At 39.3% G+C, this 57,671-nt stretch carries 59 protein-coding genes and 3 pseudogenes (1 of these 62 running past the window's edge); 6 read left to right on the forward strand and 56 right to left on the reverse strand.

Annotated features, from left to right (window positions below):
- Positions 1–22 precede the first annotated feature (22 nt).
- The 18 genes from glpK to O3629_RS04330 all read right to left on the reverse strand — a co-directional run bounded on the left by glpK (position 23) and on the right by O3629_RS04330 (position 15,820).
- Positions 23–1,531 (reverse strand): glycerol kinase GlpK, encoded by a 1,509-nt coding sequence (glpK, locus tag O3629_RS04245; RefSeq protein ID WP_371608762.1) that lies wholly within the window; start codon positions 1,529–1,531, stop codon positions 23–25.
- Positions 1,532–1,717: 186 nt separating this feature from the next.
- Positions 1,718–2,389: an ankyrin repeat domain-containing protein gene (locus O3629_RS04250; protein ID WP_371608763.1), complete on the reverse strand. Its 672-nt coding sequence runs from the start codon at positions 2,387–2,389 to the stop codon at positions 1,718–1,720.
- Positions 2,390–2,546: 157 nt separating this feature from the next.
- Positions 2,547–3,302 (reverse strand): CPBP family intramembrane glutamic endopeptidase, encoded by a 756-nt coding sequence (locus O3629_RS04255; RefSeq protein WP_371608764.1) that lies wholly within the window; start codon positions 3,300–3,302, stop codon positions 2,547–2,549.
- Complete coding sequence (locus tag O3629_RS04260; protein ID WP_061455507.1) at positions 3,299–4,054, reverse strand: CPBP family intramembrane glutamic endopeptidase; 756 nt, start codon at positions 4,052–4,054, stop codon at positions 3,299–3,301. Before O3629_RS04260 ends, O3629_RS04255 begins: the two co-directional genes overlap by 4 nt.
- A 22-nt stretch (positions 4,055–4,076) precedes the next feature.
- On the reverse strand, positions 4,077–4,493 hold the full coding sequence (locus tag O3629_RS04265) for a hypothetical protein (protein WP_371608765.1): 417 nt from the start codon (positions 4,491–4,493) through the stop codon (positions 4,077–4,079).
- Between the two features lie 3 nt (positions 4,494–4,496).
- Positions 4,497–5,384: a DUF4300 family protein gene (locus O3629_RS04270; RefSeq protein WP_049498902.1), complete on the reverse strand. Its 888-nt coding sequence runs from the start codon at positions 5,382–5,384 to the stop codon at positions 4,497–4,499.
- Positions 5,385–5,564: 180 nt separating this feature from the next.
- Positions 5,565–5,876: a hypothetical protein gene (locus O3629_RS04275; RefSeq protein ID WP_003006843.1), complete on the reverse strand. Its 312-nt coding sequence runs from the start codon at positions 5,874–5,876 to the stop codon at positions 5,565–5,567.
- A 99-nt stretch (positions 5,877–5,975) separates the two neighbouring features.
- Positions 5,976–7,832: a DUF262 domain-containing protein gene (locus O3629_RS04280; protein WP_349017353.1), complete on the reverse strand. Its 1,857-nt coding sequence runs from the start codon at positions 7,830–7,832 to the stop codon at positions 5,976–5,978.
- Positions 7,804–9,153, reverse strand: a complete 1,350-nt coding sequence (locus tag O3629_RS04285; protein ID WP_049498904.1) for a DUF262 domain-containing protein — start codon at positions 9,151–9,153, stop codon at positions 7,804–7,806. Before O3629_RS04285 ends, O3629_RS04280 begins: the two co-directional genes overlap by 29 nt.
- A gap of 190 nt (positions 9,154–9,343) precedes the next feature.
- Positions 9,344–9,787 (reverse strand): 8-oxo-dGTP diphosphatase, encoded by a 444-nt coding sequence (locus O3629_RS04290; RefSeq protein ID WP_049498905.1) that lies wholly within the window; start codon positions 9,785–9,787, stop codon positions 9,344–9,346.
- A 60-nt stretch (positions 9,788–9,847) separates the two neighbouring features.
- A complete protein-coding gene (locus O3629_RS04295; protein WP_049498906.1) occupies positions 9,848–10,387 on the reverse strand; it encodes an RDD family protein in 540 nt (179 codons plus the stop codon).
- A gap of 84 nt (positions 10,388–10,471) precedes the next feature.
- Positions 10,472–12,220 (reverse strand): glycoside hydrolase family 13 protein, encoded by a 1,749-nt coding sequence (locus O3629_RS04300; protein WP_049498907.1) that lies wholly within the window; start codon positions 12,218–12,220, stop codon positions 10,472–10,474.
- Between the two features lie 256 nt (positions 12,221–12,476).
- Positions 12,477–13,088 (reverse strand): Fic family protein, encoded by a 612-nt coding sequence (locus O3629_RS04305; RefSeq protein ID WP_003017315.1) that lies wholly within the window; start codon positions 13,086–13,088, stop codon positions 12,477–12,479.
- Positions 13,088–13,264, reverse strand: coding sequence for a hypothetical protein (locus O3629_RS04310; protein WP_003017298.1), 177 nt, complete (start codon positions 13,262–13,264; stop codon positions 13,088–13,090). Before O3629_RS04310 ends, O3629_RS04305 begins: the two co-directional genes overlap by 1 nt.
- A gap of 119 nt (positions 13,265–13,383) precedes the next feature.
- The gene (locus tag O3629_RS04315; RefSeq protein ID WP_371608766.1) at positions 13,384–14,403 is read right to left on the reverse strand and encodes a DNA/RNA non-specific endonuclease; all 1,020 of its coding nucleotides are present in this window, start codon (positions 14,401–14,403) and stop codon (positions 13,384–13,386) included.
- Positions 14,404–14,588: 185 nt separating this feature from the next.
- Positions 14,589–15,029 (reverse strand): GNAT family N-acetyltransferase, encoded by a 441-nt coding sequence (locus tag O3629_RS04320; protein ID WP_371608767.1) that lies wholly within the window; start codon positions 15,027–15,029, stop codon positions 14,589–14,591.
- Between the two features lie 85 nt (positions 15,030–15,114).
- The gene (locus tag O3629_RS04325) at positions 15,115–15,633 is read right to left on the reverse strand and encodes a DUF3278 domain-containing protein (protein ID WP_049487679.1); all 519 of its coding nucleotides are present in this window, start codon (positions 15,631–15,633) and stop codon (positions 15,115–15,117) included.
- On the reverse strand, positions 15,620–15,820 hold the full coding sequence (locus tag O3629_RS04330; RefSeq protein WP_003003382.1) for a helix-turn-helix transcriptional regulator: 201 nt from the start codon (positions 15,818–15,820) through the stop codon (positions 15,620–15,622). The genes O3629_RS04325 and O3629_RS04330 overlap by 14 nt, the downstream gene beginning before the upstream one ends.
- Positions 15,821–16,232: 412 nt before the next feature.
- Between O3629_RS04330 and O3629_RS04335 the strand changes: the two genes are divergently transcribed.
- Together O3629_RS04335 and O3629_RS04340 are read left to right on the forward strand one after the other, a co-directional pair.
- Positions 16,233–17,120 carry a helix-turn-helix domain-containing protein gene (locus tag O3629_RS04335; RefSeq protein WP_049497562.1) on the forward strand — a complete coding sequence of 296 codons (888 nt, stop codon included), beginning with the start codon at positions 16,233–16,235 and terminating at the stop codon, positions 17,118–17,120.
- A 4-nt stretch (positions 17,121–17,124) separates the two neighbouring features.
- Positions 17,125–17,910 carry a CPBP family intramembrane glutamic endopeptidase gene (locus tag O3629_RS04340; RefSeq protein ID WP_371608768.1) on the forward strand — a complete coding sequence of 262 codons (786 nt, stop codon included), beginning with the start codon at positions 17,125–17,127 and terminating at the stop codon, positions 17,908–17,910.
- A 162-nt stretch (positions 17,911–18,072) separates the two neighbouring features.
- On the opposite strand, the gene O3629_RS04345 is transcribed toward O3629_RS04340, so the two are convergent.
- The 4 genes from O3629_RS04345 to O3629_RS04360 all read right to left on the reverse strand — a co-directional run bounded on the left by O3629_RS04345 (position 18,073) and on the right by O3629_RS04360 (position 20,400).
- A complete protein-coding gene (locus tag O3629_RS04345; RefSeq protein WP_371608769.1) occupies positions 18,073–18,828 on the reverse strand; it encodes an alpha/beta hydrolase in 756 nt (251 codons plus the stop codon).
- A 36-nt stretch (positions 18,829–18,864) separates the two neighbouring features.
- Positions 18,865–19,251 (reverse strand): hypothetical protein, encoded by a 387-nt coding sequence (locus O3629_RS04350; protein ID WP_049504416.1) that lies wholly within the window; start codon positions 19,249–19,251, stop codon positions 18,865–18,867.
- Positions 19,252–19,775: 524 nt separating this feature from the next.
- On the reverse strand, positions 19,776–20,114 hold the full coding sequence (locus O3629_RS04355; RefSeq protein ID WP_049504417.1) for a type II toxin-antitoxin system RelE/ParE family toxin: 339 nt from the start codon (positions 20,112–20,114) through the stop codon (positions 19,776–19,778).
- Positions 20,107–20,400, reverse strand: coding sequence for a hypothetical protein (locus O3629_RS04360; RefSeq protein ID WP_049504419.1), 294 nt, complete (start codon positions 20,398–20,400; stop codon positions 20,107–20,109). Before O3629_RS04360 ends, O3629_RS04355 begins: the two co-directional genes overlap by 8 nt.
- Before the next feature lie 408 nt (positions 20,401–20,808).
- Between O3629_RS04360 and O3629_RS04365 the strand changes: the two genes are divergently transcribed.
- The 3 genes from O3629_RS04365 to O3629_RS04375 are packed head-to-tail and all read left to right on the forward strand — an operon-like array spanning position 20,809 to position 23,152.
- Complete coding sequence (locus tag O3629_RS04365) at positions 20,809–21,627, forward strand: MerR family transcriptional regulator (protein ID WP_371608770.1); 819 nt, start codon at positions 20,809–20,811, stop codon at positions 21,625–21,627.
- Positions 21,624–22,439, forward strand: a complete 816-nt coding sequence (locus O3629_RS04370) for an ABC transporter ATP-binding protein (RefSeq protein ID WP_371608771.1) — start codon at positions 21,624–21,626, stop codon at positions 22,437–22,439. Before O3629_RS04365 ends, O3629_RS04370 begins: the two co-directional genes overlap by 4 nt.
- Positions 22,436–23,152, forward strand: coding sequence for an ABC transporter permease (locus tag O3629_RS04375; protein WP_371608772.1), 717 nt, complete (start codon positions 22,436–22,438; stop codon positions 23,150–23,152). The genes O3629_RS04370 and O3629_RS04375 overlap by 4 nt, the downstream gene beginning before the upstream one ends.
- A 105-nt stretch (positions 23,153–23,257) precedes the next feature.
- Here O3629_RS04375 and O3629_RS04380 read toward each other — a convergent pair whose 3' ends face one another.
- The 31 genes and pseudogenes from O3629_RS04380 to O3629_RS04530 all read right to left on the reverse strand — a co-directional run bounded on the left by O3629_RS04380 (position 23,258) and on the right by O3629_RS04530 (position 51,379).
- Positions 23,258–24,112 (reverse strand): ADP-ribosylglycohydrolase family protein, encoded by an 855-nt coding sequence (locus O3629_RS04380; RefSeq protein WP_101770520.1) that lies wholly within the window; start codon positions 24,110–24,112, stop codon positions 23,258–23,260.
- A gap of 21 nt (positions 24,113–24,133) precedes the next feature.
- Positions 24,134–24,919 carry an alpha/beta fold hydrolase gene (locus O3629_RS04385; protein ID WP_101770519.1) on the reverse strand — a complete coding sequence of 262 codons (786 nt, stop codon included), beginning with the start codon at positions 24,917–24,919 and terminating at the stop codon, positions 24,134–24,136.
- A 142-nt stretch (positions 24,920–25,061) separates the two neighbouring features.
- Entirely contained in the window at positions 25,062–26,603 is a 1,542-nt protein-coding gene (locus O3629_RS04390) for an ATP-binding cassette domain-containing protein (protein ID WP_371608773.1), read from the reverse strand.
- A gap of 212 nt (positions 26,604–26,815) precedes the next feature.
- Positions 26,816–27,889 (reverse strand): hypothetical protein, encoded by a 1,074-nt coding sequence (locus O3629_RS04395; protein WP_049498922.1) that lies wholly within the window; start codon positions 27,887–27,889, stop codon positions 26,816–26,818.
- A 396-nt stretch (positions 27,890–28,285) separates the two neighbouring features.
- Positions 28,286–28,630, reverse strand: coding sequence for a GNAT family N-acetyltransferase (locus tag O3629_RS04400; RefSeq protein ID WP_371608774.1), 345 nt, complete (start codon positions 28,628–28,630; stop codon positions 28,286–28,288).
- 8 nt (positions 28,631–28,638) lie between these two features.
- Positions 28,639–28,827 carry a GNAT family N-acetyltransferase gene (locus O3629_RS04405; protein ID WP_371608775.1) on the reverse strand — a complete coding sequence of 63 codons (189 nt, stop codon included), beginning with the start codon at positions 28,825–28,827 and terminating at the stop codon, positions 28,639–28,641.
- 25 nt (positions 28,828–28,852) lie between these two features.
- A complete protein-coding gene (locus O3629_RS04410; protein ID WP_037605505.1) occupies positions 28,853–29,173 on the reverse strand; it encodes a TfoX/Sxy family protein in 321 nt (106 codons plus the stop codon).
- 121 nt (positions 29,174–29,294) lie between these two features.
- Entirely contained in the window at positions 29,295–29,810 is a 516-nt protein-coding gene (locus tag O3629_RS04415) for a Type 1 glutamine amidotransferase-like domain-containing protein (protein WP_239683325.1), read from the reverse strand.
- Positions 29,811–29,950: 140 nt separating this feature from the next.
- Positions 29,951–30,379, reverse strand: coding sequence for an aminoglycoside 6'-N-acetyltransferase (gene aac(6'), locus O3629_RS04420; protein WP_049498923.1), 429 nt, complete (start codon positions 30,377–30,379; stop codon positions 29,951–29,953).
- A gap of 412 nt (positions 30,380–30,791) precedes the next feature.
- Positions 30,792–32,234 carry a hypothetical protein gene (locus tag O3629_RS04425; protein ID WP_049497279.1) on the reverse strand — a complete coding sequence of 481 codons (1,443 nt, stop codon included), beginning with the start codon at positions 32,232–32,234 and terminating at the stop codon, positions 30,792–30,794.
- A gap of 366 nt (positions 32,235–32,600) precedes the next feature.
- A complete protein-coding gene (locus O3629_RS04430) occupies positions 32,601–33,884 on the reverse strand; it encodes a cellulose synthase (RefSeq protein ID WP_285308087.1) in 1,284 nt (427 codons plus the stop codon).
- A 75-nt stretch (positions 33,885–33,959) separates the two neighbouring features.
- The gene (locus tag O3629_RS04435) at positions 33,960–34,304 is read right to left on the reverse strand and encodes a hypothetical protein (protein WP_001127479.1); all 345 of its coding nucleotides are present in this window, start codon (positions 34,302–34,304) and stop codon (positions 33,960–33,962) included.
- 327 nt (positions 34,305–34,631) lie between these two features.
- Entirely contained in the window at positions 34,632–34,877 is a 246-nt protein-coding gene (locus tag O3629_RS04440) for a hypothetical protein (RefSeq protein ID WP_049497283.1), read from the reverse strand.
- A gap of 30 nt (positions 34,878–34,907) precedes the next feature.
- A complete protein-coding gene (locus tag O3629_RS04445; protein ID WP_227197535.1) occupies positions 34,908–35,168 on the reverse strand; it encodes a hypothetical protein in 261 nt (86 codons plus the stop codon).
- 30 nt (positions 35,169–35,198) lie between these two features.
- Positions 35,199–35,663: pseudogene (locus O3629_RS04450) on the reverse strand (hypothetical protein); the annotation flags it as partial.
- The gene (locus tag O3629_RS04455) at positions 35,653–36,651 is read right to left on the reverse strand and encodes a hypothetical protein (RefSeq protein ID WP_049497286.1); all 999 of its coding nucleotides are present in this window, start codon (positions 36,649–36,651) and stop codon (positions 35,653–35,655) included. The pseudogene O3629_RS04450 and the gene O3629_RS04455, both read right to left, overlap by 11 nt.
- Before the next feature lie 117 nt (positions 36,652–36,768).
- A pseudogene (locus O3629_RS04460) lies at positions 36,769–37,396 on the reverse strand (CHAP domain-containing protein); the annotation flags it as partial.
- A 30-nt stretch (positions 37,397–37,426) separates the two neighbouring features.
- Positions 37,427–37,550 (reverse strand): annotated as a pseudogene (locus tag O3629_RS04465) (replication initiator A domain protein); the annotation flags it as partial.
- Between the two features lie 661 nt (positions 37,551–38,211).
- Positions 38,212–38,829 (reverse strand): RpiB/LacA/LacB family sugar-phosphate isomerase, encoded by a 618-nt coding sequence (locus O3629_RS04470; protein ID WP_049497289.1) that lies wholly within the window; start codon positions 38,827–38,829, stop codon positions 38,212–38,214.
- A gap of 365 nt (positions 38,830–39,194) precedes the next feature.
- A complete protein-coding gene (rlmD, locus tag O3629_RS04475; protein WP_371608776.1) occupies positions 39,195–40,553 on the reverse strand; it encodes a 23S rRNA (uracil(1939)-C(5))-methyltransferase RlmD in 1,359 nt (452 codons plus the stop codon).
- A gap of 64 nt (positions 40,554–40,617) precedes the next feature.
- Positions 40,618–41,934, reverse strand: a complete 1,317-nt coding sequence (locus O3629_RS04480; RefSeq protein WP_014713185.1) for an LCP family protein — start codon at positions 41,932–41,934, stop codon at positions 40,618–40,620.
- Positions 41,931–42,785 (reverse strand): prephenate dehydratase, encoded by an 855-nt coding sequence (gene pheA / locus O3629_RS04485; RefSeq protein ID WP_371608777.1) that lies wholly within the window; start codon positions 42,783–42,785, stop codon positions 41,931–41,933. The genes O3629_RS04480 and pheA overlap by 4 nt, the downstream gene beginning before the upstream one ends.
- Entirely contained in the window at positions 42,776–43,261 is a 486-nt protein-coding gene (locus tag O3629_RS04490) for a shikimate kinase (protein ID WP_013903419.1), read from the reverse strand. Before O3629_RS04490 ends, pheA begins: the two co-directional genes overlap by 10 nt.
- Positions 43,254–44,537, reverse strand: a complete 1,284-nt coding sequence (gene aroA / locus O3629_RS04495) for a 3-phosphoshikimate 1-carboxyvinyltransferase (RefSeq protein WP_371608778.1) — start codon at positions 44,535–44,537, stop codon at positions 43,254–43,256. Before aroA ends, O3629_RS04490 begins: the two co-directional genes overlap by 8 nt.
- Before the next feature lie 172 nt (positions 44,538–44,709).
- Positions 44,710–45,048 carry a YlbF/YmcA family competence regulator gene (locus O3629_RS04500; RefSeq protein WP_014713176.1) on the reverse strand — a complete coding sequence of 113 codons (339 nt, stop codon included), beginning with the start codon at positions 45,046–45,048 and terminating at the stop codon, positions 44,710–44,712.
- Positions 45,049–45,148: 100 nt separating this feature from the next.
- Positions 45,149–46,255 carry a prephenate dehydrogenase gene (locus O3629_RS04505; RefSeq protein ID WP_371507887.1) on the reverse strand — a complete coding sequence of 369 codons (1,107 nt, stop codon included), beginning with the start codon at positions 46,253–46,255 and terminating at the stop codon, positions 45,149–45,151.
- Between the two features lie 16 nt (positions 46,256–46,271).
- The gene (aroC, locus tag O3629_RS04510) at positions 46,272–47,438 is read right to left on the reverse strand and encodes a chorismate synthase (protein WP_371507888.1); all 1,167 of its coding nucleotides are present in this window, start codon (positions 47,436–47,438) and stop codon (positions 46,272–46,274) included.
- 6 nt (positions 47,439–47,444) lie between these two features.
- Positions 47,445–48,518, reverse strand: coding sequence for a 3-dehydroquinate synthase (gene aroB / locus O3629_RS04515; protein WP_371608779.1), 1,074 nt, complete (start codon positions 48,516–48,518; stop codon positions 47,445–47,447).
- 161 nt (positions 48,519–48,679) lie between these two features.
- On the reverse strand, positions 48,680–49,552 hold the full coding sequence (gene aroE / locus O3629_RS04520; protein WP_371608780.1) for a shikimate dehydrogenase: 873 nt from the start codon (positions 49,550–49,552) through the stop codon (positions 48,680–48,682).
- Positions 49,542–50,219 carry a type I 3-dehydroquinate dehydratase gene (gene aroD / locus O3629_RS04525; RefSeq protein ID WP_134974149.1) on the reverse strand — a complete coding sequence of 226 codons (678 nt, stop codon included), beginning with the start codon at positions 50,217–50,219 and terminating at the stop codon, positions 49,542–49,544. Before aroD ends, aroE begins: the two co-directional genes overlap by 11 nt.
- Entirely contained in the window at positions 50,216–51,379 is a 1,164-nt protein-coding gene (locus O3629_RS04530) for a class I SAM-dependent rRNA methyltransferase (protein WP_371608781.1), read from the reverse strand. The genes aroD and O3629_RS04530 overlap by 4 nt, the downstream gene beginning before the upstream one ends.
- A gap of 230 nt (positions 51,380–51,609) precedes the next feature.
- Here O3629_RS04530 and O3629_RS04535 point away from each other — a divergent pair, with 230 nt between their 5' ends.
- Positions 51,610–53,769: an LTA synthase family protein gene (locus tag O3629_RS04535; protein ID WP_371608782.1), complete on the forward strand. Its 2,160-nt coding sequence runs from the start codon at positions 51,610–51,612 to the stop codon at positions 53,767–53,769.
- 52 nt (positions 53,770–53,821) lie between these two features.
- Here O3629_RS04535 and pulA read toward each other — a convergent pair whose 3' ends face one another.
- From pulA to ligA, 3 genes are all read right to left on the reverse strand, one after another.
- On the reverse strand, positions 53,822–56,131 hold the full coding sequence (gene pulA, locus O3629_RS04540) for a type I pullulanase (protein ID WP_201089684.1): 2,310 nt from the start codon (positions 56,129–56,131) through the stop codon (positions 53,822–53,824).
- Between the two features lie 78 nt (positions 56,132–56,209).
- Entirely contained in the window at positions 56,210–57,172 is a 963-nt protein-coding gene (locus O3629_RS04545) for a diacylglycerol kinase family lipid kinase (RefSeq protein WP_045759326.1), read from the reverse strand.
- Between the two features lie 9 nt (positions 57,173–57,181).
- Positions 57,182–57,671: the 3' end of an NAD-dependent DNA ligase LigA gene (gene ligA, locus O3629_RS04550; RefSeq protein ID WP_371608783.1), read on the reverse strand. It continues 1,469 nt past the right edge of the window; only the last 490 of its 1,959 coding nucleotides appear in the window; its start codon lies off the right edge, out of view — the gene reads right to left on this strand; its stop codon occupies positions 57,182–57,184.

Consider the following 57,671-nt stretch of genomic DNA (forward strand, 5'->3'; position numbering starts at 1 on the left):
ACTATTCGTTTGATTGATCCCTTTAGTCATCGGTCTCCGCAAATACTTGAGTGGCTTTGACTGCTTTCTTCCACCCCTTGTACAATTTCTCTTTGCGAGCTTCATCCATCTTTGGTTCAAAGATTTGGGCTGCTCCATGAAGAGATTTTAATTCTTCCAAGTCCTTCCAATAGCCTACGGTCAGACCTGCTAGGAAGGCTGCTCCTAAAGCCGTTGTTTCCAGGTTTTTGGCGCGGGCAATCGCAATCCCAAGAATATCTGCCTGAAACTGCATTAAGTAATCATTTTTCGCTGCCCCTCCGTCTACTTTTAAGACAGGGATAGGAGTCTTGGCATCTACCTGCATGGTGTCGATGATATCGCGTACTTGATAGGCAATGGATTGAAGGGTTGCTTTGATAAAGTCTTCCTTGGACGTTCCCCGGGTAAGTCCGAAGACAGAACCACGCGCCTCTTGATTCCAATATGGTGCCCCAAGACCCGTAAAGGCAGGGACCACATAGATTTCATCGTCATTCTGAGACTTCAGAGCATAGGCCTCGGATTCAGGTGAACTGTCGATCATACGCAGACCGTCACGAAGCCACTGAATGGCACTTCCAGCGATAAAGATAGATCCTTCAAGGGCATAGTAGACCTTGTCATTGATCCCATAACCAATCGTCGTCAGCAGGTTATTTTCTGATAACTGCATCTCCTCACCCGTATTCATAATGATGAAAGATCCAGTTCCATAAGTATTTTTGACCATACCAGGTTCAAAGGCTAATTGACCAAAGAGAGCAGCCTGCTGGTCTCCCGCCATCCCTGCAATCGGCACTTGTCCACCGTAGAAATGGAAAGGAGCTGTCTTGCCATAGATTTCAGAGTTTGAACGCACTTCAGGAAGCATGGCTTTAGGAATGTTGAGGATTTCCAAAATCTCATCGTCCCATTTCAGTTCCTTGATATTGTAAAGCATGGTACGGGCAGCATTGGAATAGTCTGTCACGTGGGCAGCTCCATCCGTCAGCTTCCAGACCAGCCAAGTATCAATGGTTCCAAAGAGCAATTCGCCCTTCTCCGCACGCTCTTGCGCCCCTTCTACATGGTCCAAAATCCAACGAACTTTAGTCGCTGAGAAGTAGGCATCAATGACTAGACCTGTCTTTTGGTGGAAGGTTTCTACATAGCCTTGGTTTTTAAGTTCTTCAGCCAGTGGAGCAGTTTGCCGTGATTGCCAGACAATAGCATTGTAAATAGGAAGGCCTGTGTTCTTATCCCAAACAACTGTCGTCTCCCGTTGATTGGTAATGCCGATCGCCTCGATTTGATTGGGCTTGACGCCACTTTCAATAAAGACCTCAGCAATCACCGACTGAACCGAGTTCCAAATCTCATTGGCATTGTGCTCCACCCAACCAGCCTGCGGAAAAATCTGAGTGAATTCCTTTTGACTAGAGCTAACTTGCTCGCCTTTTTTGTTAAAAATGATAGCCCGCGAACTAGTGGTTCCCTGGTCAATCGCCATGATGAAAGTTTCTTGAGACATAAACTGCCCTCCTGAATTAGGTACTTAAAAATCTTGTTCTTTCATCAACTAGTATACTCTATTTCATCTAGGATTTGTATCCATTTTTTTAAGAAAATCCGGTCTAACATTTTCCTACTGCTTCAACTTTGTCAGACCAAACAAAAAGAGCCCCGAGGCTCTTTTAACTAGTAGTTCAAATGCTTATTAAGCTCTGCTCTGATCTAACCGATTTAAGAACTCCATGGTCGGACTGTCTTGGTAAAGTTCTTTGAGAGGAATCTTCTGATAGACCGCTATTTCGTCCGCAGTCACACCGTAACGAATTAATAGATCATAAATACGATTTAAATCATGACGTAATTCATCCGTTATGAGGACATTATCGCTTGTTTCTTTTGTTTTCCAATAATAAGATGGCAACACTTCCTTGGTTTCAATTAAAATAGTTTGCAACAAAGTCCCACCATGGCTGTCCTTCTGAGAGATATCTGCCCCAAGTTCCAACATTTTCTCAAAAACCTTGAAAGACTGGTCAGCCTTTTCTTTAGACGAATACATCTCATATTGGCCATTCCAGCGTTTGATCATGCGCCTACAGTCAAATACAGCCCGTCCACCCGCTGTTTGGAGGACCGGTTGACAAAATGGATTCAGCTCTGTCGGCTCTTCAATAAAGTTAAGATCTGCTCCTCTATCAATGAGTAAATTTGCAATATCTAAATGTCCCGATTTGATAGCGACTTGAAGGAGCGACTGTCCCTGATCTCTTTTAGGTTTGTCACCCGAAACAGCATTGACTTCTTCAGGCTTTTTATCCAATATCTGACGGACTCCCTCTATATCTCCTCTTCGCAACAACTGAAAGGTTTTTTGCATGGTCTTTCCCCCTCTCATTATAGATAAAAATAACACTATGTTGATACTTTGATCCTATCTCTAGATTCTTCGTTAAACTGATTATACCATTTTATGGACTCTACATTGAAGTCCTAAAGGCTAAAGATGACAGACTCCCACCGAAAGAGATACAACTCTATTTCTCTGATTTTCGTGCAGCCACCAGCCAAGAGGCTACTAGGATTTCGAAACTAACTAGAAGGATAATCTGAGGAAGCGAGCTCTGAACCAGCATGAGGACAGCCAGACTATCGATCAGCATATGAGCGAGGATACAAGGAACAGCTCCTTTCGAGTACTCCTTGAGCGCCCCAAACAGGAAGGTATTCCCTAAAATCATCAGGTAAAAGATGAGATAGTTGGACGAACCTGCTGTAATCCAAGGGAGTCGATAAATAGGGATATGCCAGAGGAACCAGACAATGGAAAGAAGCATCATTTTAGGTATAAAGTGCTTACTAAAGGAAAGATGATCTTGTAAAAACCAACGCCAACCGACTTCTTCCAAACCGCCATATAATAAGGTCCAAGGGAAGTATAGGAAGAAGGCCAAGAAGGAGTTCCCAGTAAAGCGAACGTTCATAAGCAGGATGGAAATCCCATAATAGATGACGGGGATGAAGAAAGCTAGGATCCAAGATAGGGAACTTTCTTTTTGAAGAAAGACCTTTTTGAAAAATTCACCCAAGGAGTTGACTTCACTCAACACAAGAGAAAAGACAGCAGCCACAATCATGGGAATCAAGTTCATTAGGATAAACAGGAGTGAGGCCCCCATACTACTTCCATCCGGGAAAAACCAAAGGATCACTTGCCCTACTAGAACTGTAGTAAGGAGAGCAGTCAATGCATACCAGATAGCAACTGATCGTTTTGAAATAAATTTGTTCATTTTTCCTCCTTTACAGTTACATACTTCTTTCTTGCAATCCAGATTGCTAAACTAATAATAAGAATTTTACTGACGATAGATAGCCATACCTCTTCATTCACTAGAATCTGAGACAAGGAATTGATACAGGCATGAGTCATGACACTGAGCCATAAATTTTGCGTTTTATGATACAAGGCCGATAAGATAAAGCAGTTAATTAGCAAACCTACTAGAAACGGAAACAATTGAATGACAGCTAAAGAACCGTCGATATAAAAGTATAGTAGATGCCAACTAGACCAAGCTAAAAAGGTGATCAAAGTAGCTGAAAAATAAGGTATTTTTTCCTGCAAAGTTGGTTGAAAGAAATAACGCCAGCCAATTTCTTCAATCCCACCAAAAAGAAGAGCCTTTAAAAAGAGCACCAATGGCAAGACCAACGATTGAGTGGTGATCTTACCACCTAAGATAAATGGGAAAAAGTCAAGCAACAAGAAAACGAGCACCAAGCAATAATTAGCTAAACTGTCTTTGACTTGAAAAAAATCTTTTAGAACTTGTTTGAAACTAGATTGATGGTAACTAATGCTTGCAAGACTGCCCCACAAAGCTGATGACAAGCCACCTACAATAATAGCGATGATCCCAAATGGTGATGTAAAATCAACCTTGACTCCTCCTGCTCTTAAAAAACAAACCAGAAGGCTGACTCCTAATACTTGACCAAAGGTCCCTATCAAATACATGGATAGGGCTTGCTTTCTATTCATTCGCGATTCCTTTTTCTTTCGATTAATTTCCAGTGCTATCTACTTTAAACCCATACCTACCTGCATTTCGTTTTAGCTTCTCCACTAGCTCTTCATTCCGCTTACTTTTTCCAAAAAAGAAGGGAATAGTCTTTCCATTTCTGAGTTCGATATAGAAAGCATAGCGAGCCCCACCACCAGATCGTCCACGAAAAATTGCGTACGTAATTTGCTTGATTTCTTTCAGTGGGATCCTGCGACGACTGAAACACAAAGCGACATGGATATAGAAGATTCCACGGCTAATATGGAACGGGGCAAAGTAGGGACCTCCACTACGTCTCACGATTGCCCTTCTTCTCAGGAAAAGGAGAACAGTGAAAAAGAGCAAGAAAACTAGCACATATAGAATCGGAGCATAGTCCATTATCTTTCTAAATTCTAACACGCTGTCTTTCATCCTCTACTTCATCTCAACCCATTTTTCGTTGTCCATGATAAAGGGCTTGGCTAGACCTTCGCCTGTGTAGTCCTGGTATTTTGTCTCCAAGTATTTGTATACATCTTCCTTGGTCGCAAACTTGATGGCTTGGTAGGGCTCTTCAAAGGTCAGTTTTTCGACAAAGAGATAGCCGTCCTTGGCAGGAACCAAGACACCGACGTGCCCGACAAAAAGCGTATTGCCATCTAGGTTATCATGAACGATGACGGAAAGCATGCGGGCATTTTCATTGAATTTGAAATTGGCAAAATACTCTTCCATCTTCTTGGCGTGAACCTTGACATCCGTTGTAGCCTCTGTCGGAACCCGTGAATAGAGAATGTTAAAAGCTTCCTTGTCTGCTTCATCGAAGATCTTCCCTTTGTCAATGGCATCATTGTCCACGAACAAGAGTTCACTATCCGCTTTCATCTTAGGAATCTCGATGCGATTCTTCAACAAGGTATAACTATTGATCCGGCAGTTGGTCCCGACGAAATCGCCCTTCTGCTTGGTCCACAAGTCACTGATCTTCTCGACATTGTAGTCTGTTTTCTTGAACTTGCTGAAGTCACCCGTCAAGCCAACAGAGCCAACAATGCTATCATAGTCCGTTACTAGACCAAGAAACTTGTCTACACTTTCCTTATCCAAATAAGCAGACAAGAGAGCCCTCACTTCTTCGACACTTGCCTTGCTGTTAAGGTTGCTGTAGCTTCCCTTGTAGCGCTCCTTATCTGAACTAGATTTCTGCACAGTGGAACTTTCCTGCTTTTCCTTAGATTGCTTTTGGTTGCTACCACAAGCCGCTAAAGCAAGGATCGCCAAGGCGCAGCTTGTAAGGAGCATGATTTTTTTAGATGGTTTCATAAAATGTTCCTTCTCTATTGATTAAAATGTTTGTACTATAAATTTTTCATATCGATAATCCTTCTCCTATATTATAGTTTAAAACTGGCTTTGCTCCAACTATTTTTTACGAAATGAGAAAAGTTTATAAGTAGAAAAAAAGAGCTGGCAAACTGTCCAGCTCTTCAATGATAATGAATCTTATTTAATCTTGTGTTTGTTCATCTTTTCTTCAAAGATAGCTGTCATAATTTTGCGGAGCTCTTCGCCTTCTTTTTCAGGAAGGTCCCCTTGACGTTTTGCCACCGCATAGAGTTCAGGGTATTGCTTGGCTACACGCTCAACTGTCTTTGTCGTTGCATGCCCTCTGACAAAGAAAGGAATGCGTTTGATCCATTCTTGCGGTACAAGGGCAAGCAACTTCTTCGCTGCTTCTTTATCAGAAATCTCAGCCGTGCTCAATCCTTGCTTGATTTGTTCTTGTTCTTTTTCTGTAAAATCTTTTAATTCCATAGTAAACTCCTCATTTGTTTATCTAAGGACACATTATACACCTATGTAGAGGAAAGTACAACTAAAGAAACTGATAAACAGAGCAAGGGCAAACAATACCTAATTGTACTTTTCTATTTCCTTTTCTAATAGACTGAGCATACTCTCATGGTGCTCTTTAACACAGTCATTATCCCATTTTCGATCATATTTCTTGACCAAGTCACTCATCACCTTTAATTTGGGACTTTGCTCTATTATATTTGGAAAATGTTCAACCTTCTCAATTGGAAACCGATTTGAAAACTTTGAATTTGCTGAAACGGTGATGAGAGCAAGATTCCCCAACAGATCTCTATTTTCAACAGTCACTGAATTATCACCGTTAATAGGGTGCTGAGGGAAGAAGTGTTCGATAGAATTTCTGAACTGGAATTGGAAATTGCTAAATTCAGATGCTCTATCCCTTGCCAACAGATAATCCAAATAAGTAAAGACAATCCGATCGATACTGAACCCACTTCGATTTTGATAATCTGAAGCTTCAATTTTTTGACAGCAATACTTTTCTAAGGTAGTGATAAGAAGTTTACCATCTTGCTCTTTATTCACATTTGTCAAGACTCTAGCAATCCAGTGCATGGTCTTAGGGGAAGTATAGGTCACGCGCAGGCAAGATTCTAGGAGTCGTAATTGTTGATTATCCATTCCTTCTTCTTGATCCGTTGAGTCTAAAGTAGACTTATATCTCCCCTTTTTATCCTCATACATGACGAGCTTTTGTAAAGACCATTTCCCTTCGACTTTGTATTCACCGATATATTCCCTTTTAATAATATAACGATCAAAGAGATACCGATACTTCAAAAGAGCATAGATAAACTCCAAGGCCTTTTCTTTACTAGCCCATCTGTCCTTTAATAAGTCAAGGAATCGCTTATCATCTAATCCACTATCACGATCCGTCTCAGTCATCTCCATGGCTTCATTGACCTGCAAAAGAAAATTTGGAAAGTTAATGATAGACTCAAATCGTTCATTTTCTTCTTCCCTATCATCACTTTGATTAGACACAGTAGGATCCGGCGCTTGCAAGATAGTTTTTAAGGTAAATTTAGTCTCATCACTGTTATTTTCTGCATTAAAAATGTCACGAAGATCTGAGAAGTCAGCCATCCTCAGCATATCCCAATTTTCACTAAATAGTTTTTCACGTATTTTTATCGGAAAAACCATCTGAAGATAGTTGTCCATTTGTGCACAAGCATCCCAAATCGTAGCTGCAATTAGTTTATCTCTTTTGTCCTCTTCGCTGAATCCATTTTCAGACTTGATAGCACCCAAAATCTTTGCTTTCACAATTTCATGGAGTTCCAATTGCTCTCCACGAGTATTCATGATCTCAAAATAGTGATTCAAATCGATATTTTGAGGAACCTGAGTTCGGATGATTGTTACAGTAGAAAACTTATCTCTAAACCGTTTTTTATAATCATCATTAGCGTTTTTGCTCTGGAAATATTTCTTTATTATTTCATAGCCTTCTACTAACTCTTCTGAATAAAGAGAAGACTCTTTACTATCCATTACAGTTTCGATCTCACCTAGAGTGATGTTCGATTTTTCTCTAGCTTCAAATTTCAAAGGATTTCTTTCTACAGAAGGATGATCCAGATAACGAAGAAGCAAAAACAAAGTAGTTAAGCGTTGTTGGCCATCGATTACTTCATAAATTCGAGGTTGGACCTGATTGACCACTAAACTGCCAAGGTAATATTTACTTGAATTAGTTTCGTCAAGATCATCAATATCCATTAGCAATTGCTCAATTTCATCTTTTCTCCATGCGTAATTTCGTTGGTAAATTGGGATGACATAGTTGACATTTTCAAAAACATTGTCCACATTCAATTCATCTGGTTGAATATACTTTTCACTTCTCATTAGACTAGTCCTCCTCTCCAAATACTTTATCATAGAGTTTTTGATAACGTTTTTTATTCAAGTTGGAATTCTGGAAAGCTTCCTTGGAAATAAAATCTAGCACAATGGTATCCAACCCTATCGGATCCTGCATTTCAGAAATCAAGGCAAAGAGATTCAATCCTTTATTGATACGATCCGATTGTCCTTGTGCGTACTTATTCACCGATTCTCTATAGACTGCTTTCATGGTCAATCTTAGAGAATAAGCCCATCTATGTAGAAAAGACAATCTTGCAGGTGTCAATTCCTTCATACTGAATTTGTCGACATAGAACATCAAAATATTTATGAAGAGATTATAAACATAGAGATCACCAGTTCCGTTTTTTATGACCTCTTCTTCATTAAAGCTACTATCGACCAAGTTCACAATCTCTCTATAGAGGTTGGCATAATGCAAGGTGTATGAAAAGAATCTCTTTCCAGCAATCAAGGGTTGGGTTAACTGGAATTGATTCAAAGGAATTCCAGTTGTTAGCTCATACACTTTGTCAGCATTAAAACGTTCAACATAAAGATGAGAGGCTTTAGCATAAGTCGCAAAATGATGGGGATTCGAAGGTTTAATTCCCTTAAATGTTTGAATATCTTTAGTAGAATAATGAAGGCCATTTTTGTTCTTATACCATCTCACTAAGGGGAAGAGATTGTCCGCAAAGAGATCCTCCAGTTCGCTTTGATTTTTATTTTCCCAAGCTTGTATGATCTCAATCTTATCACTTTCAGATTCATCATTCATTTCTCTCAAATGATAAGATTTCAACAAATCATGTGGAGAGAGAGCCTTCCCCCGAGAATTCTGGGAGTCAAAAAATTGAAAGGCTTCCTGCTCATCATTCGTGATAATCCTTACCAATGAACAGTTATCAAGAAGATAATCAGCGTACTTCTTAACTTCTTGTCTATCAAACTCTCTTAGCTTACGTTTGATGATTTGTAGATTATTCACAATTGCTTCTCTAGATAGCTCATTATATTCCTCATTCAGCAAGGATGAAAGATTAGCATATGATGTCTCTTGAAGTATCTCATACACCACAAATAAAAGAATAGAAAAAGTTGTTAAGCGCTGCTGGCCATCGACAATATTAAGTTTAGAAGATGCGTCATTTCTGTTTTCTCTATGGAGTACAACAGACCCCATTCGATATTCAGGAATTCTATTCTTAAACGCCTCATAAGTATCTGTGATCAGTCTAAGTGCTGATTGTGTTCCCCAACGATACGGTCTCTGATAATTAGGAATCGCTAACCTTTCTGCCATCATTTCTCTAACACTGACAATGCGCAAATTTTCATTCAAGTTTGACATTGAACAACTCCTCTATCTACTTCAATTTCTTTAAATACGGTTTTATATCACTCATTATAACATTTTAAGAAGTCAACTCAAGAGTGATGACGATCTTTTATTTTTTATTTATGACAAAGAAAAACAGCCAACCAATGGGTTAACTGAAAAAAATTATTAAGTTAATTATTAGAAGAATCAGTATCCAAATTTACTTTAAATCGTACTTCCAGTCTTCTCCATCTTGGTAGTAGAAAAATTCAGACAGGTCTTCTTCAAGAAAAATACGAAGCATATCCTCCATATCTAAGGAGAGGTCTAGATTTGGCAATTCTTTCAGGTCCTCCCACCAGACTTCCCCCTCTTCAGAGGATATTAAGTCTCCTTCAAACTTTTCTGTCTTATAAAAGAGAACTACATAACGAATGCCGTCTTCTACCCAATCTTTCATTCCACAAATCTGGGGAGAAGCAATCCTTAAGCCAGTTTCTTCCTTCACTTCACGGATTACTGCTTCCGTAAATGATTCTCCCGCTTCGACATGACCACCAGGAAAGGTTATGCCTGGCCAGTCCTCTTTTTTACGATCCATAACAAGAACTCTATCGCTGTCTCTTACCATACAAAGATTTGTAAACTCAACAGTCTCATTCATACAGATACTTCCTAACTATGTTAGTCTTTTTCTTTAAGGATAGGATAAACAATCTGTACCCTATTCTTTTTTTAGTTGGACTTGTGTATGGGCAAGCAAGTCTCCTAGATGCCTCTTATCTTTCCTAAACATCGTCATTGCTAGTAGCAAAACTGCGAGTAAAGTCGCTGAAATAGAAAGGACAATGAATAACACATCAAAATTACTATAGAAGCCATGAATCGTGCCCATATGACCGAGTTGCCAAGGTAAAAATTTGATGGCATTTCTAATCAAGCTAGCCTGCATCGTTTTTTTCTGGTAGACCAGTTCAAGTCCCGCTTTTACCTTCCCAAAACTGCCATCATTTTTATAATCCAAGAATGTGAACAAGAGCGTAATTGGCAAAACAGAGGTGAAAAATACAAGCCACTGCGACTGAATTTCTGTAAACTCTGGGACGCCATTAAAAAAGATGATGTAAATAAGCATCGAACCTAAAAACAGAAGTACTAAATAAGCTAGAATGAAAAGATAATCAAACAGAAATTCTGTCATTCTTTTTTTAAACGAAATAGGATTGATTACTAACATCTTCATCACTGTCTCCCTCTTTCTCATCTCCTATTATAATATAAGGGTGCGAATAAAGATACTATTTATAAAAAGAAGCCCACAATCTTTCGACTCCAGGCTTCTTTCTTACTAATCTTCCCTATAAATAACAAAGCCATTTGGTTGAATGATCAATAGATCATCGGAAATGCTCCCATGACTGATCAGATCTGCTTGTTCTCTTTCTAAGACAAAGTCTGTCTTCGAGTGGTTAAAGTAGGCTTTGAGAATGTGACCTTCATGCTGCCATTCTACTGCTACTACATCTAGCTCTACTTCTTCCAGACTCACTTTACCATACTGAATCATGCCCGCTACTTCTTTTCGGAGTTGGATCAAGTCCTTCATAAAATTCAGCATATCATTGTCCGCTGACACGCGCTCCCATGGCATGACACGGCGGCAATCTGGGTCTGGATCACCGATGAGGGCTAGCTCCGTTCCATAATAGATACAAGGCGTTCCGCGTTGCAGATAGAGGAAGGCGAGGGCAGACTTGACAGACTGAAGATCGCCTTTGGCCGTCGTCAAGATGCGCTCTGTATCATGCGAGTCCAAGAGGTTGAACATCACCTCAGAGATCTGTTGCCTGTAGTACATGGACTGGCTATTGATCTCCCAAATGAAGCGCTGGGTCTCCTTATGGCCCCGCAGGAAATAATCCTTGATACTTTCAGAAAGGGGATAGTTCATCACCGCATGAAACTCATCACCATTGAGCCATGGTTGGGACGAATGCCAGATTTCCCCGAGAATATAGAGGTCTGGCTTCTTAGCCAAGACCGCCTTACGGAAATCTCGCCAGAATTGATGATCGATTTCATTAGCCACATCCAGCCGCCAAGCATCGATATCAAACTCTTCAATCCAGTATGTCGCAACCTTCAAAAGATAGGCCTTCACCTCTGGATTAGCCGTATTGAGCTTAGGCATATAGCCCGCAAAGGCAAAAGCATGGTAAGACAAGTCGCGACTATTCCACAGATTTTCTGAGGAGACAGGGAACTTTTTAATATGGAACCAATCCTTGTAAATCGAATCCTCCCCGTGTTTGACCACATCCTGCCATTGGGGTGAATCATAGCCAATATGGTTGAAGACGGCATCCAGCATGATCTTCATCCCACGCGCATGAGCCTCTTTCACTAGTTTGCGGAAGGTCTCTTTATCACCAAAATGTCGATCAATTTCAAAGTAATCAATGGTGTCGTATTTGTGGTTGCTTGGTGATTCAAAAATCGGGCAAAGGTAGAGCCCTGTAATTCCTAGATCCTGCAAGTAGTCCAAGTGATCGATGATTCCCTGCAAATCTCCACCAAAGAAATCCAACATTGTAGGGGCAATTGACGCATCCCAAGGACGGACACCTTCTGGGGAAATGGCTGGATTCCCATTGGCAAAACGCTCAGGAAAAATCTGATACCAAACTGTCTGAGCCACCCAGTCCGGAACAGCACACCCATCAATCTCATGGATAAAAGGAAGCTTAAAGCCGTTCATGACGAAGTCCAGGTTCTCCTTGTTATAGGCTGCCACACCCCGGTCTCCATACAAGATCTTCTCTCCCGCTGTATCCTCTAATTCAAAGAGGTACTGGATCCGGGCATGGCGGACAGATACCGACACTTGCCAATAATCAAAGAGGTCGTCGGTCGTCACCTTGTCCATTTCCTTGGTTACCTCATATAGATCCTCTATAAAAATAAAAGGATCCCCATAATGCAAGACAATCCGTTTGATATCCTCTTTCTTGGTCCGGATGCGAATATGGAGTTGACCGTCCATATAAAGATAGGCGTACTCCGATTCAGGCCGGTGATAAATCGCTGTTAATTCCATCTGTCTCGTCTCCTACTTTCCTTTCTTTTCTCATCATTCATCAGTTTATGCAAACGATTACACAAAACTCACTCTAGTATACAACTTTAGAAAAAGCTTTGCAAGATTCTGAGAGATTATTTTAGACTACTAACTATTTAAGATTGTAATGCAACACAAAAAGCCCAGCGATTGGGCTTAAAGATCTTTGTTGAAGCAATGACTTTACATTATAAGCATCACTTTATACTGTTTCCTACTAAAATATACTACAGATCTATATTTCTGTTAATAGTTTATTGAACAGTTGTTCGAGTTTACTAGTATCTCCATAAACTGTTCCATCCATATATAAGTGATAGATATCATCATCTAAACCAATTGAAATTTCACATTCATAGCCTTTCATCAAAGCTAAAGAACGGATAACTTCTCGTTGAGTACGACCATTTCCTTCTCTAAATGGGTGAAAATAATTTAGATTATCTAATATCTCAGCTAAACTTTTACAAATCTCAATTTTATTATTTGCGTTAAGTAGATAGTTTGAAATCAAAGTATTTAAATATTTTTCTGCCATATCAAAAGACTGAACTGGCATAAAAGCATTTCCACTTTTAGAGATATTTACTTGACGGTATTGACCTGCCCAAGTATACATCCCTTCAAAAAGAAACTTGTGAATCTTTAAAATATCTGAAACAGTATTTACTTCAATTGGATTAATAAACAGTTTTAAACTTTGGCTTGCTACTAAACGATATTCTAATTCTCGTGCTTTATTATCATTTTTCTCATTAAATTTATTTATGAGAACAGATGAATGGGGATAGGTGTATAAATTATCAGGGTCTATATAATCATACCCATCATATATTTTTCTGACCATTATCCAACTCCTAATGCAACTGCCTCTTCTCTCAGTCGCTCCACGTCTTCTACCGTGGGATGCCATCCTTCAATCATATTGGTGCTAAGAGCAAACCAGACGCTCTTAAAAACCTTTTTGTTGTCAAAAATCACACCCATAATCATCATTTTTTCTTTATCTACATCTAAGGTCATATTCTACCTCCGTCCTATTATTATAGCATATTATCAATCATTTTAGTTCTCCTATTTTGAACTTACCCTACACAAAAAGCCCAGCGATTGGGCTTTCTCATCATCTAAATGACTGATACTCATTCCTTACTTGTATGCCGTTTTCCAAGACTGAGCGCTTGCTCTTCTGACATTTCAACTACTTTGGCAAAGTTAGTATTTCGTGGCATGCTATCCTTAGAGTACCAATAAACATCAGCACTCCCATTTCTGGCCACATAAACAACTGGAGCCAGTTGACGAGTTGGCGCTACAGGCTCTACAGGTTGAACTGGCTGTGCGGGCACTGCTGGCTGACTCGGTTGAGGGGCTTGACTTGGTTTCGTCTCTACAGAAGGACTGGCAGGTTGTGGTTGACTACTTGGTTCCGTCGGCACTAAAGATGGCTTGGCTGTCCCCTTCAGATAGTCAATGGTCGCATTCTTAGAATAGTTGTCCAAGGTCACGGTGGTGATTCCATAAGCATCTACTGACTCTTTGGGGCTACTTAAATTGATTGGTAGAAGGTTGCCATCTCGATCAATTCCAACATATTGCAAGGTCACCTGCCGAGGGATCAATTCATCCCCCGTATAGACAGGCGTCACCTTATAATCCAGCCAATAATTGGGGTGGGTGGCCAGCCAGCTATCGAGTCGTTTCTCGTAGTAGAGCATGCCCTCCACATTACTATCCGCTGTCCCTTTATAATTCCCCGTATTGGTCCAGGCAGTTAGAGGAACCAGATTTTTCCCTTCATCGGTCAGTCCACTAAATTGATAACCAATCAGATGCCCTCTATGGAACAGCCAGGCCTTCTTCCCTTTGTTTCCATAAGCAATCTTATAATTGTGCCAGCCAACCGGATTATAGTTGAGACGTGGTTCTCTTTTTTTCTTTGGCTCATCCTTGTCCTGAAGCTGAATATGGGCTGAGGTCGCACGACCTAAATGATCAAAATCCCCCAGTACAAGCTGCTTACTGCCATTAAAAGGCAGTAGATGAAGGCTCTGGTAATCGAGGCCCGTTTGCTGGGCTTGAGCCCCTTGAACAACGGCCAAGGACATAAAAACCGAGACCATCGCAACAATAACATTTTTCAAAAACCGTTTTGTAACCATGATTGAAACTCCCACATTTCTATCTAGTGATATTATAGCAGAAAAAGCGGTTACAAACATAGAAGATAGGCAATTTCTTCTCCTATGTCAATTAGATTTTTTAATGAGTTTATTTTTACTTTAATATTCTTTAGTATTTAAAATAAGGACTATTATTTTAATACATAAAATAATACACAGCTATTCTAAAACAACTTATATTCATACCACTCTTCATCTACTTTCTGAAATCCCAAAGCCAAAAACATTCTTTGACTTTGAGTATTAAAAGGATAAATTTGAGCAGAGACCTGTACCATTTCTTTCTCTTTGGCCAACTGTATCATTTCAGAAACACATCGTCTTCCGATATGTAAATTCTGATACTCTTTGCTGATCACTATAGAAAGCTCTGAATTATCTTGAAGTGTCACATCTCCAACTAACACTCCCTCATATTGGATATAATAGCAAGAACCATGTGAAGATAGGTAATCATACATTTTATGAAGTTTTGTTACATCGTAAATCTGATCAGTATTATCCACTTGTTTGCAAACCTCACTATCTTGATACCAAAGAAGGGAGATCTCATCATTCCTATAATAGGGAATAAGTACTATCTGATCGTCTACTATTCTATTCATACTTACTCATTTCTTTCATCATAATGGGTTCCATTTACTTTTAGCTTAATCTTAATATAAATATCCAGTCTTATCTCTGATGGATCTACTCCCGAATCACCTTGATTTTTCTTCTATTTGCAATGAAACTACTCAAGAAACTGATAATGGTAATCAGCCCAATGACAAGAGGGAAAATAAAAGTGAAATACATTTCAAAGCTTATCTTATTTTCTTGTAGCAATCCTGTTCTCCAAAGACCGATAGCAACAAAAATAGCCAGTCCCATCACAATCAAAGTTTGAAGGAAAGTTCTTTTTAGCATTTTTTTCTTCGCCTCTCCTACTTCATCTTCTGAAACCTCATAGATATCGAGTTCCAAACGATGAATCACCTGCTCTTGTTGGTACAGAGAGTAGCAAAATACTAAAAACGTGATCACACCGACACAATCTGTAGTGAACATGAAACTGAGCAGGAATCCAAGGATAATCCCCGACATAAAGAGCATGTACATGTTGTTCCCAAAGGTACTCAATTCTTTTTCCTTGTATTCGTCAAGCTCACCTGTAATATCGTAGAAGGCTTTAACACATTTCAATTGCCAGTTTTTATTCATCATCATCGATCCTCCAAAATAAAGAATTCAAATCCGTCCCAAGCTCTTTTGCCAGATTGATACAGAGATCTAAAGAAGGGTTATACTTCCCATTCTCAATCATATTAATCGTTTGCCTGGAAACTCCAATACTTTTTGCCAAAGCCAATTGAGAAAGACCAAGATTGACTCTGTATTCCTTCACCCGGTTCACTTGGCACCTCCTAATCACAAATGTGTCAAATATATTTGATACATTTATTTTACAATATTAGTTGTTTAATGTCAACTATATTCGACATCGTTTTCTAAAAATATTTTCTCAATTTTAAAAAAAAAAATTGAACTGCACCCCAAAAGTTAGATTTTTTTCTGTCTAACTTTTGGGGTGCAGTTCAGATTTCAAAATATTATTTTTAATTCTATTATTTGAATGTATGGTAAAATAACTAAAATAATGCTAAAAATCAACGTTAAAACGATAAATGCCACGCAAAGTAGCAAAAATAATGAAAATGCAACCTCTACTTGCTTGTGCTGTAATCATCGTTTATTCTATACTAAAATCAGTCATATTGCTACTTTATGACAAATTACATCATAGAATATAGAGGAGGTCATACAACATGACATTTGCTGAAAAATTAAAATCCATACGTAAACAAGTAGGGATGTCACAAGAACTTTTAGCTGAAAAAATCGGTGTATCAAGACAAGCTGTAACAAAGTGGGAAACAGGTGCTGGAATTCCAGATATCGAGAATATGATATCCATCTCAAACCTATTTAACATCTCTATCGATGAGCTAATCTGCAATGAAAGAACTAGTCTTAAGACAAGCGAATATCTTTTTGAGAGTATCACAGAGTATGATATCGATAAGATCAAGAGCTATGATATGAAATTTGGAGGCGCAGAAAAGTTTGTATTGTCCGGATACAAGGGAGAAAAGATTCGAGTTCGTCTGGTATCTAATCTTCTTTCTACACTTCAAAATGATTTTAAAGTAAAAATTGATGATAGTAGAAAAAGAATTGACCTAGATGTAAAACGTTACAATGGTGTAACAGAGGCAACGGCTAAAGAAACGGTCAGTATCTTTGTGCAAATCCCAACTCGCTATATTAGTCACATTGAATGTGCGGTACGTGCAGAGTCTGTAGAAATTCACTCCCTAGAATGTGACAATATCGAACTTGACCTTAAAACATCTCGTATTACCCTAGAAGATATTTCAGGTAAAGTAAAAATAAACTGTAATCTTGATATGGAAGTATTATGTCATTCATTAAACGGTGAAGTTGACATTAACCAGATTTCAGCAACATCCAGAATTCGTATTCCTGAAAACAGCCTATTTACTGCTGTTACCAAAGGGATTGGAACAAATATTTATTATGAAAAAAATGGGCAAAAAACTGAACCATTCGATTCACCCGATGCAGATAATATAATTGAATTGAATGGTATTAAGAGTGAACTAGTTATCTATACAGCTGAAGAAAGAGGGTAACTAAATGAATGTAAATTATTTAAAAAGATACATCATCAGTTCTTATGTACTTGTTTGGGCACTCATTATTTTTGTAGCAGCTCCTGCAAGTTTAGTATTTAAGGTTCCACCTGTTATCATGTGGATTGTACGAAATATCGTCGCATGGTCTCCATCATACCTTCTTTTATTTGGATGGAAGTATTTCAGGACTGATGAGAAAAGAACAACTTTCCTTAAGCGGTGTTTCTCTGCTAAAGTGTCGTTACTCCCACTTCTATCTTCATTTGGTCTTACATTTGGGCTCAGTATTTTATCACTCTTCCTCTACTCACTTATGACCCAAAAAACAATGCTCTCCTACATCAATCTAGGAACCGTATCATTGCCACTAAGTATTTTCTTATCATTCACATCAGGTCCGACCGGAGAAGAATTGGGGTGGCGTGGTTATATGAGAGAAGAATTTAATAAAAAATATCATTTTTTAAAATCCTCTATTTACCAAGGCCTAGTCTGGTGTTTCTGGCATACACTTCTGTGGGTTGTAGATTCAAAATTTACGGACTGGCGCGCGGTTCCTTATATTATTGCTAATATAGTTGTGATTACATCTATTACTATTTGTATGAATATTATTCTGGAAAAATATAATAATCTGATTTATTCTATTTTCATGCATTTTGGCTTTAATATCGTTTATGTATTTTTGGATGCTGATATCGGATTTTTTATCATTTTGACCTTGCTATACCTACTTATCACACCGATTGCAATTCATATACGAAATAAAACTGTAGAGAGATTATAATGGGAAAAATCCACCATTAACCGTACAAAATTTTAAGCCCATTCTGAGAAAAAGCCAACAATTAACTTTTAAAATGAAATCACTTGCAAATTCCTTAGTTTAGTCATTATTTAATCTATCGCTATTTCACTCTATTACTGTTTCAGTAACAAGCTTACCCAATCAATAGTTCGAACTAAATATTTCATTTCGCAGAATCATAGAGTAGGCTCTAGGATTTTCAGTGATCTTGCGACAGTGACCATATCCTTGCCAAATATGAAATTTGGCTTGAGGATACTTTTGGGGGAGAACTTTTTTAGCAGCTATCAAGTCGAATTCTTTTGAACCATAAAAGAATACACAACTTTTTTGTTCCTCTGGCGTAAGGTTGGGCAAATCCACAAATGCACAATCATGGGAAATATGTTTGATGCTTTCTTCATCCATAGCAATGAAAGAATCTGCCATCATCACTCCTTTTTCTCCATAAAGTGAAACCATCTTTCGAACAGCTAGATCTATGTTGCGTATAGCTTTTCTATGTTTTTTTAGCAATAGGTACCTAGTAAATACATCAAGCAAAGCTGATTTTGTCCATAAACTTACCCCCTCAAAAACAACCTTACCAAACCCGATATCCTTATATTTCAATAATTTTAGTAAAACGACTCCACCCAAGGAAGCACCGAACGCTAAACGCAAGTCTTTAATATTATGATCCTTTAAATATTCATAAATCATTTGGCTTTCCTTAAGAGCCGATTCGTAAATGGTCGAAGTTGATTGCCCATGTGCAGATAAATCCGGAATGATATATCTAAACTCTTGTCCCATCTGATCTGCAATCAGCGATTTCATCCCTTGTGCAGAAGATAACATTGGATGGATTAATAATATCGTCTCCTTCTGATTAGAATTAAGATCAAGAATGTTCATTTTTTCCCACCAGATTTCCTTCCTTTACTACTCTTCTTAAGTTTCATCCAGATAAATATTGACTGCTAGGTATTCTTGCTTTTTAGCATAAGCAAATACATCTGAGGCTCTAATATAATCAAAAATATTTTCCTCGATATCTTCGTCCCAGGTCGCTTCACTGAAGATTTGATTATCTTGACTAGCTTCATAGAAAATATCAAGGTGAACTTGATAAAACTCTTCATCTTCATTTGGAGCTTGCCTTACTAACGATAGTTGAAACAAGGCTTTATTAGATATAGCTGAATATGTCCCTGTCTCAAATAAAATCATCTCATCCTCAATAGGAACACTACACAAATCTTCAAAGATTTCTACCATATCCTCTAAAGGCATCTTATCAGTGATTCTATCTTTTAAAAATTCAAGTGATTGCTTCATGCTTTTCCTCTTTCTACATAATTGCCATCAGAAACTGACTTAAAATTAAAAATGACTTATAAATCAAAGTAGTATCTTCTTATTGGAGTTGCTACTATAGATGCCATAACAACTATACCGATAACAATCCATAGCCAGATATTCCTTTGGGCCTATTCGATAACAAAAGCACTAAAATAAAGGATCACCCAAAGTATAGACAGATAGAGAGATCTCACACCTAAAAAAAGCCCTGTCATCCAAGTGTAGGGAAATGGTTCCCTGATAAGATAATTCTCTAAAATAAAATAAGAAACAATCTCTCGAATTCACTTAACTTTCTTATCTCTAATCTAGATTTTAACTCAATAGAATGACTAATATCAGCTTGGAAAAAATCTATTAAAAAGGAGAACCCCTACTCCCTTCATTATACTACATAAATAGGATAAAAGACTGAACCATATAGTTTTCACCTTGGTTTCAGTCTTATTTTTTTATAAGAGCCACGTTGTAAAATGAAGTGCAACACAAAGTTCCTCATCCTACTTATAAAAAATCTTGACCCAGTCTTGCTTTGCACTTAGGATACGAGCAACATACACTGTATGCTTCTCCATATAATAAAATGCGAGATAGTTCTCTATTGGCATATAACGATAGGGTTTTCCATCATTTGTCATATCACCATACCCCCGGCTTGATACCAGAGGACATGCTTCTGGAAACAGTTCTAGGGTCTCAAGAGCACTTAATAGCAAATCGACTTTGCCATCTGCAGCTTGCTGGCTATAAAAATTCACAAGAATATAGTCGTGAATCTCTCGCAAGTCCTGCTTAGCTCGATCTGCAAGAAAGACCTGATAGCGTTTCAACTTAGTCAAGACCAAATTCCTTTCTCACATCGACTACAGAAGTGACTTTTCCTTGAGCAATTTCCTGGTGCCCAACTAAAATCTCCTTCTTTAAGTCCTCAAAAGCCACTTGATACTGCGTGTTCTGCAAATCACTTGAAACAAATTCTCTTGGATCCACAGTCCCGTTGGCAATTTTTCGAAGTGCTGCATTCAGGACATCCGACACAGAAATTTTTTCATCTGCAAGTACTTCTTTTGTTTTCTGGTAAAATATCGCATCTGCGCGAAAATTCACTGCTTTCGTGTTTGCCATTTCTACCTCTCCTTTGTACATACAATTTGTATATACATTCTACCATACGAAAGAGAAGGGATTCAAGTGAAAAATGGATTCTTCTTTCACCGAATATAAGGTGAGATAGATAAGAAAGCTGAGTTCATAACTGTTGATAAATAGTTTTGACAGAAAAAGGTGATAGATTGTACTGTCTATCACCTTGTGTTTGCTATTGATCATCTTGTAATTGTGCTTTGCTTTTCTAAATCATGACACATACTCATCCATAATATTCTAAAGGGTAGGAATTATGTCAATATTTTGTCACATGCTTCATTTTATCTATGACCTCTCTTTCTTTTCTCGAAAATGAAAAGGTCTTTTTCAATCAAATTTTTTTAAAATAATCTTGTTCATGACGTTACGTAACGATGTATAATAGGTATGAGGAGGGGAGTAATTATGGCTAAATATAGAGCAATTCCGGAAGGATTTATGACAGTTGGGGAACTTGCTAAGAAAATGGGCGTTACCATCCGTACTCTACAATATTATGATAAAGAGGGGCTACTTTCCCCATCGGCAGAAAGTGAGGGAGGTCGCAGGCTTTATACCGATAAAGATATAGTGCTACTCCATCAGATTCTATCTTTAAAATCACTAGGCTTTTCTCTCAAGGATATAAAGAGCCGTTTGATCTCTTTAAAAACACCTGATGATGTTGCTAAAGCTCTTACGGAGCAGGCAGATGTTCTTCGTAAAAATATAGAGCAACTTAAGGATTCTTTGATCGCAATAGAGCAGTTAAAGGTAGAAGTTTTACAAATACAAACGGTCAATTTTAAGAAATATGCAGACATTATTGTCAATCTACAGATGAAGAATGACTCCTACTCTCTCATTAAGCGCTTTGATGATGATACGCTCGACCAGATACGCAGTCGATTTGACAAGAAAAGCGGACAAGATTTTATGGATAGGTTGAACCACCTAAGTGATCAAATCGTGGAGCTTCAAAAAGAAAACGTGCCAGTTGAAAGCGAACAAAGCCAGCAGGTTGTGCAAGAATACTGGAGCTTGATTATGGAGTTTACAAATGGTGATATGAGCATGCTTCCGAAGTTGATGGAGGTTGGGAATATTGATACCGCCTCAAACGCTTGGGAAGAAAAGCAAAAAATCGTTAATGATTATTTAGGGCCTGCTTTACAAGTCTATTTTTCAAGGCTTGGAACCAATCCCCTTGAGGAGGTAGAACCATGAAAAACACGATAGAGGTTTCTGGATTAAAGAAAAGTTATGGTAGCAATATGGTTCTTAGTGGTCTCGATTTTCAAATCAAACAAGGAGAAATCTTTGCTCTTCTCGGAGTGAACGGAGCTGGTAAAACAACCACGCTTGAATGTATCGAAGGTCTGAGAAAATATGACGAAGGCACTATCGTTGTAAACGGGAAAACCGGAATTCAACTACAGTCCTCCTCTCTACCCGCCCACATCAAACCAATGGAAGCCATAAAGCTCTTTGCAAAATGGAATCATACATACATTGATGATGCTATGCTAAAGGCCCTTGGCATAAAAGAAATGAAGGAGTCGCAATACATAGAATTATCCACCGGTCAAAAAAGAAGATTACATCTTGCTCTTGCACTTATCAGTAATCCGGATATTATTTTTCTCGATGAACCGACAGCGGGACTTGATGTTGAAGGAAGACTATCCCTCCATGAACAAATCCGAAAGCTCAAATCACAGGGTAAGACAATTGTTTTGGCAAGCCACGATATGGCCGAAGTTGAAAACTTATGTGACCGCATTGCTATTTTGAATAGTGGAAAGATTGTCTTTTGTGGTACTCCTTCAGAACTAACAGACAGGTTGGGAAGAAAATATTTCATCCATTTAAAGACCCGGGACGGAGAGGAATCTTTTGAAACAGATACGATCGAGGACACTTTGATTTCATTATTGGAAGAATGCAAACAGAAACATATCCATGTATTGGATATTAAGGTGGATCGTGGCACACTGGAGCAGCATTTCATCGAAATGGCAAGGAGGGGATCGGAATGAAAGGATTCTTATATAGCCTAGCATTACAGTGGAAATTGGACATACGAAGTAAGTCTCTCTTGGTTACTTACTATATTGTACCGCTTATTTTCTTTCTTCTCATGGGTGGTATTTTTACTTCCGTTATGCCTGAAATGGGTAGTACACTCATACAGTCAATGATTGTCATGAGTGTTTCCATGGGGGCCTTTCTCGGCTTACCGCCTTCCTTGATTGAAACATACGGAAGCGACATAAAAAAGATTTATAAAGCAAATGGTGTGCCTATTCACTTAGGATTGGTGACCATGGTTCTCTCTGCCTTTGTTCATTTGATAATGACTTGCATAGTGATCCTACTACTTGCTCCAATTTTATTTAAAGCAAGTCTACCGAGTCAACTTCCCCTATTCTTTCTCGCACTGGGCATCTACATTATCGTATCGTTGAGTGTCGGAAGTATACTGGGCCTTACTGTAAAAAATCAAGCAAAGATTACTATGATAGCGCAACTTGTCTTTTTACCCTCAATTATGCTCTCAGGAATCATGTTTCCTAGCATCTTACTACCTGATTTTCTTCAAGCAATTGGGCGTCTTTTCCCCGCTTCTTGGGGATACCGCTTGATGCTAGATCATGGTTTTGGTCTTGAAAATCTTTGGTATCTGATTCTTGTATCCTGTATCTCAGTAATGACTTGTATCCTCCTCTTGAATCAGCAAAAATCTAACTAGGTGCCTGAATAAATCCATAGCAACATTAACTTTTAAGCAAAAAGCGACGAAATTGTTACTTATCTCGTCGCTTTAGTGTTTTTGATTGTCTTTATCTAATCTCTGTTATGTTATTGAAACTTCTTGCTCCCATCGGCTAAGCACATCCTTTAAAGGCTCATCTAAATAGGTATAGGCTTTATCCTTAATCCAATCAGGAATACCATATGCGGCCTCTGCTATACTCCCGGTGATGGCAGCAAGAGTATCACTGTCCCCACCAAGAGAGATGGCATTTCTAATCGCATCTTCAAAATCTGTACTTTCAAGAAAAGCAATGATGGCTTGGGGTACTGTATCATGACAAGTTTCATTAAAATGATAGTTAGGACGAATGTCATCGAGTGATTGAGAAAGATTATATCCATACTCTTGCTCTATGTATTCCTTGATGAGTCTCTTGCACTCTGTAGGGTTATCGTTGATCGGTTTTCCATAGTCACCACTGTAGCCTCCAAAGTAATAACGACACAGAAAGATAGCATCAGACGTCGCCATAGCTCCTTTGACACCCTCTGGATGGTTATGAGTCACCTCTGCAGAAATTCTCGCAAGATTTCTACTAGATGGCCAAGTACCTGTTCTTGCACAGAAACCACAATCCATCACCCAAGCACAAGGAGAAACACGCATGGCAGAGCCATTGCCAAAGCTATTATAAGGGGAACAATCATTGCTTTGAATCCATGTATTAAACCTAGGCCCGTACCCAGCATCGGGATACATCCTGCCATATTTCTTCATGGCATCAATAAAGTCATCCTTCTGACCACCGTTCATGATGGCTTCAGCAACAGCACAGGTCATAACAGTGTCATCTGTGAAAAAACAATCCTCACGAAATAATGGAAAGTCTTTCGTTTTAATATTGCCCCATTCGTAAACAGAACCTACAATGTCTCCTACTATTGCTCCTAGCATAAGATTCCTCCTTACAGCATATCAGATTTCCAATGAACCACTCTTTAAAAATGGCTCAACCAAATCAATCCATTCTTGAGGCAGGTAAGCTGATAAATAGCCATGGTTATAGCCCTTTGCTTCATACAGGATCGTGTTGGGATGTAGCTGCTGAAATAATTTCGCTGATGCTTTCACACAGTTCAATTCTTTTTCACCGTAGATATACAGAACCTGCGCCTTGCTAGCAGAAATTGTGTCCTTGAGCTTGTAACGCCCCATATATGTTTTGTAAATGGTCACCAATGTTTTGATAGGCGTCCTTGGCAGATCCTCCAAATAATATGCTTTTATTTCCTCTGAATAAGCCAGGTTAGGATAGAGTTTGTCCATCATGCTTAATTGAAGTTTGCAAGAAAATTTACTGAACATCAGTTTACCAAATAGAGCTACTAGAAAGATGCTGATTTTAGCTAACCTTGGTTGTGGAATACAGAGGCTTCCATCTATGATGGCCTTCTCAGCTATCTCGCTGTCTAAGGACAAAAGTTCCATAGCAATTTGACCACCAAGTGAAACGCCACCGATTGCAAACAACTTCCCAGCACAGTTTGCTTTGACATAGTCTAGGATCTCCAAAGCAGAATCTTCCGTAGAAACATAATCGAGTGGATATTCTTCACCGTGGCCATTCAAAGTGGGTAGAATAACACGGTAGTCTTCTGACAAGATCCGCGCTTGACGAAGATAATTCCACCAAGAACTGCCACCGCCATGTATCAGTAAGATAGGAGGCAAATTCCTATCACCAAATTCATGGAATTTCATATTTAAACTCCTTACTGTAGGATTTTCACTAGATATATCCCTCGTCTGACGTAATAGTACTGATATTTTTAAATAGAATTTTTATTATCTATCCCACAAAAAAGAATGAACCTGCCCCTCTTTTCTGAAATCTATACCTCCACTATTTCTCCAGTTTTATCACCTTATCATAGCGCTTCAAGTCCTCTTCACTATAGTGATGAATCACTTCTACGAGTGCTTGAGGGAGGGAGAAGAGAAGTTGACTGATTTTCTCTTGATTTTTAAAGTCCAGATTGGCTTTGACCTCATCAGCTAGGATAAATTGGCGATTGTGATAGAGAGCACGGGCAATTTCCAAGCGCTGCTTCTCACCGCCTGACAGAGTCTGGTTGCTAAGGTTTTTGTTTTGAAGATCTTTCAAACCAGTTTGTTGCAGGATTTCGTCCATCCTTACAATATCAAGTTCTTGTCCCAAAGCAATATTTTCCTCTAGGCTTAAACCATCAAAGATATGACTAGATTGGAGAATGTAAGCTCCTGCCTGATAGAGTTCATCCGAGGTTAGCTCTTGCCCATGGTAGCGAATCCGACCATGACTAGGCTCAATTTCACCATAGATTAGGTTCAGTAAGGTTGTTTTTCCAGACCCACTTTCTCCGATAATGGCAATCTTTTCACCTTCCTCAATAGTAAGGTCACACGAGGCTAGGATTTCTTGACCATCACGCTCTACACTGACTTTCTCTAACTGGATAGGAAAGACAGAACCTTCGAGAACAGAAGGCATATCCAAGTCTACCCCCAGCAATTTTTGATATTTATAACAGAGAGACTTGGCTGATTTTCTAGTATTGATAAAGTAAGATAACTCCTGAAATTGATAGCCAATATTATACGATACGAGGTAAATTCCTACAAAGCTGGCTGCAGATAGGTAGTTATAATAGGTCATGAAACCACCAATGACAATAGGCGCAACAGAGCAAAAAGCATCAATTCCATTGATAAAGAGACTATTTATGGTCCGTTGCTTTTCATAGGCGATTTCTTCCTTTAGAGCCTTGTGCAAATCTTTGGAGAACAGTTTGTAAAACAAACTTTGTCCCCGATAATACCGTATGGAACGAGCACCTGCGATCATATTGGTTGCTTGAGAGACATAGGCTTGATTAGCTAAGGACTTCTCCTTCGTAATTTCATCCAAACGTTTAGAGCCAATTCCACTACAAAGTACAGGTATCGAATAAAAAATGATAAAGAGCAAGCCAAGATAAAAGTTAGTCCAAAGAGCGTAACAGATAGAGACGGTTGTAAATCCCAAAGAAGAAATGATAATAACAGTCGGCTCAATATAATTATCTTCTAGCTGTTTTACATCATTTTCCAAGTCTGACAAAACTTCTTCATCCGCTATCCGACGGCTATATAAGAAAGTCTGAAAGATCCCCTTCTTAATACCCGACTTGAAGTCTGTCAGCACTCGTGCGTAGTAATAACGTTTCCCCGCCAAACCCAGCAAGAGAATCAGATTTCCAACAATCCCCCAAAACAAGACCTGCCATAGCAAATGCAACTGGTGATTGGTAAAACTGGAGACAATATACTGAATCAAAGCTGGTGTAATAATAGCCTCCAGCCAAGTAATCATAATCGCTATAAAATAGAAGAATAAGTGCTTCTTGGTTACATAAGATCTAAGCATAACGTATAAACCTCCTGAAGTTATTTACCAACTTAGATAGTCGCTCTTTAACTCTTTGCTGGGATACAAACACTTTAAAAATATTTCATTCAAAGATTTTTATGCTTTACCAGCAGAACTACAGATGCAACGTGGTGCAGGAAAGCATCTTTATTATAGAATAAAGTGACTAGTCTGGCTTTGTTATTATATGATTGAGCGAATTTATCACTCTAAGAAATGTAAAAACCTACCGACAAGTCTTCATCAGATTCATGTGGTTTCCAAGCTACATTAAAACCGTATCTATCGCTCCAATCTGGATGCCAGTCGTTATAATATGGGACACGGCTGTATTTGCCAAGTGTCACTTCATCCTCCTCTGTTGATTCCTGACAGGTTATCCCAAACTGGATACCATCCAGTTCCCAGGAATTTCCCCAAACATATTCATAAGAAATGACATCAACCCAGCGTGAAGCGTCAATCTCAAAATCAGTACATAACTTCAAAGTTTGGAAAGTACTATAATTCATCTTGAAAGGTTTAATATGTACAGCACAGTCAACGTGGTATTTTTCATAGTTGGAATTCAATAGGACAACCTTCATTGGAATGGGAACGCCATTCAGTTCCAACCACCAGTATCCAAGTTTATTGTGCAAAATATCAAAATATTCATCTGCTGCTACTGATGTAGAAAAATCATCTATTTGCAAACATCGACCTGACCTCAATAATTCCGCTGCAATCTCTTTTGCTTTCTCTTTATCAAAATCAGAATAACGCTTAATCACACACTTTAACTTGTCAATTGGATATGAGATGTCTTTTTGCGAAGCTTGATATATTTTCACAACATGAGCAATCTTTTCAACGTCGTTGATTCCAACAGGTACAACCACAAAATGGTCTTCCCTGATTGCTTCATCCTCACAAATATAGGTGTACTCCTCACCAAACTCTGAGAAAGTGACTGATGCGACTCTATAAACTACATCTGATGAATTTGAATCAGTTTCTTGATCAGTTAGCTCCTTCTCTTTACGATCTAAATCTATCCACTTATAGAAAGTATAACGATTTGGATTCTCATCCTCACCGAATACCATCAAGCTATGACAATTTGGACATTGCCAAGCATAGTACGAAGCATCAGAAATATCATAATAATCAATCTTATTATTTTCATCTGCGGTATCCGTTATCTCTTCCCATAACTCATCCGAGAATACCGAAAAAGCATTCGGGTCTGGGGCAGCATGGTCATTCATTGGATATCCACATTGACAAGTCCACTTACCCATAATATAACTCCTACAGCTAGTAACCAATCATACCGTTTATCGTTTTAGCTTATTATACCACGAAACAACACAAAAAACCGCAACCTTTCGATTGCAGTCTCCTACAAGTCAACTTCTGTTCCTTCAAGAAAGGTTACAGGAATATGCCCACTTCCTGAGATTATGATGTTGGTGAGAATTTGATTCATGATAAGTCCATCCTCCAAGAAATTTTGAAATAAATTGATAGCATGACAGGCTATAGTATCTAGAAGCACAACTTCAACTATTACTCTGATACTTCCACTCTATTCGAATAAAGAAGCTACTTCACGGCTTTTCATTTTTCCTTTTGTTACGGTTTTACGCTTTTACCTACCGTTTCGTCATACACTCCTTACTCTGACAAACTGGGATTTACTTAATTGAAATCCACTCTTCCTTTGATAGACAGGTTATGTGTTCTGTGCGAAGAACACCTTCCAATACACATAGCACCTTCTCTTTTGTATGATGATAACGGAACCCACATTTTTCCTGAACTCTCTTTGATTTTGTATTGCAGTCAAAATAACCGCACCACAATTTCTCCAGATTCAGGTCATCAAATCCATGTCTCATTATCTCACGAACTGCCTCAGGTATCAGACCCTGACCCCAATACGGAACTCCTATCCAGTAACCAATCTCCGCCTCAGTATCAGGAATACCTATATTACTTGCAGAGCCAATCATCAAGCCTATGCTCCCCACTGGCTGCATCGTTTCTTTTAAAACGAGGGCGTATGTCTCAGGTGCGGAAAAAATACTTTTATGATCTCCTTGCTGTTTTCAACACTAGTATGTACAGGCCAACCTGCATTCGGACCAACCTCTGGAGCACTGGCATATTGAAATAAATCATTAGCATCACTTTCTTCCCATGGGCTAAGAATCAATCTTTCCGTTTCTAAAATCATTATTTCTCCTCAAATTCCAATTTAATTATTTCTTTTTCTTTGGTTTGGGTGCAGGTAATTCATCATACATTGAATTGAATAAGCCAGTTAAAAAATCTTTGTTGTCAACATCATCTACCAACAGCATTTCCTTTGCTCCATCATATGGTAACTCATACTTCGCATTTGGCATATATGCTATTGCAGATTTAACAGGCTTCACTAAAAATCTATCATCATAAATTCCACCCACAATTTTTCCGCGATAATAAACAATATATTCGCCCATCATTGATCTATATGTTATTTCTTCCAAATCGGATAGTTGTTCTAAGATGAAATTTAAATATTCTTTACTTGAAGCCATTTTTTTCTATCTCCCTTAATTACTATAATTCAATAGTCCATTTTCATCAAACTTAAAAATTTGGCTCCCATCCAGTTCGTCTACATTTTAGTATCCTAGATCCAGAATTACATAATGAAAATTAGTCAATTTTCTCAATAATGTTTCCAAGTTTATCTAATACAAGACAGGAATGATCATTTAGTGGAATTATGGGAACATTAACGAGTTCTTCAGCTCTATCCTTATTAGCTTTATCATTCCAGGAATCATAATGGACACTAATTAAAAACTGACTAAAGAGTCCTAATCCATTTTTTATCTTTATCTGATGATCTGAATTATCATTAGGTGAGACATAGACTTTTTCTCCTAATAATAGGGCTCCTGCAGAAAACCCTATAACTTTTGCCCCTTTATTCAGCATATGATCGATATAATTTTTGAACTCCTGATTGACATAAGTAGCTATATATTTTTCCGTATCTCCACCACCGATGATAATGACATCAGCATCTAGATAGCTATCAAAATCAATCTGCTCAGTGTCCAAGAGTAAGTAATCGGTGTTTAGATTAGAAAAATGGCTTTGGAAAACTTCCGTGTACTTTTTCATATAGGGTTGCCAATTTTCTCGATAAACTGTAAAAATGACAATTCTTTAGATCTTCCTTGATGACACAATTTTATTAACAATCGTATGATTCTTTATCGGCGGATTTCCACCCATCAAAAAAATTTGTTCGTCCATTCTTTCACACTTCCTAAAGATACATAAATTTTGACCACGTTCTGAAATTATAATTTCTTCTTAAAATGAATAATTCTATTTGACTCCTGAAATCCAATATTGAGATGAAATCTTATAGAATCCGTATTCGTTAAAGTACAGTCACTTGCAAATTCCTTACATCCTTTATTTTTCGCCCATTCCTCACATTTTGTACAGAGATTTTTAGCAATATCCTTTAAACGATATTCCTCGTCGACAATAATCCCTTCTAAGAATCCAACAGGACTATATTTACAACCTTCAACATAATCAAATCTGAGTGAACATAGTGCTAGACCTACAATTGTGTCACCTTCAACTTCAGTAAAGATTGCAGTATTTTTGCCATTCGTATATCTTTTTACTTCATCAATAGCTTCTTTATCGGTCAATTGGGGCCATAATTGTTTCATTAGTCTAGCCGTTTTTATAGAATCTTTTGTTATTCCATCCATATTGATGTTCCTCCGCAAATTACAAGCAAATGTTTCGAATCATGCTGTTACTTTGTTACTCATTGATTGATACTAATACCATCTCCTTCTACTTTTCGACTGACTCAGTTCGGAAGAGCAGAGCCACGAACTCGGCAGTTCGCTGTTACCGTATCATTTCGTCGGTTTCCCTCCTCATTCTACGAGTACTATCCCATAGGCGGAGCATCTACTTCTACTTCGCTGATGACTCAGCTCGTACAAGCAGTGATACCGCCTCAACATGTCGTGATAGCAAGCATGTATATTATAGAACGATACCCAAATGATATGAGTTTTAACGATACTATGATACAAAACAAACAAATAAAACTATTCTATTTCACAAGACTTAGTATCATAGGTATCTCCAAATTATTAAAAATCTACACGATTAATAAAGTATTTTACCATTTAAATATTCAATGAATGCAGCAAAGACTATTATAAGATTCGAGTAGAGATGTCGAAAATCTCTTTCTTCTTCGCTTAACTCCGAGCCGTGTGCAAGTTTGTTTCGTGTTTCAGAATATTTTGTCAAGGTATTGAGTATTACGTTTTCTATACTACTTTGATTTCCGAAAACTTGACCAAAATCAATGATAGTCAAATCTGTTGGATTAGAATTAATATGAGATAGCTGTGATATCAATTTAATAATATCTTTTAATTTATCTTTTGTTAAATTACGTTGGTCATTTGAAAAATTCCTATATAAATTGACATACCATAAGATATTATCTAACCCCTTACGTTCATATTTTAGTTGATTAGTTTCCTTTTGAAATTCTTCATTTGGAGAATCTGAAAAAAAGTATTGGAGTTCTTTAAACGTGAGTCCATCCATACCATACTGTTCGTAATATAATTCACGTACTGTTTTTCTAAGAAACTTTGTTTTTATTGTATAGATGATGTTTTCAATAAAAGACTCAATTGCAATAAACCCCAGAAGAAAAGCTAATTTGTAGTTACTATTTTGGTAATTTCTGAAAGAATCAGCTATATATGTTTCCCAAATTTCAGTATCTACATAGTGTGTTATTTTAACGCTAAAGAAAAAATCCGACGTCGCAGGATATTGGCCTTGATATTCATTGAAATCAAATGTGACTATGTAGTCAGTTTCGTTATTTTTAATAACCTCTAGGTTGGTAACATTATTATCATTATCAGTGATTCTGGATTCAAGAAATGAATCATAAGTTAACAATTTTGCAGAATTTTCATCAGTATAAAGTATATTTTGATAATTAATAAGATCTGAATCAGGCTTATAAACAATTTCTTCTAAAACTTCTGAAGAAAACTTGCGATCATCTAAATTAATTTCATTTAACTTGTTAATCTGTATATTATCAATAAAACGAAGATTTTCACGATATTGATCAGTGTAGTAATTATTAGAAGGCCCATAAAAATATTTACATGCTACTTTAGCATCTAGCAGTCTACAAATTAGAACGTTTGTAAGAGTACAGTTTTCATCAGATAAATTCAGAGAGAAAATTTGATGAGTAATTTTGTTTAATATCGCATCTCTAACTTCAGATGAATCTGATAGCTTTGAAGTTTTAATTTCAAAGATAGGGATTATTAATTGATCACGTAAATTTTTATAATCTGAACCAGAAGGAAGTTTGCCATGTGATAAAAATGTAAAGAAGTTTTGTACTAAACTATTATCGATTTCAGAAAATTTTTCATTATAAAGATCTTTAATAATCGAAAAATATAATGCCGGATTTTCTTTAATTATCCAAATCTTTTTGTTCTGCTTTAAATTATTGATTTCATCCAGTAATCCTATCAAAATTGATGATGACTTTTGATTCATATTTAACCTCGAGTAATTTTGTTTTTTTTAATAACAGGTATAATAACCAATAGTATATACTTTTTCACTATTCTCTACAAAAATTCAAAAATGGTACAAAAACAATTGTTAACAATAACGATTTCTACATCTTTTATTTCTACACCTCAACTTCTGTTCGTTTAAAAAATTACTGTAAGTTCCTCACCTTGTAAATTACTGAATATACACGTTCAAAGTACAAACTCGAATGCCATTGTAATTTTTCTATTTTTTACAGTTTACGTCAAATTTAATCTAATTACTAAAACATAGTCTTTGTAATAATTATAACTGTGTTATTTACTTCTAGAAATTAGTAAATTACTAAAACACCAAAACACAAAGTTAGCAGTAGTACCTTTTCTTACTTAGATATTGTTCTTTTTGTTCTCTAGAATTTTCATGATTTCTAATTCCTAGTAATTCGTCTGTTGAAGAAACTATTGGGTCAATCCAGTCAGCTTTGGATCTAATCCAATCAATTTCCTCTTTACTAAGTTTCCCTGCTATCTCCAATTTATCAGCCATCAGTCTTAAATCATTTGCTGTTTGAAAATCTTCCAACATATTAAGAAGTGACTTTGTCCGCTTCTTCTCTTCTTCGATTCTTTTTTGTAATTTTCTTTTTCGCTCCTGCTCCTCTTCGTATAGTCTTTCTCTCTCTTCACGTTCAAGTCGTAAGTTCTTAACTTTATAATACTCTTGGTAAATTAAAACAATTATTTCTGGTATTGATTGTTCAAGTGTAAATTCTTTAGTATCTTTAATGTATTTACCATCTATTATCTTAAATCGAAATTTTCCGTTTGGTATATAGTCATACTTCTTTATTCTTGGTTTAAAAGCATATCTATTAAACTTAACGCTATCATTGTACTCTGCTAGTTCTTTAGCTTCTTCTTTTGTTAATTCATGAGTTACTTTGTCTGTTGATTCTATAACTTCAAAACGAACAATATCCTTTTCAATTTGAATATCCCAATTTGAAGTTACTTTATCGCCGATTTTTTCAATTACAGTAACTAGTGTATCTAAAAAGCGATATAAACGTGGAAGAGAATTTAGTGAAATACTTTTTACAAATTTAGGTTCTTTTAAATCATTATATCTGTGCCTAGAATCAAAGTAAGGATAAGAAGCTGCTTTTTCCCTCTTACTCCACTCTGTAATTTTATATCTTAGATTAGCTACAGATTTATGTAATCTCTTATTTGGATCCTGGTTTAGGTTTGAAACTACTTCAATAATACGCTCTATTTTATCGTCCTCTATAAATGATAATGAACCTCTTATACTAGTTGTATCAAGTTTAACAGTATCTTCGTTTTTATCCTCCGTACTATCTTCTTTATGTTTAGCAGCTTTAATTCTACTGTTCTTTAAACTTTTTCTATCAATATGAACCTCATTTATGTCATTTTGTGGTAATGGAACGATAAGTTCACTTAAGTCTTGTCCAGCATTCTTACGATACCAATAACTACCCTTTGGAATTGGGATTTCAAATTCTTTACATTTCTTGAGTAAGTCAGAATAACTTAAATCATATTTCAATGAAACTTGTTTCGCACTTATCTCCCAGATTTCTTCATAGAGTTCTTCTCTAGAAAAGGTCTTTATCATCTTCATTTGAAACACCTTTACCCTTATATTTTACATCACCATTTTTATATTTACCAAGCGAAAACGCAAATTCAAAAACTTCTAATTCTTCACTTCTGCATTTTCGCTTAATATAAAAAGTAAATCTTGTTTTAAACCGTTAAATTCCTCTATAATTTTATCTAAACTAGTTTCAATATTCTCAACACGGATCTCTGATAGTTTTCCGTGGTTGTATGAAATCATTCTTTCAGCGATAATATGATATGACCAACTCTCAGTGAAACGTCTGTCTCTTTCTTCGTTATGAATAGCAAAACCAATTGGAAGAAGATTATTTCTAAGACCTATCGCAACTGCTTGTGAACTTATGCCTAAATAATCACCAGCAATTTTTAATGTGATTTTATTTAATTTTCTAATATCTTCGTCGGTATATTTCGGCATGTTAGTACTCCTTTGTTATAATTCAAAATGCAATATCATCTATGTAAAAATATCTTAATACGATGCTATCTAGTCGCTTTCCCTAATAATAAAATTAATATGTAGCATACCATACTCTAAAAGCTAATTATCTAAAAGCTATTCAATGAAAATTGATTCTCAATCAAAAACAATCTCTTCAAATTCATAGTTACGATGTTTTCTATGAAAGCCTAAAAATATTTTTCGGTAAATTACCTTTTACTATAGTTCTTTTCTTTTTCTGTAAGGTGAAAAACACCATTTAAAAGTAAATCCATTAGTTGGCTCCAGACTAGACGTAAATAGTTATTTATTATCTAAATCAAAACCAATCTGCCAAAATCCCATATCAAGAATTTTCATTTGAGGATATAGCATGTCAGCAACAATAAATTTTTGGGGGACTGAATCTAATTGTTCTATGTTGTTCTCATAAAAAATTACTAGTTGTAAAATAGATTTAATGTTATAGGTTCCAATGACAACCTTTTGTGATTTTAATCCAAAAACAAAATATCTATCAAAAGCTGGTACACAACCGAGTGTGGCCATTTCGATATATCTATGTGATTACAATTAATTTTAACTATCTAGAAAATCTTTCAAAATTTCAAAAACTTCATCCCTATTCAATAAAATATCATCATTTTGAGGAATAGTTGATATCACAGACTCAAGTTCTATCACAAAACGGTGCATATCTGCTTTTACCGTGTCACTAGAGGTTATATTTGATAGCTTTTCACTCCCTACTAATAGAGCTGTTAATCGAGTAATGTCGTTCAGATGTTTTTTAATGGCTTTACTTAAACCTTGAGTACCAGTGGCGGAGCGTTCTCTCATATCCAACCAAGCTTTAGCCTTGAAAATAATTAAACCACGATTACTCAACACTGAGTATCCCTGAATGGATTCTTTTTCATGCACCAATATATTATAATAATCCTTATCCAATAATAAGGCCGACAAACTAGCATCTTCATCAAAATGTAAGGGTGTTTCTCTCCCCTCCTTCTTTAATGGGTATTCTGGTAAAATACTAAATAGTTCAATCATAGAAGGAAACTCAGGTTTATTTGTTGTAAATCGAAATAATTGCGCTTTTTCATCCTTCTGACTTCCTTGATATTCTCCCAATTCTAAAAAGTGATTCAAGGTATCATAAAATTCCTTATTTTTTAATTCATCTATGATGACCATATCATAATCTTTTGTTGTCCGACTTTTAAACCCTTGCGAGTCCAATACAATAGAGGTTGCAGTCCCTCCAATCAAAACATAATAGTCTTGAAAATTCGCAAACATTTCTTGAAAAATAGCTTTCGTATTAGCTGGCATCATCTTCTCCTAGATACTGTAATATATTATTTTTTAGTACTTCAATCTCTTCCTCCACACGTGGATCATCATCATCTTTTAAGGTCAAATAAAGAGAAATAGGATCTACAAACTGTCTATCTTGATTTTCTTTAAAATCGTTCCAAAATTCAGATACAAAAGGACTATATCGCCATATCTCTAATACCTTGCCTTCTAAAACATGCTGAGATAATGGCAAGGATAATTTATTGAATTGTCTATGTGATATGACATAGCTACTATTTTCATCCGATTCAGCTAAAAAAGTCAAATAGGATAAAGCATAAGTACCACCGTATAGAAGACTAGAAGCAGATTTTATATTCTCTAGATCTACATTGGGCAATAAGAGCCGTTTTTTGATGGGATTAAATAAATAGGACTCTGATTTTAAGAATAATTCTTTCTTTGATGCAGTATAGGTGTAAAGTTTATTTGGCTTATTTAACCAATCTAAAGCTTTAAAAGTCCTCAAACATCTATAAATCGTTGAGTTTGGAAGTCCAGTTACCTGTGAAAGCATATCAACATCTACTACTTTTTGACCTTTTGTCAATAAAAAGGCAATCCAAGTTAATTGTTCGCTAGGTGTTAATTCTTTAGATGTTGCAACATCATCATTAGCATTCAATACTAATCCCAATGGAGGAAAAAAGAGATTTCCCTTGAAATCTACAAAAGGAACTCTAGCTTGAAGGAGTTGTTTTTTTTCAATGTCAGATAGCTTTGAAAATACCAAAATAACGTCCATGCTAGCTTTTTCACCCATAATACGAGCTTGAGTAACAAATGAGTCTAAACTTCCTCTTCTCTTTTCTTTAATCAATAAAAATGACTCCTTATGAAACTTCATTTGGACATATTGAAATCTTTTTTCAAAACTAATTGGTAAAGTTAAAGCTATTTTTTCAACACTTACATTAATATAAAACGATTGAAAAATAGAAATTATCTTTTGAACATTCATTGTTTTTCCTTTTTATCATTTTTTACGTATTTTATCAATTTAAATGATAAAATGCAAGTTTTTTGATAATAAAAAGTGACTTACAAAAACTATAAGTCACCAAAATATTAGAAAATTTCAAGTAAAGACTCTCTGTTTCGTCGTATAAGCAAAACCCATGGCACTATCTGCCTGAGAAAACCGTCTTCCATCAACATTAGTTTCCGATACCAGAAATCAATCATCTGGATAGACCTCCTTAACAAAAGACACATGACCATAAGTAACAAAGGTTCTATGATTGTCACCGACAAATGAGATAATAACTTCAGCTCTTGGAATAGAGCCTGTTTCACCACCCAGAATTGCTGTGATTGCCACCATGTCTTGAGCATTTCCCATGGTGTTGATATTAGGAATCTTTTCCCCATTTCTGCCCTTGAATTTTAATCCTAACTGCTTGATCCGAGCTGCTACTTCCCAAGTACACTAGCCATAGGCATAACCATACCATCGCCACCTCCTGGAATCGAGTTATCATAACGTTCCCCTCGTACACTTTCAAAAGCCTTAGAATCACTTTGAGCCGTACCTCTGTTTGGCTGACAAAAAACCTTTTCAATCTGGTAATACTACTCTGTCTCTCTGGTCTTGCATTCTAGTAACTTGTCTCCTGAATTACCCTACCAGAAGGTTAGAAAGAACTGGGCGAGACACCCGTATTTCCAAAGAAATCATTAAGCCAATTGATATAATAGGGATTGTCCTCCCAACTAAGACTAGGAGACAGCTCTTAGCGGTCTTTAAGAACCGCATAAGCAACCTTTCATATCCATATATTTCTCATCCTCAAAAAGAATTTTAGGTAATTTATAATACCATTCTGAAGATTGGCATTGCTTTGTGGTAATTCGTTTCATAACACTCCTCCATGTTCTTTTAATATTAAACCTCCATTTGATTCCAAGCGAACCATGACACTTTTGTCCAATTCAGCCATAAGCGATATGGCCTCAACAATATCCAGGACAATTTGTCGGACTAGATAAGAAATCACGATATAATGTGATGACTGCATTTCGTTCTACAAAATTTCTCCTTAGACGCAAAAAAACGAGAACCATGTAGAATAGTTCTCGCTTAAGATATAAATATTTATTGTTGTATTCATTTATCCGATATGTGAACGATATCCACATATACATTTACTTCTATGTACCATTTTAGGACTTTTTTGATGTCAAAATTGCCTTTATCTACAAAGACAAAACGCTTGAAATAAAAGATTTTCATCCTTTTACTCTTCGCAACAACGATACTGCCTCAGTATGATGCGTTTATGGGACTCAAATGGTTTGGGGAGTTCAAAGCTCCAGTGGAGCTTTGAAACCTCTCGCCTTGAAATGAAAAAGCGAGATGTTTAACTAAGTTTCTATAACAAACTCACATATTCTAATTGAAACGAGTGCTCACTAAGTATGTCAGGTAGTCTTGTCTGTATCTGAAAACATATTCACATACCTTTTAATGATTAAATAAGGCTATCGTTAAAAGGTATTACCTAGACAAACTAGAATTTGTTCATTTCATTAAATCAGCTATTTCTTTCTTCCCATACGCCTTTACATTCTGAATTACATTCTGTTTCCTCTTTATTGATTCAAACAATGATATATCTAGTACATTTACGAATTCTTCAAACTGAATCTGCCCGATTCTTCTTATTTCTTTAAGTTTCTCAGCATCTCTTACCTTTCTCTCTGCCTCACTTTTTGGGTATCCTTGCCCAAATGGCTCCGAGAAAAGAGCTTCTATTGTTCTTTCGAGATTTTCAGTACCTGACCATGTATAATCTTCACCTAATGGTAATGATATCGCATTTCCATTATTAATCTGGGCAAATAAATAGGCATCATTCGGTGTAGGTGCATATCCGCAAATGACATCAGGCATACTATTACAAGCAAGCATCATTCCTTGTCCGGAAGAACAGCCCGTAACAACAAAATCAACTGTCCTACTTGCCAACAAGATACCTACAAGAATAGAAATCTCTATATACGAATATTTTTCATTTTCTTCTATCGTACAGCCAAAATTTATAACCTCAGATTTCTTTGGAGCGTACTTTACTACAGCATCATAGATTATTTGATTTTTGGGTGCTTGTGAACTTGCTTGAATAACTCCGATTCTCATACTCCCCCCTACAACTTCTAATTTAATTATTTCTTTTTCTTTGGTTTTGGTGCCAGTAATTCATCATACATTGAATTGAACAAGCCTTTGTTTTCTACAGTTTATTTACTTAGCGAGTGCAACTTTTGACATCAATCCAACGAACTCACACACTCGGCGGTTCGCTGTTACCGTATTGTCTCGTCGTAAACTCCTTACTCTACGACAGCTATACCCCAGGGCACCTTCTCGACCTTCGGTCTCACCTTGTCACATGGGCAGATCATCTGTTTCTACTTCGCTGATGCCTCAGCTCGTACAAGTAGTGACACCGCCTCAACATGGTGCGTTTGTGGCCTCAAAAGGTTCAGTGAACCTTTTGAGGATTAGCTACGTTTCACTAACAAGCTTACACATTCGACGTGATGCGTCTGCGGAAAAAGATCCACCGGCTGGACTTTCTTCAATTCATAACCTAACTCTTGGTAAAGTTTGATATCACGCGCCATGGTGGCGACGTTACAGGAGATATAGGCGATGCGGCCAGCCCCTGTTTGGGCACTTGCTTTGATGAAGCTTTCGGTCAAGCCCTTGCGTGGTGGGTCGACTAGGATAGCAGTTGGTTGGATGCCTTCCTTGAGCCAATTCTTCATGGCATTTTCTGCTGTATCACAGACATAGTGGGCATTGGTGATGCCATTTAGACTAGCATTCTTCTGGCTATTTTTTACTGCTTCTGGGATAACTTCCACTCCGTAGACTTCCTTGACATGCTTGGCAACTGACAAGCCAATGGTCCCAATTCCTGAGTAGGCATCAATCACGACATCCTCTGCTCTCAAGTCCGCAAAGTCAATAGCTGTCTGATAGAGCTTCTCTGCCATTTCTGTATTGACCTGGTAAAAGGCTGGGCCAGAGATTTGGAAGCTATTACCCAACATTTGATCGGTAATATAGTCTTGACCATAGAGAATTCGCCATTCTTTCCCAAAAATGGCATTGGTATTCTGATCGTTGATATTTTGCATAACAGATTTTATGGCTGGGAATTGCTTGATCAACTGCTCGATCAACTGGTCCACACGGAACACCTTGGGACGAGTTGTCACCAAAATGACCATAATTTCTCCAGAATGGTGGCCACGACGAACGACGAGATTGCGAATCAAGCCAGATTGTTCCTTTTCATCATAAGGCTTAAGGTCAAACCGACGAATCAAATCCCGAAGTGCCAAGACCACCTGGTCAATGACTGGATCTTGGATATAAAAGTCTTCGATCGGCATCAAATCATGAGAGTTCTTGCGAAAGAAGCCTGTCTCCACCTGACCATTGACTCGACGAACAGGCACCTGGGCCTTGTTGCGATACTGGACAGGATGGTCCATCCCCAAGGTCAGAGGCACTTCGATATCGGAGATTCCTGCCATCTTGTAGAGACTATCCTTGACCTGCTTGGCCTTGAATTTCAGCTGCTCTGGATAAGCCAGGTGGCCCAAGTCGGCAATACCGCTTCGCAAGTAAGCCAGGTCTAACTCTTCATTGCGGTGAGGGGATTTTTCCAGGTACTCCTCTACTTTTCCGTAACCGATTTTCTTATTGACCTTGAGCACGCGCATGCGGATCACTTCTCCTGGCAGGGCATTCTCCACAAAAAAGACCAGGCCATCGACCTTAGCCACTCCTGCTCCTTCGTGAGTCAAATCGACAATCTCAACGTCTACAATTTCATTTTTCTTTAACATGGTGTTCAATCTTTCTACAAATTAAAAGGGATGGAGTTTTCAAAACTCCTATCCCCTTATTATATCATCTCAGTCCCATTTGGTACAATTTCTTTTTATAAGCATCGAAATCAACGAGCAATCCTTGGCCACCATACATATCGTAGGCATCGACCCAATCCCCATTTTCTGGGATGGTCACTCGTTCAATTCCTTTTCCAGCACTTCCGACTAGTCCAAGTCCATTGGTCAATAGGAAGGAGAAAGGAACATTGGTAGACGTCATGGCAAAGACTTTCCCAAGGGCTTCAGATCCCGTAAAGAGTTTGGTTGGATCCTTGATCTGATGCATGATAGCGGACATAACCTCTTGTTGGCGACGGGTCCGACCAAAGTCCCCTTCATCGTCCTTACGGAAACGCGAGTAATTGAGAAGGGTCCGGCCATCCATCCGTTGTTTTCCAACCTTGATGGTTTGCTGCGGAACGACACCGTCTTTCATGTTCAAATCATCTGGTACTTCTACTTCACTGACTTTTTCGCCATCAACCGTTGAAAACTGCGCATTCATCTCGACCCCATTTGGGAAGAGTGTATCGATCGCTGTCGCAAAGGTCTTGAAATCGACCATGGCGTAATATTGGATGTCAATGTCAAAGTTGTCTTTGAGCATCTGACGCACCAATTCAGCCCCTTGGTTGTTATTTTGCTCCCCGATAGTGAAGGCAGTATTGAGCTTCTGGTCATAGTAGCCATCATATTCAGGAATATTTTGCTGGCTGACACCATCGATATGGACCAATGTATCCCGCATGAAGCTGACCATCTTGATCTTGCCTTCTTTGTTATTGACATTAACCACCATAATGGAGTCTGTCCGGGTCTCATCTGACTTCTCACCGATCCGACCATCTGTCCCCAAGATCAGGATATTGACCCCATCTCTTGACTTCTTGCCGTTAAATTTCTCAACGACAGCTGGTTTAGCATCTTTGCCAGCTGGCTTACTGTTGAGGCCTTTCACAAACATGAAGACCATGCCGCCGATAATAAGCAAGAAAAAGAGAGCAAGCCATTTGAGGATTCTCTTCACACGAATTTTTCTGCGGGGTTTCTTTCTTTTCACCGCACCACCAGCTACCGCAGTTTTTTTCTTAGACCTTTGGCTACGTGACTGGTAGACAGGAAGGTCACCGATTTGCTCTGAAACCTCACCTTGAACTTCTTCAGTACTTGCTACTTCAGGCGTAGTAGGTCTGGATTCCTCATAAGCTCCTTGACTCTTCTTGAGCAGGTACTTGTATTCTAGTTGTTCTCGTTCATTCAAATAATGAAAATTTGAGTATAAGTACTCTAATCGCTTTCGCTCATGGTGAGATAGAAAGTTTGATTCCTTACTCATTTTTTCTCCATTCCATTTTCTTTTAAGGTATAGACCTGATACTGACCCAAGACTTTTGTCTGAATGCCCAAACTGTCTAATTCTTGATAGGCAAACTGCAGAAGATCAGGCGCTTCGTTTAGGAGGTCAATAATGAAAAAGTATTCTCCTAAAGCTGTTTTTAGTGGCCGACTTTCAATCTTGGTTAAATTGATCCCCCGCCAAGCAAAGGTAGATAAACCTTTATAGAGGGCTCCTGCCAGGTTACTTGGTAAGGTCAAGGCCAAGCTAACTTTTTGAAGGGCCGGACTTAAAGTTTTTGAGATTGCGGGCTCTTTGGCCCCTAAAATCCAAAAACGTGTATAATTGTCCTCGATTTCTTGGATGTCTTTGGCCTGGACTTCCAAGCCATACTCACTTGCTGCTGCCAGAGGGGCAATCGCTGCAATTTCCAAGTCTGGATGTTCTGCTACATAGCGCGCTGCATAGGCTGTTGAAGCCGTCATTTCCATGGCCACATCTGGATAATGGGCCCTTAGAAAAGCCTTCCCTTGAGCCAAAGCCTGTGGATGCGAATAGACCGTTCGAATGAGACGATCTTTTTTAGCCACCAAGAGCTGTTGCTTGATGGGATAGACCACTTCTGCAACGGCCTGAATCGTCCCTTGATGAAAGAGGTAATCAAGGGTCTCATGGACACTGCCTTCAATAGAGTTTTCAACGGGGACGACTGCAAAATCGATCTCTTGATTCTCATAAGCTTTGATGACATCTGTGATCGTCCGATAGGCAATGCGTTCAGAAGTTGGAAAGCTATGAGTGGCCACATCATGGGTAAAAGATCCCTTGGGACCAAGATAGCCTACAAGCATCGAATGATCTCCGCAATTTCTTCAGGTGTTTTGTCCTCGACATCCACAATATGGGTAGCAATCGCTTCATACAAAGGCAAACGTCCATCAAAAATCTTCTTAAATTCTTCTTTTGTGTTGTTTAAAAAGAGGGGGCGTTGCATGGCTTTGTCATTTTGAATCCGGCTATACAAGGTCTCAAAATTCACTCGCAAGTAGATATTATGCGGATTTTTTTCCAGAAGGGCACGGTTATGAGGATTGACGACAATCCCGCCTCCAGGGGAAATAATGGCTGCCTCGTTTTCCAACAAACGCTCCAGCATTTCAGCCTCGCGACGACGAAAGGCTGCTTCTCCTTCCACTGCGAAATAGTCATTGATCGACATACCGATCTCTTCAACAATTAATTCATCCATATCATGGAACTTTGGATCAAGAATGCGACCAACGGTCGTTTTCCCAGCTCCCATAAAACCAAGTAAAATTTTAGCCATGCAGTAAGGTCTCCAAATCTTCAAAAAAACTAGGGTAACTGGTGTTGATGGCCTCTGCCCGATCCAACACCACATTTCCATCTCTCACCAATAAGGCAGCAATGGCAGCCATCATCCCAATCCGGTGATCTCCAAAGGTCTCTAAGTCAGCTCCATGTAGAGGAGTCGGTCCAGTGATGATCATGCCATCTTCCGTTGGCACGACATTGGCACCCATAGCATTGAGGCTATCTGCTACGACCTGGATGCGGTCCGTTTCTTTCACACGAAGCTCCTCAGCATCTGCAATCACGGTCTGACCATTTGCTTGTGTCGCTAGTAAAGCAATAATCGGCAATTCATCAATCAAGCGTGGAATCAACTCCCCATCAATCCGAATCCCTTTTAAGGACGAAGTCTTAACAGTGAGACTTGCAGAGACTGCTTTTTCATCGCGATCCTCCATGGTGAGATCTCCCCTCATTTCTTGAATCACATCGAGAATCCCTGTCCGCGTTTGGTTGATGCCAACATTTTCAATCTTGATCACACTCTCTGGCAGAATGAGGCCTGCCACTAACCAAAAGGCTGCACTGGAAATATCTCCAGGAACGATGACTTCTTGACCTTGGAACTCTTGTCCACCTTGGATGCGGATGGTTTTTCCATCCACCTGGATCTCTCCACCAAATTGGCGAATCATATCCTCCGTATGGTCACGCGTCTTTTCCTTCTCGATAATCGTTGATTCACCCTCAGCCTGTAAAGCTGCAAAAATGAGAGCAGACTTGACTTGAGCCGATGCGACTGGCAAACGGTAATGAATGGGTTGAAGCTGATGTGTCCCTTTTTCATGTAATGGCGGGCAATCGCGCTCTCCCTGACCAGCAATCTCTACTCCCACCTGACGCAGTGGAATCGCTACACGATCCATGGGCCGTTTGGAAAGACTATCATCTCCAACCATGGTCACTGCAAAATCCTGACCTGCTAGGACACCTGAAATCAAACGTATAGACGTTCCTGAATTGCCCATATCAAGGGGAGCGGTCGGAGCTTGAAGACCTTGAAAGCCTACCCCTTGAATCCGAATCACATCCCCATCATCCTGGATGGAGACTCCTAAATCACGAAACACCTGGATTGTAGAGAGCACATCTTCGCCTCGCAAGATATCATAAACCTTGGTTTCGCCTTTTGCAAGACTTCCAAAAATAATGGAGCGGTGACTGATGGATTTGTCACCAGGGACACGAATGGTTCCCTTTAGAGCCTTGCTATTGGTTCTTAATTTCATTGCCATCTCCAGAGTGCTTTTCCACATATTCTATCATAATTAGGGCATGAATTCAATTTTTGATCCAAAATTTGGAACAAAAAACGAATGTTTCCAAGCTTTTTTTGCGTTTCTTTTCTTCTACTGGCGAACGAAAATACCAGAGTCGAAATTACAACTCTGGTAGAAATTTCTATTTGTATAAATCTTGAATCGGCTCAAAGATGATCTTTTCAAGATCTGCAAGATAAATAGACAATTGTTGTTGTTTGGTGAAAAATTCATTCACAATCGGACTTGCTTGGATTTTTTCCATATAGTCCTTCATTTCTTGTTGCACAGCTTCTGTTGGAAGTTGACCGGATTGCATCAAGCCTTGTAGTTGATTTTGGAAAGCGACGTATTCGTCAAACAGCGTTTTCGCTTCTGGATTTGCTTCGATCGCTTGCTTGCTTTCTACGACAGCCTTGTATTCAGGAAGGTCTCGAAGGGTCCGAGAGAGTTCATTTGCTAGATCATAAATATTTGCCATTTTCTAGGCTCCTTTACTGATAAGATACTTCTATTATACTGTTTTTCCTTCAATATTCCTAAAATGAAGCAGGCCTTTTGATGCAAATCCTTCTGTAGACCTAGCGAGCAAGGACGGTATAAGACGTCGCCTGGCTGATCAATGTTTGAGCCCGCTCTTGATCCTCTGCATTTTTAAAGGTCAGCTGCAAAATCCCGTGGATATCTTCACGATTCTCTTCATTGATGTGAATATTAACCAAGGAAATCCCTTGTAGGAGTTGTAAGATTTCGAGGATCACACCTTCCTGATCGGGGACATCGATAAAGAGATCATAGGCACTATCGCGTCCAGCACGCTGATGGATCTGCATTTCTTTTCGGTGCTTCCGCCCTTCATGGAAAAAGGACCAAATAGCCTCTTCGTTATCGGCTTGAATGGTCTCAGCCACCTGATCCAAACGGTCTTTGAAATCTTCAATCCGCTCTAATATCGCTTGAGGGTTGGACAAGAGAATAGAGGTCCACATGCCTGGCTCACTTTCCGCAATCCGTGTCATATCCCGAAAGCCACCAGCTGCAAAACGGCGGGTCATTTCATGCTCTTCCCCATAAGCTGCGGCCTGCTCGACCAGAGTCGAGGCTAAAATATGAGGAAAATGGCTGATCTGGGAAGTCACTCGATCGTGTTCCGCGGCATCGATTTCAATAAAGCGGGATCCCAATCCACTCAGAAGCTCTTTCAACTCTTCCATGGCACCTCCTGTCGTCAAGCTGGAAGGGGTAAAAATATAATAGGCATTTTCAAATAAGGTTGCATCTGCCGCTACTGCACCTGTCTTATGACTACCAGCCATGGGGTGCCCTCCCACAAAGCGAACAGCCTTATCTGTAAATACCTTTTCAGCTTGTGCAACAATTTCTGCCTTGGTGGAGCCAGCATCTGTCACCAGTACCTGGTCTTTCAAATTCAGGCCAGCTAAGGTTTCTAAGTAAGACTTGGTTTGCTTAATCGGAAGCGCCAAAATAATAATATCCGCTAAAGGGGCAAAGGCTTCGAAATCATCCGTCACTTGATCCACCATTCCCCTTTCAAGGGCGATGGTTCGAGAGGCTTCACTACGATTGTAACCAAGAACGGTCACATTTGGGTGGGCCCTCTTAATGCCTAGCGCAAGTGAAGCACCAATCAAGCCCAACCCTGCAATATAAACAACTTTCTTCTCCAAAGGAAAACTCTTTCTCTTAAAAATTCTTAGTAAAGTCCCGGTGCTTAGCAACAGCTTCTTTCAATTCTTCCAAGTTATCGGATGAGAATTTTTCAAGCACTTCTGTAGCAAGGACCGTTGCGACCACTGCTTCCATCACCACTCCTGCAGCTGGTAGAGCCGTTGGGTCGCTGCGCTCAACCGTCGCCTTATAAGGCTCATGAGTTTCAATATCCACACTCATCAAGGGTTTGTAGAGAGTCGGGATAGGTTTCATGACGCCACGAACCAGAATGGGCTCACCATTGGTCATGCCCCCTTCAAAACCACCAAGATTATTGGTGCGACGGGTATAGCCAGTGTCCTGAGACCAGATGATTTCATCCATGACTTGACTCCCTTTTAGGCGACCTGCGTCAAAACCAAGGCCAAACTCAACTCCCTTAAAGGCATTGATAGAGACCACTCCTTGAGCGATTTTGGCATCCAATTTCTTGTCCCATTGCACATAGGATCCTAGTCCAACAGGCACACCGCCAACCAAGGTTTCCACAATTCCCCCGATGGTATCGCCATCTTTTTTCACTTGGTCAATGTAAGCCTTAACGGCTTCTTCTTGTTCTGGCACAACAATCGAAACTTCCGACTTCGCTGCCTTTTCCTTGATTTCTGAAACGGTTAGATTCTCGGGAATTGCAATCTCGATTCCCCCAAAATTAACAATGTGGCTGGCCACTTCAACGCCAATCTCTTCTAAAATCCGTTTAGCAACCGCACCAACGGCTACACGCATGGTCGTCTCACGGGCAGAAGAACGTTCGAGCGAATTACGAAGATCGTCAAAACGGTATTTCATCCCTCCGGCTAGATCGGCATGACCAGGACGTGGCTTGGTGATCTTACGCAGATTTTTCTTTTTCTCTTCGACCGGTGCTACATTCATGATCTCCAGCCATTTTTGGTGATCCAGATTGGTCACGTTCAGAGTAATCGGACCTCCCATGGTCAAGCCATGACGGACACCTGATGTGATCTCAACACGGTCACTCTCGATTTTCATCCGAGCACCACGACCATAGCCACCTTGTCGACGTTTGAGCTCTTTATTAATATCCTCTTCAGATAAAGGAAGGCCTGCCGGAACCCCCTCGATGATGGCTGTTAGTCGAGGCCCATGGGACTCTCCTGCTGTTAAATATCTCATACGACCTTATTCCTTTCTTTCTAAAAAGTCCTTCATTTCTTGAAGAGGGATTTGATGAATCGCTGCTTGCCCTAACTCTGGAACAATTACTAATTTCAAGCTAGTTCCACGCGCTTTTTTGTCATGGGTCAAGGCTTGATAAAGGGCTTCTTTATCCCAGTTCTCATAGGTCACCGGAAGGCCAAATTTCCGGCACATTTCTTCGATTTTTTGAGTGATTCCCTTTGGCATCAAGCCCTTTTCTTCTGCAACTCGGGAGAGCTGCACCATGCCCATACTGACGGCTTCTCCATGCATAACTTGCCCATAACCAGCTGTCGCTTCAATAGCATGTCCAATAGTATGACCAAAATTGAGATACAGTCGAATGCCATTGTCCAGCTCATCGGCCACAACATGGTCTCGCTTCACCAGGCAAGAATGGGAAATGATGCTCTCTGCATGCTCTAAAATACTCTGGACAGAACCATCCATGGCTTCCAATTCTTCCCAAAGTTCCGTATCTTGGATGAGACCATACTTGATCACTTCGCCCATCCCCTCGATCAATTCACGTTGCCCTAAAGTGCTCAACACTTCAGGATCAATGAACACACCGTCCGGTTGGGCAAAGGTGCCCACCATGTTTTTGGCAAAGGCTGTGTTGACTCCAGTCTTTCCACCGATAGAAGAATCCACCTGTGCAGTCAAGCTAGTCGGAATCTGGACAAAGGAAATTCCCCGCATATAAGTCGAGGCCGCAAAACCAGCCAAATCACCAACTACGCCACCCCCAAGAGCAACGATTCCATCACTGCGCGTCATGCCCTGGGTAGCTAGAAAGTCATAAACTTTTGAAACAGTGGTCAAATTCTTACTGGCTTCGCCTTCAAGAAACTCAAAGCGTACCACTTGAAAACCAGCTTTATTAAGGCTATTCTCTACAATAGCTGCATATAGCTTAGCCACGCGGTTATCGGAAATGATAGCGACTTTTTTATCGCCCCAAAGAGTGCGCAACCAGTCTCCAACCTGGTTGAGACCACCTCTTTCAATCACAATCTCATAGGAATGTCCTGGAATAGGTACCGATACGTTCATAGGAATCTCCTTCGTGTTATTCTTTCATTCTATCTTATCATGAAATAAGGCACATGTCTCAAACAAAATGAAAAAGAGACTAGAGCAAGACTGTTTTTTAAAAATCAGTTCTTGTTCTAATCTCATAAAGCTTTTTCAATAGGAAAAGGTAAAACCCTCTCTTAGTCACATACAAATTGGTGATATTCTGTTGTCAATGCTTCCCATACAGACTCTGTAGGAAATACTTTCCCAGTCATCAATTCAAAGGCTGCTTCAGCTTGATAAAAGAGCATTCCCAACCCATTTACCCTCTGGTTTCCTTGATTCACTGCTAGTTGCAAAAAGGGGGTCACTGCCGGATAGTAGGCCATCTCTACGATTAAGGCATGTGGGGGAAAGGTCAAGTGACTCGCTATCGGAAGAGACTCACTATCCATCCCAACACCAGTGGCATTTAAGATGAGATCGGCTTGATTAAAGGAGCTTTGAACGTCTTCATTTTTCTCAATCGCATACAATTCTATCAAGAAATCAAAGGCATCTTCTAGTAACTGAACCTTGGAACGATAATGGACCAATCTTTCCTCTCTTACAAAGACAAGGATACGTTTTACACCTAGATGAATCGCCTGCGCAATAATCGCTAAAGCTGCACCACCTGCACCTAAGAGAACCATTGTTTTTCCCTTAATGGAGAAAGCTGGAGGTAAACTACGAAAGAAACCAATCCCATCCGTATTATAGCCCTTAAGCTTGCCATCACGGTGAACGATGGTATTGACAGAGCCGATCTTTAGAGCCATCTCATCCACTTCATCTAAATAAGGAAAGACCTTTTGCTTAAAAGGCATGGAAATATTGGCCCCGATCATATCTAACTTCCGGATTTGGCTGACAGTGCTTTCTAAATCTTCTTCAGCAATATCCCAAGCCAGGTAAGCAGCATTGGTCGCTGTTAATTCATAGGCTAGATTATGGATGAAAGGAGAAATACTATGACGAATGGGATGGGCAATGACCGCTGCCATCCGAGTATATCCGTCAATCTTCATTTAATAACTCCCGAATTCTTCTCATGTTTTCAAGAGGAATTTGACCTGGAGCACTTTCTTCTCCGACTCTAGCATAAGACCAGGAAGAGCCTGTCAAATCAGCTGTCAAGCGCGAAATCTTCCCGACCTTGCCCATGGAAATCGTTACATATTCTTGTTCAGGGTTCAGTGTCTTGAAACCACGCGTATAATTCATCAAGTCAAGAACATCTTGTTCATTGTGGGCCATAACGGATACCTTGACTAATTTTGGAGAAAAGCTGGTCAATTCCGATAAGATCTCCATCATATTTTCCGGTGTCTCTTGGAAATTATGGTAACTGAGCACAAGATTTGAAAATTCCAACATTTCTTCAAAGACTTCACGGTGACTATAATACTCGAAATCGATATAATCCGGATGATAGATGGATTGAATATCTTTCAGGATTCCAACATATTCCTCGTTGGTCAGCTCCATCTCTCCACCTTCAGCTCGAGTCCGCAAGGTGAATAAAATTTCGCGTCCAGCAAATTTTTCAAAAACTGCAGGAGCAACAGTTAAGATCTCGCTTTTTTCTAAAAAGTCCGCACGCCACTCAATAACATCTGCATCCTCGTAACGCGAACTATCTAGTTGTTGCGCCTCTTCTAAGGAGCGAGGCATAATCGAAACAACTAACTTCATACATCCACCCTAATCGTAAATACTTTTAAGTAATTACTACTTTCTTCTTTCTTGTTCCATCGAAAATCACCCGGAAGTCCATATTCCGCTACATAGCGATGCTTACGACCTTGAAATCCCTTTTCGATTTGTTTTTTAAATTTATCTTTGGTCACATTTGCCGCATTGGTACTGAGAATCAAGGTCCCACCTGGATTTAAAATCTCAAGGGCCTCGCTGACCAACCGATGGTAATCTTTAGCGACTGAAAAAGTCCGTTTTTTATTCCGCGCAAAGCTAGGCGGATCGAGCACGATCACATCATAGCTTAGGTCATGGCGTTTGGCATATTTGTAATAGTCAAAGACATCCATCACGACAAAACGATGAGCATCCAGCGCCAAGCCATTTGCCACAAAATGCGCTTCTGATAATTCTCTACTTCTCTTAGCCAGATCGACCGATGTTGTCTCAACTGCTCCACCCATTGCCGCAGCAACAGAAAAAGCAGCTGTATAAGAGAACATATTGAGCAAGGACTGTCCAGCAGCTAAGCCATCGACCAAACTTCCTCGAACTTCATGCTGATCCAAAAAGATCCCCGTCATCAAGCCATCATTGAGAAAGACTTGGTAAGAGACCCCATTTTCCAGAATCAAAAATTCTTGCGGAGCTTCTTCACCATACACATGGGCCGATTCATAGTCCAAGCCTTTAAAGCGAATCTTTTCATAGCCCCCTCGGACTTCAGGAAAAACTTCTTGAAAGGCCGCTAAAATGATTTCCTTGATCTGATACACATAAAGGTTGTACCAAGAAAAGACAACAAACTCATCATATAAGTCAACCGTAAAGCCGCCAAAACCATCGCCCTCTTGGTTAAAGAGACGAAAAGCAGTTGTCTTCTCATCCTCATAATAAGAACGACGATATTGCTTGGCTTTGATGAAAAGTTCCGTAAAAAAGGCTTGATCAAAAGCAACCAACTCTTGAGAAACAAACCATCCAATTCCTTTATTCTGTTCAGATAAGTATCCGACTCCGAGGGATTGACCATCACCTGAAAGCAATTGAATCGCTTGATCCAAGGTAGGATGCGAATCAAGGTCTTGCTTTTCAAGGAGCGATTGTCCTTGTTTTAGTTTTCGAGCTACTTGCCGACTGACTGTGAGTTTTTTCATACCCTCTATTATAGCAAAAGTCTGCAGTTTTCACAAAGGGAGGCTTTATTTACTGGAACTTTTTTTACCATTTTATCCTAGCTCTCATCATTTAGCTTTGAACGATATAAAATACCGTATCTCTCCTATTTCTTTCCTCTTCTTTACAGTCATTTTTTTCTTTCTCCATAAAAATGTGGTATACTTGTATATGAAAATTTTTAGGAAATAAGACAAGGAAGTAACATTTTGTGAAAAAAATTACGAATTCGATACTCAATTTCATGAGTACCAGACTAGGATTTGTCTTGACCCTTCTGCTGCTCTACTGGTTCAAAACCATGTGGGCCTATTCAGTTGATTTTAATTTAGACATTCAGGGACCTTATCAGATCTTTCTAGCAGTGATCAACCCATTTCCGGTCAGCTTACTGTTAATCGGTCTAGCACTCTATATCAAACCTACCAAGCTCTTTTATAGTTTGGCTTTTGGGATCTACCTTCTCTTATTTATCTGGTTGATTTCCAATTCCATTTATTATCGAGAATTTACAGACTTTGTAACAGTTAATACCATGTTGGCTTCGAGCAAAGTGTCTGCCGGTCTCGGAGCTGCTGCTTTAGAATTGTTCCGCCCTTGGGATGTGATTTATATTTTGGATTTCCCGATTCTAGCTTTCTTCTTCTTTAAGAAATGGATTCGAATGGATAACCGTCCCTTCAATAAACGAGCTAGTTTTGCGATCACATCTTTGTCTGCTATGCTCTTTTCGGCCAATCTTTTCCTTGCAGAAATTGACCGGCCTGAGCTCTTGACTCGTGGGTTCTCAAACTACTATGTCGTTCGTGCCCTAGGCTTACCAGCCTTTCTAGGTTACAGTGCTAACCAGACCTATGCTGCCAACAAAGAACGTTCCAAAGCCTCCGAAGCAGATTTAAAACCGGTGGAAGAATATATCCAACAGCATTATGCCAAGCCTAATCCTGAGTACTTTGGAATGGCCAAAGGCCGTAATGTCATCTACATTCACCTGGAAAGTTTCCAACAATTCTTGATCGATTACAAGTTGAAAGTAGACGATAAAGAATATGAAGTGACACCTTTCTTAAACTCACTTTACCACTCGAAAGAAACCTTTGCCTTTTCAAACGTCTTTAACCAAGTCAAGGCAGGGAAAACGTCCGATGCTGAGACCATGATTGAAACAGGCCTCTTCGGACTCAACCAAGGTTCCTTTATGGTGAACTATGGTGGAACCAATACCCAACAGGCTGCACCATTTATTCTTTCAAAAAATGGTTACAACTCAAGCGCTGTTTTCCACGGGAATGCTGGAAGTTTCTGGAACCGGAATACCGCCTATAAACAATGGGGCTACAATTACTTCTTTGATGCCAGCTACTTCACCAAACAAAACAGCAGCAATTCCTTCCAGTATGGTCTTAATGACAAATACATGCTCAAGGATTCCATCAAATACCTAGAAAGATTGCAACAGCCTTTCTATACGAAGTTCATTACGGTTTCCAACCACTATCCTTATACAACTAGCTTGTCAGGAGATGATCTCGGCTTCCCTCTAGCTAAGACACAGGACGAAACCATCAATGGCTACTTTGCGACCGCTAACTACCTGGATTCTTCGATCAAAGCCTTCTTTGATTACCTGAAAGAATCTGGTCTTTACAAAAATTCCATCATCGTTCTCTATGGGGACCACTACGGAATTTCAAACTCCCGTAACCCAGCTCTTGCTCCTCTACTTGGTAAGAACTCTGAAACGTGGTCAAGCTATGACAATGCCATGTTGCAACGCGTACCTTATATGGTAGTCGTTCCAGGTATTGATAAGGGTGGCATCATTGATACCTATGGTGGCGAAATTGATATGCTTCCAACCTTGGAACATTTGCTAGGTATTGAATCCAACAAATTCCTCCAAGTTGGTCAAGATATGCTCTCACCAGATCATGATCAAATCGTCGCCTTCCGCTCCGCTAACTACTTTGTAACTCCTGAGTATACAAGCTATAGTGGCCGGACCTATTACACTAAAACAGGTGAAGAAATCACGAACCCAGACGAAAAAACCAAGGAAGAACTGGACAAGATTAGGGAAGCTGCTAACCTTCAATTGAAGATTAGCGATAGCATCCAGACCGGTGACCTCCTTCGCTTCTTCAAGGGCAATGATCTTGGAAAAGTCAATCCAGATGATTATTCCTACACTAATTCCTTCAAGGCATTGAAGAAGATTGAAAAGGAAAAAGGTGACAAATCAACCAGCCTTTATAACCAACGTGGCAATCAGTCCACCGTTGATCTCTTCAAGGCACCTACTTATAAAGAATTGCACCCAGAAGACGATAGTTCTTCCTCAACAGAGACCAGTAGCAGTTCTTCTAAATAAAGAGAATCCCTGAGTTTAAAAACTCAGGGATTTTGTGATTTCTTTAAAAAGATTACGCTTTACCTTCATCTAGGACTTCAAAAACAGAAGCTGTTAAATTCTCCACATAGAATGGTCGTTTATGACGACTATTCCCAACCATCAATTTCAATTTATTTGAATTTTGGAGGTAATATGGAAGTCCGCTGGCGTTGAAGATGACCAAGTACTTCTTGTCTCCTGTTAGTTCAAATATCAGAAGTCCACTACAATTAGTTGCAGATTGGATAAAGACTTGTTGGTAGATTTTATCATAGCTTTCAAGCCCTAAGACAGGAAGACTTGTCTTCAAATTGATCAAGCTTCGGATATAGGCAATTGATTCCTTGTTTTGACTGACCAGATCCCAGTTGACCTGATTCACAAAATCTGGAGCATTGTAGGAATTCATGGCCCGCTCACGATCCAAAGGAGTGATCTCTCCATCAGGACCTGTCGCTACCAATTTAGTCCGCATAAACTCTTGACCCAATTGCATAAAGGTCATACCCTGGAAGAGCAGGTTCATGGCCGTAGCCAACTCTGAGCGCTTGACTAAGCCTGCTACTTCTTCATTTGGATGGAGGGTCTGAAGCAAGTCATAGAGATTATAATTGTCATGAGCCTCCACATAATTCAAAACCTGATTCGGACTTAAATAATGACCCAGCTCTGCACTGCCTAGAACAGCACGCGCAACGATATTCTCTGTTGATTTTCGGCTGACAAAGCCACGTTTGATGGAACCATAAACCTCAGCTCCTTTAATGGCATCGCGCTCCGTGTCGTTAAAGAATCCAATACGTGGCAATTGCGCCGCATTGTCTTTCTTAGCCTTATCCTCTGGTGCGAGACCGGTTCCCATATCCCAACCTTCTCCATAAAGGAGAATGCGAGGATCCAGAGCATCCATCGCCTCCCGAATAGCATTCATTGTCGTCACATCGTGAATGCCCATCAAATCAAAGCGGAAACCATCGATCTGGTACTCTTTGACCCAGTGCGTAAGGGAATCAATCATGTACTTGCGGTACATTTCATGCTCACTTGCCGTCTCATTTCCGACACCTGTCCCATTTTGGAAGCGCCCATCTGGCTCCATCCGGTAATAATAATCGGGCACTGTATTTTGGAAAGGACCATGCTCAGTTGAGTAGGTATGATTGTAGACCACATCTATGACTACCGAAATCCCAGCGTCATGATAAGCCCGGATCATAGTTTTAAGCTCTTTCATGGTTTGTTTGGGATTGGATGGATCCGTTGAAAAACTGGTTTCTGGTGCAGAATAATTCTGAACGTCGTAACCCCAATTGTAGGTCACACGACCTTCTTCATCGTACTGTTTATAGCGATCAGATATCGGCTGTAATTGCACAACATTGACCCCTAACTGACGGATATAATCAAAGGCAGTCGCATCGCCATGGCTATTGACAGTTCCTTCTTGGCAAGCCCCCAGATAGGTCCCACGCAAAGACTCGTCTACACCTGATGTCGGTGACTTGGTCAAATCCCGAAGGTGCATCTCATAGATCACTGCTTGACAAGGATTGTCCAGGCGCCAGGGAGTCGCATCGGCGCCTTTTTTAGTGCCCCAATCAAACTGACGATCTGCTCTTGAGAGAATGGCTGAGCGCATTCCATCGGCTGTCGTTGCAATGCTATAAGGATCGCGCGTCACTTGATTCTGGTGTTCAAAATGCACACGATATTGATAAGCCATGCCACTTAAATTTCCTAGAAAATCTAGAATCCAAACACCGTGGGTGTTTTCTGGATGGTAGCTAGACTCTTGTTTGCCTCGCATCATCGGAATAGTCTTCCAAATAGGCGCATCCAAGTCTGTTGATTGATAGAGCAACAATTCAACTTTCTTGGCAGTAGGAGCCCATAGTTTAAAGCAATACTCCCCTTCTTCCTCCCGATGACCAAGCCAGCCTTGATAAGCCCATTTGGTGTCAAATTCCTTGGCATGGGTCGCCATATCGTAGGCATGAGGCTGACGATGACTATAAGCATGACTCGTCAAAGCAGCTTGCAAAGAATAATAGACAGTATCGTCCCCATCGAGAATCCAAACTTCTCGAACATGCCCTTCTGGTAAGAGTTCGATTTCAAAATCACGGGTTTTGGTGAGCCAATCTCCCTCTTTAACCAAGACATGACCCCGGTTCAAGGCATCCTCACTCTCATATACCAGATTTCCCTCTACTCCAAAATAATCTAACTTGGAGAAAGAGACTGATTTTCCTTCTACTTGATCCTGCCATTGCCACATATCATAGGCAAAATAATTTCCTTTTTGCTTATGAAAATGAAGCTTTACATGGTATTGTCGCATAACATTTTCCTATTTCCAATTTGATACCGAAGGAACCATTCGCACGTGAAACACGTACATGGTTCCAACTATTTGTTTTTATTCTTCAGATGTGTGAACCAAAGCATCGTTGTTGATTTCATCAATATTTGCAAAGAATTCCAAGTGATTATGAAAGACTTCCAATTCAACTGGAGTATCTCCCCCATATTCGCCATCTAGATTGATGCGGAATGGTTGAGCATTTTTCCCTAACATTTCGATCGACAACTTCTTGGTCTTAAGATATTCTACATTTTCATCGTGCACATGCTTGCCTCCATTAATAGCCTGAATCATCAAGGACAACATGTTAAAGAGATTGGCAGTCTTGACGATAATCAAGGTAAAATTTCCATCATCGAGCTTAGCATCTGGTGCGACACTTTCAAAACCAGCAATGGAGTTGGTCAAAGCCACAAAAATCATCGAAGCTGGACCTTCAAAAACGCCATTATCGTGTTCGATCCGCACCTTACGAGCCTTGTTTCGCGGCAACATTTTAGCAGCTTCTGCTACATAGGCAAAGTAACCCAAGCGAGATTTAACACTACTTGGAACACTGAAGGTCAATTCTGTCATGGTTCCTGCTGCAGCAATGTTGATGAAATACTTGCTGCCATAGGCACGACCAATGTCCATTTGAATGGTTTGATTCTTTTCGATAATGCGAGCAGCCGCCACAGGATCTCCCATCGGTATCTTCAAGGCACGCGCATAGTCATTGGTGGTACCGGTCGGGATAAAGGCCATCTGCGGACGATTTTCCAGACCTGCAACCCCATTGACCACTTCGTTAATCGTACCATCTCCACCAGCGGCAATGATTAAATCAAAGCCTGCCTTAGCGGCTCTTTCTGCTTCATTTTGGGCAGAAAATGGTTCTGGAGTCGTTTGATAAGCGCTAGTTTCATAGCCCACATCTTCGAGTACGTCCAAGACTTCCGCTATATTTTTCTTGATAATTTCTTGCCCAGAGGTCGGATTATAAATTAAACGGGCTTTTTTGATTCGTTCTACCATAAAGATCCTCTATAAACTTTCAAGCCAGGCCTCATCTTCTACCTGGATTCCTAATTCTTGTGCTTTGGTTAACTTGCTACCAGCGTCACTACCTGCAACGACCAAATCTGTTTTTTTGGAAACCGATCCAGTTACCTTAGCGCCCAGACTTTCTAATTTTGCCTTAGCTTCTGAACGTGTGAGTCGTTCTAGCTTCCCAGTCAAAACGACTGTCATTCCTGAGAGGGCCGCATCAGCAGCGACTTTTTCACCAAGATAAGTCATATTGACACCAGCTTCTTTAAGCTCTTGCAATAGGCGCTTGGATCCTTCTTGTGCAAAATAACGCTTGAGGCTTTCAGCCACGACCATACCGAGACTGTCAATGCTGGCAATTCGTTCTGGATCCGCTGTAGCCAATTGATCGAGGTCATGGAATTCTTGGAGCAAGATTTGACTAACCTTGCTACCAACATGGCGGATCCCCAAACCAAAGAGTAACTTCTCAGCTGAGTTTTCT

This window comes from Streptococcus sp. 27098_8_12 (assembly GCF_041432115.1).
Lineage (GTDB): Bacteria > Bacillota > Bacilli > Lactobacillales > Streptococcaceae > Streptococcus > Streptococcus parasanguinis_V.

What these genes read in the sequence shown, in the direction of transcription:
- glpK (WP_371608762.1), bottom strand. Translation starts at nt 1,531, where the DNA reads ATGTCTCAAGAAACTTTCATCATGGCGATTGACCAGGGAACCACTAGT.
- O3629_RS04250 (WP_371608763.1), bottom strand. Translation starts at nt 2,389, where the DNA reads ATGCAAAAAACCTTTCAGTTGTTGCGAAGAGGAGATATAGAGGGAGTC.
- O3629_RS04255 (WP_371608764.1), bottom strand. Translation starts at nt 3,302, where the DNA reads ATGAACAAATTTATTTCAAAACGATCAGTTGCTATCTGGTATGCATTG.
- O3629_RS04260 (WP_061455507.1), bottom strand. Translation starts at nt 4,054, where the DNA reads ATGAATAGAAAGCAAGCCCTATCCATGTATTTGATAGGGACCTTTGGT.
- O3629_RS04265 (WP_371608765.1), bottom strand. Translation starts at nt 4,493, where the DNA reads ATGAAAGACAGCGTGTTAGAATTTAGAAAGATAATGGACTATGCTCCG.
- O3629_RS04270 (WP_049498902.1), bottom strand. Translation starts at nt 5,384, where the DNA reads ATGAAACCATCTAAAAAAATCATGCTCCTTACAAGCTGCGCCTTGGCG.
- O3629_RS04275 (WP_003006843.1), bottom strand. Translation starts at nt 5,876, where the DNA reads ATGGAATTAAAAGATTTTACAGAAAAAGAACAAGAACAAATCAAGCAA.
- O3629_RS04280 (WP_349017353.1), bottom strand. Translation starts at nt 7,832, where the DNA reads ATGATAAAGTATTTGGAGAGGAGGACTAGTCTAATGAGAAGTGAAAAG.
- O3629_RS04285 (WP_049498904.1), bottom strand. Translation starts at nt 9,153, where the DNA reads ATGTCAAACTTGAATGAAAATTTGCGCATTGTCAGTGTTAGAGAAATG.
- O3629_RS04290 (WP_049498905.1), bottom strand. Translation starts at nt 9,787, where the DNA reads ATGAATGAGACTGTTGAGTTTACAAATCTTTGTATGGTAAGAGACAGC.
- O3629_RS04295 (WP_049498906.1), bottom strand. Translation starts at nt 10,387, where the DNA reads ATGAGAAAGAGGGAGACAGTGATGAAGATGTTAGTAATCAATCCTATT.
- O3629_RS04300 (WP_049498907.1), bottom strand. Translation starts at nt 12,220, where the DNA reads ATGGAATTAACAGCGATTTATCACCGGCCTGAATCGGAGTACGCCTAT.
- O3629_RS04305 (WP_003017315.1), bottom strand. Translation starts at nt 13,088, where the DNA reads ATGGTCAGAAAAATATATGATGGGTATGATTATATAGACCCTGATAAT.
- O3629_RS04310 (WP_003017298.1), bottom strand. Translation starts at nt 13,264, where the DNA reads ATGACCTTAGATGTAGATAAAGAAAAAATGATGATTATGGGTGTGATT.
- O3629_RS04315 (WP_371608766.1), bottom strand. Translation starts at nt 14,403, where the DNA reads ATGGTTACAAAACGGTTTTTGAAAAATGTTATTGTTGCGATGGTCTCG.
- O3629_RS04320 (WP_371608767.1), bottom strand. Translation starts at nt 15,029, where the DNA reads ATGAATAGAATAGTAGACGATCAGATAGTACTTATTCCCTATTATAGG.
- O3629_RS04325 (WP_049487679.1), bottom strand. Translation starts at nt 15,633, where the DNA reads ATGATGATGAATAAAAACTGGCAATTGAAATGTGTTAAAGCCTTCTAC.
- O3629_RS04335 (WP_049497562.1), top strand. Translation starts at nt 16,233, where the DNA reads ATGACATTTGCTGAAAAATTAAAATCCATACGTAAACAAGTAGGGATG.
- O3629_RS04340 (WP_371608768.1), top strand. Translation starts at nt 17,125, where the DNA reads ATGAATGTAAATTATTTAAAAAGATACATCATCAGTTCTTATGTACTT.
- O3629_RS04345 (WP_371608769.1), bottom strand. Translation starts at nt 18,828, where the DNA reads ATGAACATTCTTGATCTTAATTCTAATCAGAAGGAGACGATATTATTA.
- O3629_RS04350 (WP_049504416.1), bottom strand. Translation starts at nt 19,251, where the DNA reads ATGAAGCAATCACTTGAATTTTTAAAAGATAGAATCACTGATAAGATG.
- O3629_RS04360 (WP_049504419.1), bottom strand. Translation starts at nt 20,400, where the DNA reads ATGGCAAACACGAAAGCAGTGAATTTTCGCGCAGATGCGATATTTTAC.
- O3629_RS04365 (WP_371608770.1), top strand. Translation starts at nt 20,809, where the DNA reads ATGAGGAGGGGAGTAATTATGGCTAAATATAGAGCAATTCCGGAAGGA.
- O3629_RS04370 (WP_371608771.1), top strand. Translation starts at nt 21,624, where the DNA reads ATGAAAAACACGATAGAGGTTTCTGGATTAAAGAAAAGTTATGGTAGC.
- O3629_RS04375 (WP_371608772.1), top strand. Translation starts at nt 22,436, where the DNA reads ATGAAAGGATTCTTATATAGCCTAGCATTACAGTGGAAATTGGACATA.
- O3629_RS04380 (WP_101770520.1), bottom strand. Translation starts at nt 24,112, where the DNA reads ATGCTAGGAGCAATAGTAGGAGACATTGTAGGTTCTGTTTACGAATGG.
- O3629_RS04385 (WP_101770519.1), bottom strand. Translation starts at nt 24,919, where the DNA reads ATGAAATTCCATGAATTTGGTGATAGGAATTTGCCTCCTATCTTACTG.
- O3629_RS04390 (WP_371608773.1), bottom strand. Translation starts at nt 26,603, where the DNA reads ATGCTTAGATCTTATGTAACCAAGAAGCACTTATTCTTCTATTTTATA.
- O3629_RS04395 (WP_049498922.1), bottom strand. Translation starts at nt 27,889, where the DNA reads ATGGGTAAGTGGACTTGTCAATGTGGATATCCAATGAATGACCATGCT.
- O3629_RS04400 (WP_371608774.1), bottom strand. Translation starts at nt 28,630, where the DNA reads ATGCAGCCAGTGGGGAGCATAGGCTTGATGATTGGCTCTGCAAGTAAT.
- O3629_RS04405 (WP_371608775.1), bottom strand. Translation starts at nt 28,827, where the DNA reads ATGATTTTAGAAACGGAAAGATTGATTCTTAGCCCATGGGAAGAAAGT.
- O3629_RS04410 (WP_037605505.1), bottom strand. Translation starts at nt 29,173, where the DNA reads ATGGCTTCAAGTAAAGAATATTTAAATTTCATCTTAGAACAACTATCC.
- O3629_RS04425 (WP_049497279.1), bottom strand. Translation starts at nt 32,234, where the DNA reads ATGAATCAAAAGTCATCATCAATTTTGATAGGATTACTGGATGAAATC.
- O3629_RS04430 (WP_285308087.1), bottom strand. Translation starts at nt 33,884, where the DNA reads ATGAAGATGATAAAGACCTTTTCTAGAGAAGAACTCTATGAAGAAATC.
- O3629_RS04435 (WP_001127479.1), bottom strand. Translation starts at nt 34,304, where the DNA reads ATGCCGAAATATACCGACGAAGATATTAGAAAATTAAATAAAATCACA.
- O3629_RS04440 (WP_049497283.1), bottom strand. Translation starts at nt 34,877, where the DNA reads ATGGCCACACTCGGTTGTGTACCAGCTTTTGATAGATATTTTGTTTTT.
- O3629_RS04445 (WP_227197535.1), bottom strand. Translation starts at nt 35,168, where the DNA reads ATGAGAGAACGCTCCGCCACTGGTACTCAAGGTTTAAGTAAAGCCATT.
- O3629_RS04455 (WP_049497286.1), bottom strand. Translation starts at nt 36,651, where the DNA reads ATGAATGTTCAAAAGATAATTTCTATTTTTCAATCGTTTTATATTAAT.
- O3629_RS04470 (WP_049497289.1), bottom strand. Translation starts at nt 38,829, where the DNA reads ATGAGAATCGGAGTTATTCAAGCAAGTTCACAAGCACCCAAAAATCAA.
- rlmD (WP_371608776.1), bottom strand. Translation starts at nt 40,553, where the DNA reads ATGTTAAAGAAAAATGAAATTGTAGACGTTGAGATTGTCGATTTGACT.
- O3629_RS04480 (WP_014713185.1), bottom strand. Translation starts at nt 41,934, where the DNA reads ATGAGTAAGGAATCAAACTTTCTATCTCACCATGAGCGAAAGCGATTA.
- pheA (WP_371608777.1), bottom strand. Translation starts at nt 42,785, where the DNA reads ATGCTTGTAGGCTATCTTGGTCCCAAGGGATCTTTTACCCATGATGTG.
- O3629_RS04490 (WP_013903419.1), bottom strand. Translation starts at nt 43,261, where the DNA reads ATGGCTAAAATTTTACTTGGTTTTATGGGAGCTGGGAAAACGACCGTT.
- aroA (WP_371608778.1), bottom strand. Translation starts at nt 44,537, where the DNA reads ATGAAATTAAGAACCAATAGCAAGGCTCTAAAGGGAACCATTCGTGTC.
- O3629_RS04500 (WP_014713176.1), bottom strand. Translation starts at nt 45,048, where the DNA reads ATGGCAAATATTTATGATCTAGCAAATGAACTCTCTCGGACCCTTCGA.
- aroC (WP_371507888.1), bottom strand. Translation starts at nt 47,438, where the DNA reads ATGAGATATTTAACAGCAGGAGAGTCCCATGGGCCTCGACTAACAGCC.
- aroB (WP_371608779.1), bottom strand. Translation starts at nt 48,518, where the DNA reads ATGAACGTATCGGTACCTATTCCAGGACATTCCTATGAGATTGTGATT.
- aroE (WP_371608780.1), bottom strand. Translation starts at nt 49,552, where the DNA reads ATGAAGATTGACGGATATACTCGGATGGCAGCGGTCATTGCCCATCCC.
- aroD (WP_134974149.1), bottom strand. Translation starts at nt 50,219, where the DNA reads ATGAAGTTAGTTGTTTCGATTATGCCTCGCTCCTTAGAAGAGGCGCAA.
- O3629_RS04530 (WP_371608781.1), bottom strand. Translation starts at nt 51,379, where the DNA reads ATGAAAAAACTCACAGTCAGTCGGCAAGTAGCTCGAAAACTAAAACAA.
- pulA (WP_201089684.1), bottom strand. Translation starts at nt 56,131, where the DNA reads ATGCGACAATACCATGTAAAGCTTCATTTTCATAAGCAAAAAGGAAAT.
- O3629_RS04545 (WP_045759326.1), bottom strand. Translation starts at nt 57,172, where the DNA reads ATGGTAGAACGAATCAAAAAAGCCCGTTTAATTTATAATCCGACCTCT.